This is a genomic window from Mesorhizobium sp. ISC25 (assembly GCF_042295465.1).
Lineage (GTDB): Bacteria > Pseudomonadota > Alphaproteobacteria > Rhizobiales > Rhizobiaceae > Mesorhizobium.
Window position 1 is genome coordinate 5,856,704 of sequence record NZ_CP135441.1, and the last position, 56,492, is coordinate 5,913,195.

General features: G+C 63.2%; 48 protein-coding genes, 2 tRNA genes and 1 pseudogene (1 of these 51 cut by a window edge). 21 read left to right on the forward strand and 30 right to left on the reverse strand.

All coding sequences use genetic code 11. The features are described 5' to 3' along the window. Positions 1-105: 105 nt before the first annotated feature. Entirely contained in the window at positions 106-1,068 is a 963-nt protein-coding gene (locus tag RQ479_RS28855) for a GDP-L-fucose synthase family protein (RefSeq protein ID WP_376703262.1), read from the forward strand. A gap of 65 nt (positions 1,069-1,133) precedes the next feature. Here the strand turns inward: RQ479_RS28855 and RQ479_RS28860 are convergent. Then, positions 1,134-1,208, reverse strand: a tRNA-Val gene (locus tag RQ479_RS28860). A gap of 162 nt (positions 1,209-1,370) precedes the next feature. Further along, complete coding sequence (gene cpdR, locus RQ479_RS28865) at positions 1,371-1,733, reverse strand: cell cycle two-component system response regulator CpdR (protein WP_006199474.1); 363 nt, start codon at positions 1,731-1,733, stop codon at positions 1,371-1,373. A gap of 139 nt (positions 1,734-1,872) precedes the next feature. Between cpdR and RQ479_RS28870 the strand changes: the two genes are divergently transcribed. Together RQ479_RS28870 and hisN are read left to right on the forward strand one after the other, a co-directional pair. Beyond that, positions 1,873-2,829 carry an N-formylglutamate amidohydrolase gene (locus RQ479_RS28870; RefSeq protein WP_376703263.1) on the forward strand — a complete coding sequence of 319 codons (957 nt, stop codon included), beginning with the start codon at positions 1,873-1,875 and terminating at the stop codon, positions 2,827-2,829. A 327-nt stretch (positions 2,830-3,156) separates the two neighbouring features. Next, positions 3,157-3,930, forward strand: a complete 774-nt coding sequence (gene hisN, locus RQ479_RS28875; RefSeq protein WP_376703264.1) for a histidinol-phosphatase — start codon at positions 3,157-3,159, stop codon at positions 3,928-3,930. 65 nt (positions 3,931-3,995) lie between these two features. Here hisN and RQ479_RS28880 read toward each other — a convergent pair whose 3' ends face one another. Further along, a complete protein-coding gene (locus tag RQ479_RS28880; RefSeq protein ID WP_376703265.1) occupies positions 3,996-4,454 on the reverse strand; it encodes a hypothetical protein in 459 nt (152 codons plus the stop codon). Positions 4,455-4,598: 144 nt separating this feature from the next. Next, positions 4,599-5,573, reverse strand: a complete 975-nt coding sequence (locus RQ479_RS28885; protein WP_376703266.1) for an alpha/beta fold hydrolase — start codon at positions 5,571-5,573, stop codon at positions 4,599-4,601. A gap of 473 nt (positions 5,574-6,046) precedes the next feature. Here RQ479_RS28885 and RQ479_RS28890 point away from each other — a divergent pair, with 473 nt between their 5' ends. Further along, on the forward strand, positions 6,047-6,511 hold the full coding sequence (locus tag RQ479_RS28890; protein ID WP_023675381.1) for an Hsp20 family protein: 465 nt from the start codon (positions 6,047-6,049) through the stop codon (positions 6,509-6,511). A 90-nt stretch (positions 6,512-6,601) separates the two neighbouring features. Here RQ479_RS28890 and RQ479_RS28895 read toward each other — a convergent pair whose 3' ends face one another. Continuing rightward, on the reverse strand, positions 6,602-7,654 hold the full coding sequence (locus RQ479_RS28895) for a threonine aldolase family protein (protein ID WP_376703267.1): 1,053 nt from the start codon (positions 7,652-7,654) through the stop codon (positions 6,602-6,604). A gap of 477 nt (positions 7,655-8,131) precedes the next feature. Here RQ479_RS28895 and gltB point away from each other — a divergent pair, with 477 nt between their 5' ends. Together gltB and RQ479_RS28905 are read left to right on the forward strand one after the other, a co-directional pair. Next, the gene (gene gltB / locus RQ479_RS28900) at positions 8,132-12,862 is read left to right on the forward strand and encodes a glutamate synthase large subunit (RefSeq protein WP_352465856.1); all 4,731 of its coding nucleotides are present in this window, start codon (positions 8,132-8,134) and stop codon (positions 12,860-12,862) included. A gap of 143 nt (positions 12,863-13,005) precedes the next feature. After that, positions 13,006-14,460 carry a glutamate synthase subunit beta gene (locus tag RQ479_RS28905; RefSeq protein WP_352465855.1) on the forward strand — a complete coding sequence of 485 codons (1,455 nt, stop codon included), beginning with the start codon at positions 13,006-13,008 and terminating at the stop codon, positions 14,458-14,460. A 22-nt stretch (positions 14,461-14,482) separates the two neighbouring features. On the opposite strand, the gene RQ479_RS28910 is transcribed toward RQ479_RS28905, so the two are convergent. Together RQ479_RS28910 and RQ479_RS28915 are read right to left on the reverse strand one after the other, a co-directional pair. Continuing rightward, a complete protein-coding gene (locus RQ479_RS28910) occupies positions 14,483-15,730 on the reverse strand; it encodes a DUF459 domain-containing protein (RefSeq protein ID WP_352465854.1) in 1,248 nt (415 codons plus the stop codon). Positions 15,731-15,756: 26 nt separating this feature from the next. Beyond that, a pseudogene (locus RQ479_RS28915) lies at positions 15,757-16,982 on the reverse strand (lytic murein transglycosylase). A 207-nt stretch (positions 16,983-17,189) separates the two neighbouring features. Here RQ479_RS28915 and galU point away from each other — a divergent pair. Further along, positions 17,190-18,095 (forward strand): UTP--glucose-1-phosphate uridylyltransferase GalU, encoded by a 906-nt coding sequence (gene galU, locus RQ479_RS28920; protein WP_376703268.1) that lies wholly within the window; start codon positions 17,190-17,192, stop codon positions 18,093-18,095. Between the two features lie 130 nt (positions 18,096-18,225). On the opposite strand, the gene RQ479_RS28925 is transcribed toward galU, so the two are convergent. Continuing rightward, on the reverse strand, positions 18,226-19,992 hold the full coding sequence (locus RQ479_RS28925) for an outer membrane beta-barrel protein (protein WP_376703269.1): 1,767 nt from the start codon (positions 19,990-19,992) through the stop codon (positions 18,226-18,228). 150 nt (positions 19,993-20,142) lie between these two features. Here RQ479_RS28925 and RQ479_RS28930 point away from each other — a divergent pair, with 150 nt between their 5' ends. Continuing rightward, positions 20,143-21,144 (forward strand): SIS domain-containing protein, encoded by a 1,002-nt coding sequence (locus RQ479_RS28930; RefSeq protein WP_292664673.1) that lies wholly within the window; start codon positions 20,143-20,145, stop codon positions 21,142-21,144. A 7-nt stretch (positions 21,145-21,151) separates the two neighbouring features. On the opposite strand, the gene RQ479_RS28935 is transcribed toward RQ479_RS28930, so the two are convergent. From RQ479_RS28935 to RQ479_RS28970, 8 genes are all read right to left on the reverse strand, one after another. Further along, positions 21,152-21,616: an NfeD family protein gene (locus RQ479_RS28935; RefSeq protein ID WP_292664672.1), complete on the reverse strand. Its 465-nt coding sequence runs from the start codon at positions 21,614-21,616 to the stop codon at positions 21,152-21,154. 10 nt (positions 21,617-21,626) lie between these two features. Next, a complete protein-coding gene (locus RQ479_RS28940) occupies positions 21,627-22,577 on the reverse strand; it encodes an SPFH domain-containing protein (protein ID WP_376703270.1) in 951 nt (316 codons plus the stop codon). 129 nt (positions 22,578-22,706) lie between these two features. Then, the gene (gene hemH / locus RQ479_RS28945) at positions 22,707-23,771 is read right to left on the reverse strand and encodes a ferrochelatase (RefSeq protein ID WP_376703271.1); all 1,065 of its coding nucleotides are present in this window, start codon (positions 23,769-23,771) and stop codon (positions 22,707-22,709) included. A 150-nt stretch (positions 23,772-23,921) separates the two neighbouring features. Next, positions 23,922-26,033, reverse strand: a complete 2,112-nt coding sequence (locus RQ479_RS28950; RefSeq protein WP_376703272.1) for a 5'-nucleotidase C-terminal domain-containing protein — start codon at positions 26,031-26,033, stop codon at positions 23,922-23,924. A 189-nt stretch (positions 26,034-26,222) separates the two neighbouring features. Beyond that, positions 26,223-26,597, reverse strand: coding sequence for a hypothetical protein (locus tag RQ479_RS28955; RefSeq protein WP_376706033.1), 375 nt, complete (start codon positions 26,595-26,597; stop codon positions 26,223-26,225). Positions 26,598-26,682: 85 nt separating this feature from the next. Continuing rightward, the gene (locus RQ479_RS28960; RefSeq protein ID WP_352465847.1) at positions 26,683-28,128 is read right to left on the reverse strand and encodes a homospermidine synthase; all 1,446 of its coding nucleotides are present in this window, start codon (positions 28,126-28,128) and stop codon (positions 26,683-26,685) included. A 122-nt stretch (positions 28,129-28,250) separates the two neighbouring features. Next, a complete protein-coding gene (locus RQ479_RS28965; protein ID WP_376703273.1) occupies positions 28,251-29,489 on the reverse strand; it encodes a hypothetical protein in 1,239 nt (412 codons plus the stop codon). Between the two features lie 158 nt (positions 29,490-29,647). Beyond that, entirely contained in the window at positions 29,648-30,697 is a 1,050-nt protein-coding gene (locus tag RQ479_RS28970) for a LacI family DNA-binding transcriptional regulator (protein ID WP_376703274.1), read from the reverse strand. 194 nt (positions 30,698-30,891) lie between these two features. Between RQ479_RS28970 and RQ479_RS28975 the strand changes: the two genes are divergently transcribed. Both RQ479_RS28975 and RQ479_RS28980 read left to right on the forward strand, forming a co-directional pair. Beyond that, on the forward strand, positions 30,892-31,218 hold the full coding sequence (locus RQ479_RS28975) for a hypothetical protein (RefSeq protein WP_376703275.1): 327 nt from the start codon (positions 30,892-30,894) through the stop codon (positions 31,216-31,218). Positions 31,219-31,233: 15 nt separating this feature from the next. Beyond that, complete coding sequence (locus tag RQ479_RS28980; protein ID WP_376703276.1) at positions 31,234-31,677, forward strand: DUF6640 family protein; 444 nt, start codon at positions 31,234-31,236, stop codon at positions 31,675-31,677. A 98-nt stretch (positions 31,678-31,775) separates the two neighbouring features. Here the strand turns inward: RQ479_RS28980 and RQ479_RS28985 are convergent, their stop codons facing one another. The 6 genes from RQ479_RS28985 to RQ479_RS29010 form a co-directional block, all read right to left on the reverse strand. After that, positions 31,776-32,714, reverse strand: a complete 939-nt coding sequence (locus RQ479_RS28985; RefSeq protein ID WP_376703277.1) for a DUF3445 domain-containing protein — start codon at positions 32,712-32,714, stop codon at positions 31,776-31,778. After that, positions 32,711-32,998 carry a YciI family protein gene (locus RQ479_RS28990; RefSeq protein ID WP_376703278.1) on the reverse strand — a complete coding sequence of 96 codons (288 nt, stop codon included), beginning with the start codon at positions 32,996-32,998 and terminating at the stop codon, positions 32,711-32,713. The genes RQ479_RS28985 and RQ479_RS28990 overlap by 4 nt, the downstream gene beginning before the upstream one ends. Before the next feature lie 17 nt (positions 32,999-33,015). Beyond that, complete coding sequence (locus RQ479_RS28995) at positions 33,016-33,678, reverse strand: aminotransferase class IV family protein (RefSeq protein WP_376703279.1); 663 nt, start codon at positions 33,676-33,678, stop codon at positions 33,016-33,018. After that, complete coding sequence (locus RQ479_RS29000; protein ID WP_376703280.1) at positions 33,627-34,778, reverse strand: aminodeoxychorismate synthase component I; 1,152 nt, start codon at positions 34,776-34,778, stop codon at positions 33,627-33,629. Before RQ479_RS29000 ends, RQ479_RS28995 begins: the two co-directional genes overlap by 52 nt. Before the next feature lie 156 nt (positions 34,779-34,934). Next, complete coding sequence (locus RQ479_RS29005) at positions 34,935-35,738, reverse strand: proton-conducting membrane transporter (RefSeq protein ID WP_376703281.1); 804 nt, start codon at positions 35,736-35,738, stop codon at positions 34,935-34,937. 391 nt (positions 35,739-36,129) lie between these two features. After that, positions 36,130-37,965 carry a M3 family oligoendopeptidase gene (locus RQ479_RS29010; protein ID WP_376703282.1) on the reverse strand — a complete coding sequence of 612 codons (1,836 nt, stop codon included), beginning with the start codon at positions 37,963-37,965 and terminating at the stop codon, positions 36,130-36,132. A 152-nt stretch (positions 37,966-38,117) separates the two neighbouring features. On the opposite strand from RQ479_RS29010, the gene RQ479_RS29015 reads away from it, so the two are divergent. From RQ479_RS29015 to RQ479_RS29025, 3 genes are all read left to right on the forward strand, one after another. Then, positions 38,118-39,680, forward strand: a complete 1,563-nt coding sequence (locus tag RQ479_RS29015; protein ID WP_376703283.1) for a sigma-54-dependent transcriptional regulator — start codon at positions 38,118-38,120, stop codon at positions 39,678-39,680. A 360-nt stretch (positions 39,681-40,040) separates the two neighbouring features. Next, a complete protein-coding gene (locus RQ479_RS29020; RefSeq protein WP_376703284.1) occupies positions 40,041-41,894 on the forward strand; it encodes a DUF882 domain-containing protein in 1,854 nt (617 codons plus the stop codon). Between the two features lie 83 nt (positions 41,895-41,977). Continuing rightward, a tRNA-Gln gene (locus tag RQ479_RS29025) sits at positions 41,978-42,051 on the forward strand. A gap of 58 nt (positions 42,052-42,109) precedes the next feature. Here RQ479_RS29025 and RQ479_RS29030 read toward each other — a convergent pair. Continuing rightward, complete coding sequence (locus RQ479_RS29030) at positions 42,110-42,748, reverse strand: 2-dehydro-3-deoxy-phosphogluconate aldolase (protein WP_352465837.1); 639 nt, start codon at positions 42,746-42,748, stop codon at positions 42,110-42,112. Positions 42,749-42,918: 170 nt separating this feature from the next. Here RQ479_RS29030 and RQ479_RS29035 point away from each other — a divergent pair, with 170 nt between their 5' ends. Continuing rightward, positions 42,919-43,839, forward strand: a complete 921-nt coding sequence (locus RQ479_RS29035; protein ID WP_376703285.1) for a rhodanese-related sulfurtransferase — start codon at positions 42,919-42,921, stop codon at positions 43,837-43,839. A 21-nt stretch (positions 43,840-43,860) separates the two neighbouring features. On the opposite strand, the gene RQ479_RS29040 is transcribed toward RQ479_RS29035, so the two are convergent. Next, complete coding sequence (locus tag RQ479_RS29040) at positions 43,861-44,220, reverse strand: YybH family protein (protein WP_376703286.1); 360 nt, start codon at positions 44,218-44,220, stop codon at positions 43,861-43,863. 277 nt (positions 44,221-44,497) lie between these two features. On the opposite strand from RQ479_RS29040, the gene RQ479_RS29045 reads away from it, so the two are divergent. Both RQ479_RS29045 and RQ479_RS29050 read left to right on the forward strand, forming a co-directional pair. Beyond that, positions 44,498-45,244: a tellurite resistance TerB family protein gene (locus RQ479_RS29045; protein ID WP_376703287.1), complete on the forward strand. Its 747-nt coding sequence runs from the start codon at positions 44,498-44,500 to the stop codon at positions 45,242-45,244. Positions 45,245-45,468: 224 nt separating this feature from the next. Further along, a complete protein-coding gene (locus RQ479_RS29050) occupies positions 45,469-46,224 on the forward strand; it encodes an SDR family oxidoreductase (RefSeq protein WP_292663553.1) in 756 nt (251 codons plus the stop codon). 23 nt (positions 46,225-46,247) lie between these two features. Here RQ479_RS29050 and RQ479_RS29055 read toward each other — a convergent pair whose 3' ends face one another. Both RQ479_RS29055 and RQ479_RS29060 read right to left on the reverse strand, forming a co-directional pair. Then, positions 46,248-46,628 carry a YciI family protein gene (locus tag RQ479_RS29055; protein ID WP_376703288.1) on the reverse strand — a complete coding sequence of 127 codons (381 nt, stop codon included), beginning with the start codon at positions 46,626-46,628 and terminating at the stop codon, positions 46,248-46,250. 36 nt (positions 46,629-46,664) lie between these two features. Beyond that, positions 46,665-47,849: a pyridoxal phosphate-dependent aminotransferase gene (locus RQ479_RS29060; RefSeq protein WP_376703289.1), complete on the reverse strand. Its 1,185-nt coding sequence runs from the start codon at positions 47,847-47,849 to the stop codon at positions 46,665-46,667. Between the two features lie 83 nt (positions 47,850-47,932). Between RQ479_RS29060 and RQ479_RS29065 the strand changes: the two genes are divergently transcribed. From RQ479_RS29065 to denD, 4 genes are all read left to right on the forward strand, one after another. After that, entirely contained in the window at positions 47,933-48,619 is a 687-nt protein-coding gene (locus RQ479_RS29065) for a GNAT family N-acetyltransferase (protein WP_376703290.1), read from the forward strand. A gap of 116 nt (positions 48,620-48,735) precedes the next feature. Further along, entirely contained in the window at positions 48,736-49,719 is a 984-nt protein-coding gene (locus RQ479_RS29070; RefSeq protein WP_376703291.1) for a cation diffusion facilitator family transporter, read from the forward strand. A 62-nt stretch (positions 49,720-49,781) separates the two neighbouring features. Further along, positions 49,782-49,988, forward strand: a complete 207-nt coding sequence (locus RQ479_RS29075) for a hypothetical protein (protein ID WP_352465828.1) — start codon at positions 49,782-49,784, stop codon at positions 49,986-49,988. A 1-nt stretch (position 49,989) separates the two neighbouring features. Continuing rightward, positions 49,990-50,967 (forward strand): D-erythronate dehydrogenase, encoded by a 978-nt coding sequence (denD, locus tag RQ479_RS29080; protein ID WP_376703292.1) that lies wholly within the window; start codon positions 49,990-49,992, stop codon positions 50,965-50,967. Between the two features lie 25 nt (positions 50,968-50,992). On the opposite strand, the gene RQ479_RS29085 is transcribed toward denD, so the two are convergent. From RQ479_RS29085 to RQ479_RS29100, 4 genes are all read right to left on the reverse strand, one after another. After that, positions 50,993-52,147 carry a nickel/cobalt transporter gene (locus tag RQ479_RS29085; protein ID WP_376706034.1) on the reverse strand — a complete coding sequence of 385 codons (1,155 nt, stop codon included), beginning with the start codon at positions 52,145-52,147 and terminating at the stop codon, positions 50,993-50,995. Then, positions 52,144-52,812, reverse strand: coding sequence for a DUF1007 family protein (locus tag RQ479_RS29090; protein WP_352465826.1), 669 nt, complete (start codon positions 52,810-52,812; stop codon positions 52,144-52,146). The genes RQ479_RS29085 and RQ479_RS29090 overlap by 4 nt, the downstream gene beginning before the upstream one ends. An 86-nt stretch (positions 52,813-52,898) precedes the next feature. Next, the gene (locus RQ479_RS29095) at positions 52,899-53,798 is read right to left on the reverse strand and encodes a LysR family transcriptional regulator (RefSeq protein ID WP_352465825.1); all 900 of its coding nucleotides are present in this window, start codon (positions 53,796-53,798) and stop codon (positions 52,899-52,901) included. A 1-nt stretch (position 53,799) separates the two neighbouring features. Next, positions 53,800-54,999 (reverse strand): amidase, encoded by a 1,200-nt coding sequence (locus RQ479_RS29100; RefSeq protein ID WP_376703293.1) that lies wholly within the window; start codon positions 54,997-54,999, stop codon positions 53,800-53,802. A 563-nt stretch (positions 55,000-55,562) separates the two neighbouring features. Between RQ479_RS29100 and odc2 the strand changes: the two genes are divergently transcribed. Continuing rightward, on the forward strand, positions 55,563-56,492 hold the 5' portion of the coding sequence (gene odc2, locus RQ479_RS29105; protein WP_352897037.1) for an ornithine/lysine decarboxylase. It continues 204 nt past the right edge of the window; 930 of the gene's 1,134 nt are visible here — the first part of the coding sequence; its start codon is at positions 55,563-55,565; its stop codon lies off the right edge, out of view.

Here is a 56,492-nt window from a genome sequence, read left to right on the forward strand (position 1 = left end):
TTGTCTGGGCAAATCTGTATGCGGTATGCCTCCAGCAACAGAGAAGCCGATCCGGCGCTCCGCCGGCCAACTGGCAAAGCTGCCGTTCTGCATTGGGGTAAGCTGATGACCTTCGACCTTCAGGGCAAGCGCGTTTTCTTGGCCGGACATCGCGGCATGGTCGGCTCGGCCATCCTGCGCAGATTGGCCGACGAGGATTGCGAGGTCCTGACCGCCTCGCGCGCCGAGCTCGATCTCCTCGACCAGGCCGGCGTACGGCGCTGGATGGCCGACCGCAAGCCGGCTGCAGTGGTGATGGCGGCGGCCAAGGTCGGCGGTATCCTGGCCAACAACAGGCTTCCCGTCGATTTTCTGCAGGACAATCTCGTCATGCAGAACAATGTCATCGACAGCGCCTTCCGCAGCGAGGTGCAGAAGCTGCTGTTTCTCGGCTCATCCTGCATCTATCCCAAATTCGCGGCGCAGCCGATCTCCGAGGACGCCTTGCTGACCGGGCCGCTCGAACCCACCAACGAATGGTATGCGATCGCCAAGATCGCCGGACTGAAACTGTGCCAGGCCTATCGGCGCCAATACGGCGTCGACTACATCTCGGCGATGCCGACCAATCTCTACGGCCCGGGCGACAATTTCGACCTCAATTCCAGCCATGTCGTGCCCGCCCTGATGCGCAAGGCGCACGAGGCCAGGCGCGCCGGCCGCAAGAGCCTGGAGGTGTGGGGATCGGGCACGCCGATGCGCGAATTCCTGCATGTCGACGACGCCGCCGACGCGCTGGTCTGGCTGCTGAAGAATTATTCGGGTGACAGCCACATCAATGTCGGCTCTGGGGAAGACATCACCATTGCCGATCTTGCCCGCACCATCGTGTCGGTCGCCGGCGCCGATGCGGCGATCACATTCGATGCGACGAAGCCGGACGGCACGCCGCGCAAGCTGATGGACGTGTCGCGTCTGTTCGCCACCGGCTGGCGCCCACGCTATTCGTTGCGGAGCGGATTGGAACAGACCTATGCCTGGTTTCTTGAGCATGTCGAAACCGGCGATCTGCGCCTCGGCGCGGCCTGAGGCTGGTATTGGCCGGGAACGTCAGCCGATGAAAATACCGACGGCCAAGTGAGGGATTATCTGGATGGTGGGCGTGACAGGGATTGAACCTGTGACCCCTGCAATGTCAATGCAGTGCTCTCCCGCTGAGCTACACGCCCATCCGAAGCCGCGCATACACCATTTTTGGTTCGGCACGTCAATAGCGGGAAAAGGGAAAGAATGGCTGGCTTGTCTCTTTGTTTTGACGCAATTCCGGACGGAAAACCGCCTCACACTTTTCCTGGAATTGCTCTAGTCGATCAAGACGCGACAAAAGAGCGTCAGGCGGCCTGCAGCATCTTTTCGACCTCGTTGACGAGGTCGCGCAGGTGGAACGGCTTCGATAGCACCTTGGCGTCTTTCGGCGCCTTGGAATCAGGGTTCAGCGCGACGGCGGCGAAGCCGGTGATGAACATCACCTTGAGGTCGGGATCGATCTCGGTGGCGCGGCGGGCGAGCTCGATGCCATCCATTTCGGGCATGACGATGTCGGTCAAAAGCAGCGAAAAGGGTTCCTCGCGCAGCCGCTCATAGGCACTGGCGCCATTGTCGAAATCGCTGACCTGATAACCGGCGCGCTCCAGCGCCTTGACGAGGAACCGGCGCATGTCGTCGTCGTCTTCCGCCAGCAGAATGCGTGCCATCTTGTCCCGTCCGAATCACCCAACCGACAATGCCGTGCGGCAAGCCCGTTAACCATGCTGTATATGAGGAGGTGACGGTAAACATCAAGTGAACGTTGGCCGCACAATCCTGATTTGGCTGGCAGTTCGGCGGCTGGACATGCGGGCGGCGAGGTGGCACTTTCCTTATCATGATGCATTGGTATTTCCGGGTTCGTTCAAATTGAAAACGGCAGCCGAGGATTTTTCGGTCGTTCCACCCTTCGAAATCCGATCGGGCGCCGAACAGCGCGTTCCCTTCCTCTTCAACTCGCCACATAGCGGCCGCTACTATCCGGACCGGTTCATGGCGATGGCCAAACTGGACCGCAACGCCATCCGCCGCTCCGAGGACTGCTATGTCGAGGAATTGTTCGGCGGTGCTGTCGCGCTCGGGGCGCCGATGCTGGCGGCAAACTTCCCGCGCGCCTATCTAGACGTCAACCGGGAGCCGTGGGAACTTGACCCGCGCATGTTCGCCGAACCGGTGCCGTCATTCTGCAACATCCGCTCGGCGCGGGTGGCCGGCGGGCTCGGCACCGTGCCCAAGCTGGTCGGCGAGGGGCTCGACATCTATTCCGGCCGCTTGCCGCTGGCCGAAGCCGTGGCGCGCATCGAAGCGGTCTACAAGCCCTATCACGAGACGCTGAAACGGCTTTTGACCAGAACCCATGCGCTCTTCGGCTACGCCGTGCTGATTGATTGCCACTCGATGCCGGCAAGCATAAGGGTCGGCGACAGCGGATTGCGTCCGGATTTCATCGTCGGCGATCGGTTCGGCATTTCCGCCGCGGCGGCGTTGACCGAGACGGCGATCGGCCTTCTCACCGGCATGGGCTACAGCGTCGCCCACAATAAGCCCTATGCCGGAGGCTTCATCACGGAGCACTATGGCCGCCCCGTGCGCCATCTGCATGCGCTGCAGATCGAGGTCAATCGCGGGCTCTACATGAATGAGCGGACGTTCCAGAGATCGGCTGGTTTCGACGCCCTGGCCGGCGATCTGGCGCGGTTTTCGGCCGAACTGATGGCGATGCCCGATCACAATTTCATGGATCTACCGCTGGCTGCCGAATAGCGCCGGAATCGCGGTACTCGCCGCTTATGCGGCAGCGTAAAAAAAGACCGCATCGTTTGCACGACACGGTCGAAGTCTAGGGAGGAAACGCCCAAGGAGGGCATGGACAGGAACCCCTGTCCGAGAACAAACGTATTGTGCGCTGCACAAATGTCAAGGCGCGTTCCGGCTTTTTTAATTCACTGTGAAGTGGAAACTGCATTTCCATGACGGCGGCGTTGCATTCGAGCAACAGTTGGCACCGTGCGAAAGGCTCCGAACGCCCTTGTTTCGGCATAAATCCGTAGGCAAACCGGCATCTCAGACATGCTGGAGCGGGAGAATCAGTTGGACATCACCATCGAGTTCATGCGGCGCATTGCGCGTGCCGCCGCAGCCGAGACCTTACCGCGCTTCCGCAATCAGGGCGCGGTCACCAACAAGGAGCACGGCAGCTTCGACCCGGTCACCGAGGCCGACCGTGAAGCCGAGCGCGCCATCCGGGCGGTGATCAGCGCGCAATACCCCGATCACGGCATCCTCGGCGAGGAGCATGGCAGCGAAAACATCTCCAGCCGGCATGTCTGGGTGATCGATCCGATCGACGGCACGCGCGCCTTCATTTCCGGCCTGCCGGTATGGGGCACGCTGGTCGGGCTGACGGTCGACGGCGATGCCGTCGCCGGCATGATGTCGCAGCCCTTCACCGGCGAGCTGTTCTACGCCAATGCTTCCGGCTCGCATTATGAAGGTCCGGGTGGCCCGCGAAAACTCACGACGCGCAAGACCACAAATCTCGCCGAAGCGACGCTGTTCACCACCACGCCGGCGCTGTTCAAGGGAGACGCGCGCCTGCGCTACGACCTGTTCGAGCAACAGGTCCAACTCGCCCGCTACGGCACCGACTGCTATGCCTTCGCCATGGTGGCGGCGGGCAGCGTCGATATCGTCGCCGATCCCGGATTGAAGCCCTACGACATCGTGGCGCTGATCCCGATCATCGAGAAGGCAGGCGGCGTCGTCACCACTTTCGAGGGCGGACCGGCGGAAAAGGGCGGCGACATCCTGGCGGCGGCGACACCGGAGCTGCACGCGGCGGCGATGGCGGCGCTGTGCGGCTGAGCATCCGGTGCACCCACGCGTCTGTTTTTGCGCAAATCCGACGGAAACCGTGGTGCGGTTCTAAATTAGCTGTCGGCAGGCCAAGCGTCCGAGAGACGCAGGCCCAACAAAATGAGCACGAAAGAGATGAGGCCGGTCGGCGCGGACGAATACGCCACGCCTTTGATCACGGCTTCCTGAAAGGCGCTTCCGTGGAAGGCTCCGGCCGCCAACGGCATTGTCTCGTTGCCGGCTCCCCAGGCGCTGGCGATCACGTAGGCGGCCAGGATCGCCAAAGCCGAATAGATCAGGAGCCAGAACGCAATCCGCGACATCGCCGCGCCGAGATTGAGCCTAGACCATGTGAGGCCTAACGCCAGCAAAAGAACGCCCTCCAGGGCGCTGAGCGTGTGCGCGGACAGTCCGAGCCGCGGTGCGGCGAGGTACGGTATTGCAAACCCCTCGAATGACGAAAACAGCAGCAGCGCGACGCCAATCTGCAGTAGCCGATGCCCCTGACGTGACAGCGTGTTCGATGCGTTCATGGTCGTTTTTCTCCCGGTCTCTGCCGAATTGCCTCCAATCTCTTTGGCCGCTACCTAGCGCTCGATGCCTGAACGGGAATAAGGGGCAAGCTGCGCCGGGCAAGCAACCCGCGCAGGCTTTGTTGCCGGGCGCCGGCGAAGCGGTCAAACAGCGTCGCCGGTTCCTGGGATGAAGGCATCGAATGCCGCAAGCAGTTGCTCGCGATAGAGGTCGGCTTCCTGCAGGATCTCATGGCGGGCGCCGTCGATCATCACTAGCGAGCCGACGCGCAGACGTCTCGCATAGGCCTCGACTGCCCTGGTCGAGACGACCTGGTCGGCGCCGGCGGCGATCATCAGCAAGGGCACCTGGATCTTGGCCATGAAATCCGGGTTGCTGACGATCAAGGACGCCTCCGTGGCCGCCTTCAGCCAGCGGATCGTCGGTCCGCCAAGCGCCAGCTGCAGATAGGTTTCGTAGATCAGCGTGTTGCGCCGATAGCGCGCCGGATCGCTGGTCAGCTTGTTCATGGCGAAGGGCACTGATTCCTTGGGTCGCGGACCCCATGCGGCATAGAGCCGTCCAAGGCCGAGAAGGCAGAACAGCGAACAGATGCCGCGAACGGTTTTTACCGAAACCGGGAGGTCAGGCACGGTGAAGAACGGTGCGATCAGCACCATGCGGCGCACGCGGTTCGCCATCGAGGGCGCGGCGAGCAGCGCAATCACCGCGCCGGCCGAGTGGGCCAGTATGTAGTAGGGGCCTCGGCAATCGGGCAGCACGATCTCCTCGAAGAACTGCTCCAGATCGCCGGTGTAGTCGAAGAAGCTCCGGACGAAGCCGCGCTGTCGGTCGCCGATCAGCCGGTCGGAAGCGCCCTGGCCGCGCCAGTCGAGGGTTGCCACGCCAAAGCCCCGGTCGGCAAGGTTGCGAATGGTCTCGAAATATTTCTCGATGCACTCGTTGCGGCCGGTCAGGACGACCACGGTGCCCTTCATCGGGCGGGTAACCGCGGCAAACAGCCCATAGCGGATCTTCTTGCCGTCGCGCGTGGTGAAGAAGCCGCCGGCCGCGTTTTCCGGCAGCGGATTGCCCGGAGTTTCGTGGAAGAGGGGGGGCTGGTGGAAAAGATCGGTCATACGGTGTTTGGTTGGTGTCGGTGCCGACGGGCGCAAGTCAGGCATAAACGCCCATGCGCCAAAAGCAAAGGAATTCGGGACGCCGGGGAGGTCGACCCAGGCAGCGAACAAGAAAGGCCGGAAGCAGCCTTGGGCGTGCTTCCGGCCTCTGTCGACCCGGGAGGAAGGGACGTTACACCCGGTTCGGCCTCGTCGTGTCGCCTTTTCCGGCGACCTGTTCGTGATCTCCAGAACAGTTTTAATGCCGCCTGGCTGAACGCTCGCCGAAGCCACGGTTCATCTGCCGTTCATCGGCATCGGGACGTGGGCCGAGACCGGTCCCGTTCGGACGCGAGAAAATCTTGAAATGCCGTCGTCCGCTTCCCAAATTTGTCATGCGGCCGCCAATGTCGGGGCCGCTGGCCCATCCGGAACGCCGTCACGGGTTTCGCACCGGCCATACGCAACCTTGTTGCTCAACAGGAGAACACACCATGCGTCACGTTGATTTTTCCCCGCTTTACCGTTCGACCGTCGGTTTCGACCGGCTGTTCACCATGCTCGATTCGCTTGCGCAGCCGGAAGGCCAGACGTACCCGCCTTACAACATCGAGCGCACGGGTGAGGATGCCTATCGCATCTCGATGGCTGTGGCCGGCTTCTCGGAAGATGAGATTTCGATCGAAGCTCACCGCAATGTGCTGACCGTCAAGGGTGAGCGCAAGGAGGAAGGCAATGGCGAAGGCTCCGAACTGCTCTATCGCGGTATCGCCAGCCGAGCCTTCGAGCGCCGCTTCCAGCTTGCCGATCACGTCGAGGTTGTCGGCGCCGCGCTGAAGAACGGCCTGCTCTTCGTCGACCTCAAGCGCAACATCCCCGAAGAGCTGAAGCCGCGCAAGATCGCGATCACCTCGGCTCCGGCCAAGGCCAAGCAGATCGAGGCCAAGACTGCCGCCTAAGCCAGGCAGCTAAACTCTCCCGGGACGCCAACTCCCTGGGAAGAAAGGGCGGTGCAGCAATGCGCCGCTCTTTTGCTGTGGTAAGGCTTGCTATCCAGCGAGCAGGTAGCCGAAACGGTCGACTTCGTCGGGCGTGGTCGCGAAGCTGGTGACGAAGCGATAGAGCGCTTCGTCTTCGCCAATGTAGCCGTCGTAGCCGAGCGGCCTGTGCCAGTCGTGGAAGGCCGCGCCTGCCGCTTGCATTCTTTCGGCCTCGGCCTTTTTCATGACCGCGAAGACCTCGTTCGCCTGCGGCAGCCAGGCCAGCCGGGCCGAAGGGGAATCTTCTATCGCCGCGGCAAGCCGTGCCGCCATCGCATTGGCGTGCCGTGCCGTGTCGAGCCATAGCCCACCCCTGAAATAAGCATCGAATTGCGCGGCGATGAAGCGCGATTTCGAGAACAACTGGGCCGCACGCTTGCGCAAAAAGGCCAATTCCTTGGCTCGCTCGAGGTCGAACAGCACGATCGCCTCGGCGCACCAACAGCCATTCTTGGTGCCGCCGAAGGAGAGGATGTCGACACCGTGCTTCCAGGTCATTTCGGCCGGCGTCGTTTCCAGCGCGACGAGCGCATTAGCAAAGCGGGCCCCGTCCATGTGCAGCGGCAGTCCATGCTGCTTTGCGATCGCCGAAATCCTGGCGATTTCGTTCAGCGTGTAGACGGTGCCGACCTCGGTCGACTGAGTGATCGAAACCGCCATCGGCCGCCCGGAATGAACGTTTTCGGGTGCGAAACGGTCCACCGCCCGTTCCAGATTGCCGGCATCGATCTTGCCGAGTGCGCCTTCGACTGTATAAAGCCGCGAACCGCCGGTGAAATATTCCGGTGCACCGCATTCATCCTCGATGACGTGCGATTCGCGATGGCAGAAGGAAATGCCGCCTGGCTTGTTATAGGTAGTCAGCGATAGCGAATTGGCGGCGGTGCCGGTGGCCACGAAAAACACCGCGACCTCGCATTCGAAGATTTCATTGAAGCGCTGGTAAACTGTCTTGTCGAGGAGGCCGTCGCCATAGGCGGTGGAGAAGCCGTCGGCATGGGCCGACAGGCCGGCAGCGATACGGGGATGGGCGCCTGCCCAATTGTCGGAAGCGAAAATCATGCGTCTGCCTATGCTGGGGAAATCGGTGCGAGCTTGGCCGCTTTCGCATGCCGGCCGCAAGTGGCAGATACCGAAAATCCGCTAAAGCCAGCGAAACGCATGAGCGTACATGCAGCGACTGAAGGTTACGCTGACACCGCGTTCCGCGCAATTTTCTGTCGCCAAAGCCCCAAGAATTTTGTGAATCGGTCTTGTGTGCATCCAAAATTTCTGTCATAAAAATTTAGGACAGTAGTGCTGTCTTATTTTTGTCGCACAAAACTGGCCGCATTGGCATATGATTGCGCCTCTGCGGCAATTGCCGCGAGCGACAGCTAGACAGCCTGGCTCTGGCCTGTACGAATACCATATGCGAACCATGCGGAAAGCCGCACGGTCGACAAGAATTTCGCAAGACGTGCCGCAAGATTGAAAGGGGAGCCACGCGCTTCCCGACGGAAACCAGCGCCCGAAGGGGACGGAACGGAGGACAGGACGATGACGGACATGACGCCATCTGCGATGAAGGCCGCGCAGACGAAAGCGGCAGCCGTCAAAAATCCGTCCCTGACCAATATTGGGCGAACCAGCACCGGCTATGCCGCGCACGGCCTCTACGATCCGCGCAATGAGCATGATGCCTGCGGCGTTGGCTTCATCGTCAACATGAAGGGCGTAAGGTCACACCAGATCGTCGAGGACGGCCTTGCCGTGCTCGAAAACCTGACGCATCGCGGCGCCGTCGGCGCCGATCCGCTGATGGGCGACGGCGCCGGCGTGCTGGTGCAACTGCCGGACCGCTTCTTCCGCGAGGAGATGGCCAAACAAGGGGTCGAATTGCCGAAGCCCGGCCACTATGCCGTCGGCCACGTGTTCATGCCGCGCGACCCGGAGCTGCAGGCGCATATCGAAGGCATCATCGCCGAGGTGGCGCAACTCGAGGGCCAGCCGCTGCTCGGCTTTCGCGACGTGCCCGTCGACAATTCGTCGCTGTCCAAGGCGCCCGACATCGCCGCTTCCGAGCCGGTGCACCGGCAGGTGTTCCTGGGCCGCGGCGCCGAGATCGAGAACGACGACGATTACGAGCGGCGGCTCTACATCCTGCGCAAGGTCATTTCCGGCCGTATCCACGAGGAGACCAAAGGCGTCGACAACGGCTTCTATGTCGTCTCGATGTCCTCGCGGACCATCGTCTACAAGGGCATGTTCCTGGCCTATCAGGTCGGCGCCTACTACAAGGACCTCACCGACCCGCGTTTCGAGACGGCGCTGATCCTGGTCCACCAGCGCTTCTCGACCAACACGTTCCCGTCGTGGAAGCTGGCGCATCCCTACCGCATGGTCGCCCATAATGGCGAGATCAACACGCTGCGCGGCAACGTCAACTGGATGGCGGCACGGCAGGCCTCGGTCGATTCCGAACTGTTCGGCAACGACATCTCGAAGCTGTGGCCGATCTCCTATGAAGGGCAGTCGGACACCGCCTGCTTCGACAATGCGCTCGAATTCCTGACGCAGGGCGGCTATTCGCTCGCCCATGCCATGATGATGCTGATCCCGGAAGCCTGGGCCGGCAACAAGCTGATGGGTCAGGACCGCAAGGCCTTCTACGAGTATCACGCAGCCCTGATGGAGCCGTGGGACGGGCCGGCGGCGGTTGCCTTCACCGACGGCCGCCAGATCGGCGCCACGCTCGATCGCAATGGGCTGCGGCCGGCGCGCTACATCGTCACCGACGACGACCGCGTCATTATGGCCTCGGAAGCCGGCGTGCTGCCGGTGCCAGAGGAAAGGATCGTCAAGAAGTGGCGGCTGCAGCCCGGCCGCATGCTGCTGATCGACCTGGACAAGGGCCGCATCGTTTCCGACGAGGAGATCAAGTCGGAGATTGCGACCAGGCACCCGTACAAGAGCTGGCTCGCCAACACCCAGCTCATCCTCGAGGATCTGAACCCGGTCGAGCCGCGCGCCCTGCGCAGGGATGTCTCACTGCTCGACCGCCAGCAGGCGTTCGGCTACACCCAGGAAGACACCAAGCTGTTGATGTCGCCGATGGCGACCACCGGGCAGGAGGCGGTCGGCTCGATGGGCACCGACACGCCGATATCGGCAATGTCGGACAGATCGAAGCTGCTCTACACCTATTTCAAGCAGAACTTCGCACAGGTCACCAACCCGCCGATCGACCCGATTCGCGAGGAACTGGTGATGAGCCTCGTCTCCTTCATCGGGCCGCGGCCCAACATCTTTGATCTTGTCGGCACTTCGCGCCGCAAGCGGCTCGAAGTGCGCCAGCCGATCCTGACCAATGGCGATCTGGAGAAGCTGCGCTCGGTCGGTCACACCGAGGACCGTTTCGACACCAAGACGATCGACATCACCTATGCTTCGAATGAAGGCGCGGCCGGCATGCTGGGCGCCATCGACCGGCTGTGCGAGCGCGCCGAGGCGGCGGTCGCCGGCGGCTACAACATCATCATCCTGTCGGACCGTCAGCTCGGGCCGGACCGCATCGCCATTCCGGCGCTGCTGGCAACGGCGGCCGTGCATCATCATTTGATCCGGAAGGGATTGCGCACCTCGGTTGGGCTCGTCGTGGAATCCGGCGAGCCGCGCGAGGTGCATCATTTCTGCTGTCTCGCCGGCTACGGCGCCGAGGCGATCAATCCCTATCTCGCTTTCGACACGCTGCTCGATATGCACAAGCGTGGCGAATTGCCGGCGGAGGTCGATGCCTACGAGGTCGTCTCCCGCTACATCAAGTCAATCGGCAAGGGCATCCTCAAGGTGATGTCCAAGATGGGCATCTCCACCTACCAGTCCTATTGCGGTGCGCAGATCTTTGATGCCATCGGGCTGAAGTCGGACTTCGTGCAGAAGTACTTCACCGGCACGGCGACGCTGATCGAAGGCGTCGGGCTGGACGAGATCGCCGCCGAAACGGTCAGCCGCCACACCGACGGCTTCGGCAACGACCCGGTGCTGCGCAACAGCCTCGAGGTCGGCGGCGAATACATGTTCCGCATGCGCGGCGAGGCCCATATCTGGTCGCCGGACGCAGTGGCGACCTTGCAGCACGCCGTGCGCCAAGGCTCGTGGGAAACGTTCAAGGACTATTCCGCCCAGATCGACAGCGACACGGCACAGGCGCAGACCATTCGCGGCCTGTTCAAGATCAAGCTGGCGCAAGAGACCGGGCGCAAGAAGGTCAAGCTCGACGAGGTGATGCCGGCCGCCGATATCGTCAAGCGCTTCTCGACCGGGGCGATGTCCTTCGGCTCGATCTCCAGGGAAGCGCACACGACACTGGCGCGCGCCATGAACGCCATCGGCGGCAAGTCGAACACCGGCGAGGGCGGCGAAGAGGCCGACCGCTATCTGCCACTGCCGGGCGGCGGCAAGAACCCCGAACGCTCGGCGATCAAGCAGGTCGCTTCGGGACGCTTTGGCGTCACGGCGGAATATCTGGTCAATTCCGACATGATGCAGATCAAGGTCGCGCAAGGGGCGAAGCCCGGCGAGGGCGGCCAGCTGCCGGGCCACAAAGTCGATGCGACCATAGCCAAGGTCAGGCATTCGACGCCGGGCGTCGGCCTGATCTCGCCGCCGCCGCATCATGACATCTATTCGATCGAGGATCTGGCGCAGCTCATCTACGATCTGAAGAACGTCAATCCGGCGGCCGACGTATCGGTCAAGCTGGTCTCGGAAGTCGGCGTCGGCACAGTTGCGGCCGGCGTTGCCAAGGCGCGTGCCGACCACATCACCATATCAGGTTATGACGGCGGCACCGGCGCCTCGCCGCTGACCTCGCTCAAGCATGCCGGCAGCCCGTGGGAGATGGGCCTTGCCGAGACGCACCAGACGCTGGTGCTCAACGGTCTCAGGTCGCGCGTCGCGCTGCAGGTCGATGGCGGCCTGCGCACCGGGCGTGACGTCATCATCGGCGCACTGCTCGGCGCCGACGAGTTCGGCTTCTCGACCGCGCCGTTGATCGCGGCCGGCTGCATCATGATGCGCAAGTGCCATCTCAACACCTGCCCGGTCGGCGTCGCGACACAGGACCCGGTGCTGCGCAAGCGCTTCAAGGGCACGCCCGAGCACGTCATCAACTTCTTCTTCTATGTGGCGGAAGAGGTGCGGGCGCTGCTTGCCGAGATGGGCCATACCCATCTCGACCAGATCATCGGCGACACCGACCTTCTGGAAAAGCGCGAGCTGATCCAGCACTGGAAGGCGCGCGGGCTCGACTTCAGCAAGATGTTCTACAAGCCTGATGCGCCGCACGAGGCGGTGCACTGGACCGAGCGGCAGAAGCATCCGATCGACGACGTGCTCGACCGCAAGCTGATCGAACTGGCAAAGCCGGCGCTCGAAGCCAGGCAGCCGGTCAGTATCGAACTGCCGATCCGCAACGTCGACCGTTCGACGGGCGCCATGCTGTCGGGCGAGGTGGCAAAGCGCTTCAAGCACAAGGGCCTGCGCGAGGACACGATCTCGGTGAAGCTCACCGGCACGGCCGGCCAGTCCTTTGGCGCCTTCCTGGCGCGCGGCGTCTCGTTCGAACTGGTGGGCGCTGCCAACGACTATGTCGGCAAGGGCCTGTCGGGCGGCCGCATCGTCATCCGCCCGCCGGAGAACACGAAAATCGTTGCTGCCGAGTCCATTATTGTCGGCAATACCGTGCTCTACGGCGCAACCGAGGGCGAGGCCTATTTCTGCGGCGTCGCCGGCGAGCGTTTTGCCGTGCGCAATTCGGGTGTCGCCGCCGTCGTTGAAGGCGTCGGCGACCATGGTTGCGAATACATGACCGGCGGTATCGTCGTCGTTATCGGCCAGACCGGCCGCAACTTCGCCGCCGGCATGTCGGGCGGCGTCGCCTATGTGCTCGACGAGGCGGGCGATTTCGCCGAGCGCTGCAACATGGCGATGGTCGAGCTGGAGCCGGTTCCGGAAGAGGACGACCTTATGGAAAAGCTGCTCCACCATGGCGGCGATCTCGACCACAAGGGCCGTGTCGACGTATCCGGCGATATGACCAGCCATGACGAGGAGCGGCTCTACCAGCTTATCTCCAACCACGTCCACTACACGGGCTCGGTGCGAGGTCGCGAGATCCTCGACGACTGGGCGATTTTCCGGCCGAAATTCCGGAAGATCATGCCGGTCGAATACCGCCGCGCGCTGATCGAGATGGAACGTATGCGCATGAACGTGGCGGCGGAATAGATTTGGAAATTGCCGGGAAGCCATGCGTCCCGGCAACCATCTTCATCAACAATCCTGACCTCGGACTGAAGGTTGCCACGGCTGCCTTATGAGGTTAACGGGTGCGTCGCCAGGCGTGCCTTCCGGACAGCAGGGACTGGACTATGGGCAAGGTAACAGGGTTTCTCGAGATCGACCGGCAGGTGCACAAGTACCAGCCGGCTTCCGACCGCATCCGGCATTTTCGCGAGTTCACGCTGCCGATGTCGGACAAGGAGGTCGAGAAACAGGCCGCGCGCTGTATGGATTGCGGCATTCCGTATTGCCATGGACCGACCGGCTGCCCGATCCACAATCAGATCCCGGACTGGAACGACCTCGTCTACAATGGCGACTGGGACAACGCGATCCGCAACCTGCATTCGACGAACAATTTTCCGGAATTCACCGGCCGCATCTGTCCGGCACCTTGCGAGGAAGCCTGCACGCTGAATCTCGAGGACATTCCGGTCGCCATCAAGACGATCGAGCAGGCGATTGCCGACAAGGCCTATGAAACCGGCCATATCCGGCCCTATCCGCCGGAACGAAAGACCGGCAAGCGCGTCGCGATCATCGGCTCGGGGCCGGCGGGAATGGCCGCTGCCCAGCAACTCGGTCGTGCCGGCCATGACGTTCACGTCTATGAGCGCGAGAGCCGGCCGGGCGGGCTGATGCGCTACGGCATCCCCGATTTCAAGATCGAGAAGCATTATATCGACCGGCGCATCGAGCAGATGCAGGGCGAAGGTGTCAGCTTCCATTGTGGCGTCAATGTCGGCGTCGACAAGCCGGTCGCCGAACTGCTCGCCGAATATGACGCGGTCCTCTATTGCGGCGGTTCCGAAACACCGCGTCCGGCCAACATCCCGGGCGATGATCTCGACGGCGTGCACGACGCCATGCCCTATTTGGTGCAGCAGAACAAGCGCATAGGCGGCGAGCCGATCCAGTCGGTCGCATGGCCGTCCCGCCCGATCGTCGCCGGCGGCCAGCATGTCGTCGTCGTCGGCGGCGGCGACACTGCCTCCGACTGCGTCGGCACTGCCTTCCGCCAGGGCGCGGTGCGCGTCACCCAGCTCGACATCCGGCCGCAGCCGCCGGAAAAGGAAGACAAGCTGTCGGTCTGGCCCTACTGGGCGACCAAGATGCGCACCTCGTCCTCGCAGGCCGAAGGCGCCGAGCGCGAATTCCAGGTGGCGACGCTCGAATTCATCGGCGAAGACGGCCAGCTGACCGGGGTCAAATGCTGCGAGGTCGACGAAAAGCGCAAGCCGATCGCCGGCACCGAATTCGTTATCCGCGCCGATCTCGCGTTCATCGCCATCGGCTTTGCCGGGCCAGCCGCTCGAGGGCCGGTGTCGGAGCTCGACGGGCAGATGACGATCGTCACCGACAGCCGCCGTTCGAAGAATGTCGAGGCCAATGATCGGGATTACAGGACCAGCGTCGAAAGGCTCTATGCGGCGGGCGACGTGCGGCGCGGCCAGTCGCTGGTCGTCTGGGCGATCCGCGAGGGCCGCCAGGCGGCGCGCGCCATCGACGAGGCGCTGATGGGATCGAGCGTGCTGCCGCGTTGAGTCCGTTCCGAAGAGGTTCTGCTTACTGCCGGATCGCCGTCGTCGTGTCGGATGCGGCCGCCGTCGCAGGCTGTGTCTTCGGCGGCCAGGAGAAATCGTCGGCACGGCCCGGTGAGGCGTCGGGCGCCTTGCCCTCGATGACAAGCCTTTCGCCCGGCAAATTCTTGTCAGCTTTTGCCGGCGGGGCGGCGCCGAGAAGTTCCGAGCCGCCGTCCAGTGCCGGATCGCTGAGCAGCATCGGCACGGTGCGATCGACGGCTATCGGTGCGGCAGCAGGTGCCGGCGCCTCGACGGGAGCGCCGGCCGGGGCAGAAGCCGGGACCACGCTTCCCGGCGCGGCCAGCCCAAGGATCTTCATCAGCGGCTTTTCGGTATAGAAGGCGAGCTTGCGCTTGCCGGCCTTCGACATGTTGATGCCATCGTCGGAGCGCAGGCGCACCGATTGGCCGTTGATGTCCGGACCGCTGGTGATGAAGGCGCCGTTCTCGTCGACGAACCCGTCCCAGACGTCGACGAATTCGCCGCCGTGGCTTTCGGCGGACGAGCGGAATATGTCGTTGAAGGCCAGCATGTCGGAGGTCATTTTCGAGACCCGGATGGCCGGCATGCCGACCCACAGATACGGCACCTTGGTTGCGGCGATGGCCTTGCCGAACGCATCGGTCCGGCGCTCGTATTCCTTGGTCCAGTTTTCGGATCGCGGCTGCTCGCGCACATCGCCGACGCGCATCTGCTGTCGGTCGTTGGATCCGAGCATGACGACGACGGCTGCCGGTTTCTCGGCAGCGATCAGCGACTTGACCTGTTCTGGCCAGTTGTAGACATCGTCACGCACGAAGCCGGACGATCCGTTGGCACGGATGACGATCCTGACGCCGGTGTTCTCGGCAAAGGCGGCGTCGAGCCCCTCAGCCAGCCCAGACGCCATGAAATCGCCGACCACCAGAACGACGCGTGCATCCGGCGCCTTCTCGGCCACCGGGGTTGTCGGTTCGGCCGGCGGCGGCCGGCGACCGGACCGGGGCTTCCTCAGCTTGGGTCTGGGCTTTGCTCTCTGGAATTCTCTCTGGAATTCGGGCGGCGGCTGCTCAAACCGCTCGCTTCTGCGCGGAAACAACAGGTCGCGTAGCGACCAGCCACGACTTTCCGGCTCCTGCGCCATGGCCGAGGTATGAAAGGCACTGGCGGCGCCGACTGCCAGAACGGCGATCGCCACAACGAGGATCGGCACGCGACGAACGATTAACCGGATGCGCGCAGCCGAAACCAATCACCCTCTCCATCCCGTAACCGGCTCTAGTTCTGCCTGAGCCATTTGAGCACTTCCTTGCTCGGATACCCGTCCTGGGTCAAGCCGGCCTTTGCCTGGAAGGCCATGATGGCGGTTTTCGATCCGTCACCGATCTTGCCGTCGAACTTGCCGTCGTAATAGCCGTGCTCAGAAAGTCGCTTCTGAAGCTCCTGCCTTTCCTCGAAGGAGAGCTTGGTAAACGGTCGCTTCCAGTCCTGCACAAGCCCGCCATAGCCGGCGATTTCGTCGGCAAGAAGGCCCACGGCGAGCGCATATTTGTCGGCATTGTTGTAGCGCTTGATGACCGAGAAATCTTGATCATCAGGAAAGCCGGCCCGCCGCGGCCGCCGGGCAGCTTCAACGTCGCCTTGTCCGCACCGTTCTTGAACGGCTTGCCGTTGGCACGGGTGACGCCCAGCGCCTGCCATTGCGACAGCGACTTCGAGCCTCCGGGCAGCTTCTTGCCGTCCGGAAGGCTGACCTCATAACCCCAGGTCTTGCCTGCCTGCCAGCCGTTCTTCCTCAGCAAATTGGCGGCTGTCGCCAGTGCGTCGGGAATCGAATTCCAGATGTCGCGCTTGCCGTTGCCGTCCATATCGACCGCATAGGACTGGTAGCTGGTCGGGATGAACTGGGTATGGCCCATTGCGCCGGCCCATGAGCCGCTGAGATGGCTTTCGTCGATGTCGCCGGTTTGCAGGATCTTCAGCGCCGCGATCAGCTGGGTGCGGGCAAATTTCGCTCGCTTTGGGTCGGCATAACCAAGCGTCGCCAGCGAGCGCACGACATTGCGCATGATGTCATCGCGCTTGAGGGTTTCGCCATAGTTCGATTCCATAGACCAGATGGCCAGCAGGATGTAGCGGTCGACGCCGTATCTTACCTCGATCCTGTCCAGCCAAGGCTTCCATTTCCTTGCCATCTGCTGGCCGACGGCGACCGACTGGTCATGGACGCGGTTGTCGAAATAATCCCAGGCGGGTGCGGTGAATTCGGGTTGAGTACGAGCCTTTTCCAGCACCACCGGGTCAGCATCGTTGATGCCCTTGAATGCCTGGTCGTAGACGGAGCCGGAAACGCCGCTCGCCACGGCGGTAGCACGGAAGCTGGCGACCCATTGGCGGAAGCCGGCATCGGCAAAAGCCGGCCCGCTGGGCATGAGCAAGGCAAGCGAGAGGCTGGCGGCCGTCAGGACGCTGGTGAAGCGCCTTGCGGCGTTGCGAACGGACATCTTTTCCTCCTTCTTCATGTCAGGAAGACTATTCATCGCCGAACCCGGTTAGCATTTGGTTTACCATAGGTGCCGTCCGGGGTGAAAAGATGCGTCAATGCTTTACCAGCTGAGATTTCTGACCCGCCGTTCAGTAATCCTCGATTTCGGCATGAAAATGTCTCGAATCGGGATTGCCGAACAGGCATGCAAATGGATAATTGGCACATGAAGAGAGTTCGCAAGGCAGTATTCCCGGTTGCCGGTCTCGGCACGCGCTTTCTCCCCGCTACCAAGGCCATTCCCAAGGAAATGCTGACGGTCGTCGACAGGCCGGTCATCCAGTATGTGGTCGATGAGGCGCGCGATGCGGGGATCGAGCATTTCATCTTCGTGACCGGCCGCAACAAGGCGGTCATCGAGGATCACTTCGATGTCCAGTTCGAGCTCTACGACACGCTTGCGCAGCGCGGCAAGGACGACCAGCTCGCCCGCCTGCAGCGGCTGCAGCCGGCGCCGGGGCAGACCAGCTTCACCCGCCAGCAGGTACCGCTCGGCCTTGGTCACGCCGTCTGGTGCGCGCGCGAGCTTGTCGGCGACGAGCCTTTTGCGCTGCTGTTACCCGACATGATCATGCAGTCGGAAAAAAGCTGCATGAAGGACATGGTCGAGCTTTACGCCGAGACCGGCAACAACATCGTCGCCGTGCAGGAATGCGATCCGGCCGAGGCGCACAAATACGGCATTGTCGCCCGCGGCGAGGACGCGCATCACGGTTTCCGCATCACCGGCATGGTGGAAAAGCCGAAGACCGGCACGGCGCCGTCAAACCTCTACATCAACGGGCGCTACATCCTGCAGCCGGAGATATTCAAGATACTCGAAGGTCAGGAAAAAGGCGCCGGCAACGAGATCCAGCTCACCGATGCAATGCTGAAGCTGCAGAACCAACAGCCCTTCTACGGCTACCACTACCGCGGGCGGACGTTCGACTGCGGCTCGCCCGAAGGCTTCGTCGAGGCCAACGTTGCCTTCGCACTGTGGCGCAGCGACATGAATGCCAGCATGGCCGGTGTCATTCGCACGCTTCTGGACGAACTCGCGCCGTCAGAACGCCGCGGCGTAGCCTTGTAGTTTCAACGCCGGCTGCCGCAGACCGGCTAAAGCGCGCCGCGTTCGACCGACCTCATGCGACGCGCTTTAGGTTCTTGTTTTATGCATGTCGTTATCGCAAAACCGCTGCACACTTTTGCGCGACATGCATTTAGCGCTGCAACTTCAAGCCGACGAAGATACTGTTGGCCGTGTAGCCGCGCCCAACCAGGTTGCTGGTCAGTTTTTCAGTCCTGGCGCGGGTGGTGAGCCCGGTGTAGCGGTTCAGCCACCACGTCAGCCCAGCCTCGGCGCTCAGCGTCAAATCATGATCGTCGGAACCGGTATAGTCGCGCCATTCAAGGCCGAGTGCGGCATTTCCGGTCAGGTTGGCGCGGATTTGCCGCTCGCCGGTGAGGCTGCCGGAATAGAGCATGTCGCCGCTTTCGCCCGCGTTCGTCGTGTTCTCGGCGGTCGTCTGTGCGGTGAGCCCGATCGTGGTGCCGCGTTCCGGCGACCATTTGAGATCGGCATTGACCGTCGCGCCCGAAATCGCCGGCAGGGCGTCGTCGTCGATGGCTTCGCGCAGCCAGCCGACCGAGAACTCGCCGCTAAGCTTTTCGCGGAGATCGAGCTCGACGCCGGCCCGCGCGCCAAGCCTGGTCGAGGAGCGCTGGAAACCGTTTGGATCGACGCGCAAATCATAAGCGCGCCGGCCGATCTCGATTTCGGTGAACGGGGTGATGGCAGGCGAGATCTCGTAACCGGTGCGCAAAATGGCCGTGTAGAGCGTCGAGTCGCGGCCCTTCTGCGACAGCGATCCGCCCGACGAAAGCTTGGCGTCGCCAAAGATGTCGTGCTCGACCGCGCCGGTCAGCGCGAAGCGCATCTTGCCGGCATCCTTCTCGACGGCGAGACTGCCGTTCACGGTCTGCCGGACCGGCTGCCCAACGGCACCGACGATGGCGTCCGGCGACGAGGCCGATTCGGGCACGGCCTCATAGCCCAGCTTGGCGATGGCGCGCAGATCATTGTCGAGATCGATGTTGAGCGTGCCGTCGACGCGGCCTTGCGCCTCGTGAATGTCATAGCCGGACAAGGTTTCGCGGAAGATGCCATAGCCCTCAACCGTCGCCGAATTCTCCCGCCAATCGGAGACGGCGTTGAAGCGCAGCGTCGTTTCCGACAGCAATGCCGGCTTGCCGAGGCTGCTCGAATCGGCGTTTGTCGAAGACGTCAGGCCCTGTTCGAGCGTCGGCCGGATCACGAAGGAGCCGAGCTTGATACCGGTGGCGGCGAACGGGTCGTCCTCGTTCTTTTTGTTCTGGCCTTCGATGGCTTCGGTGCGCTCGGCGCCGGGGTCGAGCTTGAGCCTCTCGGCGGAATCGACGGTGACGGCACGGCGGTTGACCGTATCCTGCTCGTCTATGGCAGCGGTATCGGTGTCATCGGTCCTGGCCGCGGCTGCAGTCGCGGTTCCCTTGCTCTTCGTATTGTCCGTGACCCCGTCGTTGGCCTTGTCTTCTTCGGCGGCGCGTTGCGTTGCGCTCGGCCGCCGTCGTGGGGGCGGAGCAGGGTTGTCGGGAAATGGGTCGCCGCTGGCCGCTGGTGGATCGAAAGTGCCGCCGGTTGTGGCCGCTTCGCCCGTGCCGTCGTCAGCCAAGGCCCCCGGACTGGCCGGACGATAGGTAGGCAGCGGCGTATTGTCGTTGGCGGTGGCAGCAGCCTGGGCGGCTTGGGTTCCAGCCATGCTCGATTGCCTGATCTTGTACTGCTGGTCGTCCAGGATTGTCGATTCCGAAACCTCGCCGCGCAGCTCGGTTTCCTGGGCGCAAAGCAGCACCGGCCGCGACAACGCAAGGACACTGGTTGCCAGCAGCAAAGCGCAGACCGCCTTGCCCTTTCGTCCCATTTTGCTTTGAGGCTGAAACCCGGACATCGGCACCACTGCTTGCGCGGCGCACGCGCGCCATACTTACGAAACCGTAAATGGGGATGGTTAACGGAGCGTTGAGGGATGGGCCGTCAAGGTGTTCGGGGCGGCAATTCCGTTGGACAGGCGCGCGCCGAAGCGCTAATCGCATCGTCCATGGACGTGAAATCCCCAGACAGGAAGCGGCACGACGGGCAGGCCGCGATTGCCTCGGCGCTGAGAACGGTGGCGACGGAGCAGGCCGGCGTCGCGGCACTGGCAGACGCTCTCGAAAACGGGCTGGCCGAGCCGTTCGCACGGGCCGTCGACATGGTGTCGCAGATCGATGGCCGCGTCATCGTCACCGGGGTCGGCAAAAGCGGCCATATCGGCTCGAAGATCGCCGCGACACTCGCCTCGACCGGCACGCCGGCCTTCTTCGTCCACCCTGCCGAAGCCAATCACGGCGACCTCGGCATGATCGCCAGGAACGACGCTATCGTCGCCCTGTCGTGGTCGGGGGAAAGCCTCGAGCTCAAAGGCATCATCGCCTATTCGAGGCGCTTCTCGATCCCGCTGGTCGCGGTCACTGCGGGCGAAAAATCGGCTCTGGCGCGCGCGGCGGACGTGGTGCTTCTGCTGCCGCGAGCCCCGGAAGCCTGTCCGCACGGCCTTGCGCCGACGACCTCGACGCTGCTGCAAATGGTGATGGGCGATGCGCTGGCCATCGCGCTGCTCGAGGCACGCGGCTTCACCCCGGACCATTTCCGCACGTTCCATCCCGGCGGCCAGCTCGGAGCCAACCTGACGCAGATCCGCGAGATCATGCATGTCGGCGACAGGCTGCCGCTGGTGTCGTCAGGTACCGGCATGCGCGAAGCGATCCTGGAATTGTCGCGCAAGGGGTTTGGCTGCGTGGCGGTGACTGGCGCGGACGGCAAGCTGATCGGCATCATCACCGACGGTGACATCAGGCGCCATATCGGCAGCGATCTCCTGGCGATGAGCGTCGATCAGGTGATGACCAGAGAGCCAAAAATGGCCGCGCCCGACACGCTGGTGGCGACGGCGCTGCAGACGATCAACGACTCGGCCATCACCAGCCTGATGGTGGTCGAAGGCAGGCGGCCGATCGGGCTCGTCCATCTGCACGACCTGCTGCGGATCGGTGCTGCCTAGCGGGCTTCTAGACCGCCTCGACCGTCAGTTCCAGGTCGGTGTCAGCGGCACCCGTCACGCGCACTTGCGTGCCGGCTGGCAGGTCAGGGCCGGAGACGCGCCACAACGTGTCGCCCAGCTTGATACGGCCGCGCCCGTCCTTGATCGGCTCGGCAAGGGTCGCCGTCCGGCCGACCATCTGCGCGCCGCGACGGTTGAGCAGGGGCTGGTCGGTCTCCTCATGGCGCCCGCCCACCAGCCGCTTGCCGACATAGGCCGAGACCAGCGACAGCGCGAGGAAGGCGAGGACCTGGACTTGCCAGGTCCAGAAACCGGCGTCCCAGATGAGCAGCGAGACGACGCCGATCAACAGCGCGGCAATGCCGATCCACAGCATGAAAATACCCGGCGCGATAACCTCCATCACCAGCAGGACGAAGCCGAGGACCATCCAGCTCCACGGGCCGAGTTCGGAAACAATGCGGTCGAGCATGGCTGCGGCCTCAGGTTTCGCTCGGGCGAACCACCGGTGGGCGGGCGGCCTGTCGTGCGGCGCCGGCGGTGCCTTCGCTCCGGAAAACCTCCTTGGCGATTTCGCCAATGCCGCCGAGCGTGCCGATCAGCGATGAGGCCTCCACCGGCATCAGAACGAGTTTGCTGTTTGTCGCCGAGCCGATCTTGGTCAGCGCTTCGGTGTATTTCAGCGCGACGAAGTAGTTGAGCGCCTGCACGTCGCCCTTGGAGATCGCCTCCGACACCACCTGCGTGGCGCGTGCTTCAGCCTCGGCCGAGCGCTCGCGCGCCTCGGCGTCGCGGAATGCGGCTTCCTTGCGGCCCTCGGCCTCCAGAATCTGCGATTGCTTGAGGCCTTCGGCGGCGAGGATCTGGGCGCGCTTATTGCGCTCGGCCATCATCTGGCGGCCCATCGATTCGACGAGATTGGCCGGCGGGTTGATGTCCTTGATCTCGACACGAGTGATCTTGATACCCCAAGGGTGCGCGGCCTCGTCAACGACGCGCAGCAGGCGCTCGTTGATGGCGTCGCGGTTCGACAGCAGCTCGTCGAGGTCCATCGAGCCCATCACGGTGCGGATGTTGGTCATCGTCAGATTGAGAATGGCGTTCTGCAGGCCGGCGACCTGATAGGCGGCCTGCGCCGCGTTGAGCACCTGATAGAAGGCGATGCCATCGACGGCAACGGTGGCATTGTCGCGGGTGATGATCTCCTGCGTCGGAACGTCGAGCACCTGCTCCATCATGTTCATCTTGGCGCCGACACGGTCGACGAAGGGCACGATCAGGTTGAGCCCCGGGTTCAATGTCTTGGTGTAACGGCCAAAGCGTTCGACGGTATAATTATAGCCTTGCGGAATTGTCCGAATGCCCTTGAAAAGCACCAGGACGACAAGGGCGACAAGAACAAGAAGCGCAATATCGAAACCACTGAAACCCATTTGGCTCTCCCCTCAAAGGCCGGCCATGTTGGACATTCCACGCGGCCGACTTGACCAAACACTTAAGTGTGTTTCAGCAACGTTACAATCGGGTGATCATGGATGCCGGTGCATAGACAGGTGATCTGTTCAGGCCCAGCCGGACAGCTCGCGCCGTACCATTGCCTCGATCACCGCCATGCCCTCGGCACTGTCGTTGAGGCAAGGGATGTGTGCGAACTTTTCACCGCCGGCATGGTGGAAGGTCTCGGCCGCTTCCCTGCCGATTTCGTCCAGCGTCTCGATGCAGTCGACGGAAAAGCCCGGATTGACGATGGCGATCGACTTCACGCCTTCGCGCCCTAGCCTTTCGACCGTCTTGTCGGTGTAGGGCTGCAGCCATTCCTGCGCGCCGAAGCGCGACTGGAAGGTGGTAATCAGCTTCTTTTCATCCCAGCCGAGCTCTTCGCGCAACAGCCGCGTCGTCTCGAGGCAATGAGCCTGGTAGGGGTCGCCCTTGTCGGAATAGGGTTTCGGAATGCCGTGATAGGAAGCGATGACAATTTCCGGTTCGAAGTCGAGGCTCGCCAGATGCTTTTCGATCGAACGGGCGAGCGCCTCGATATAGGCCGGCTGGTTGTAATAGGGCGGTATGCTGCGAATGGCCGGGGCATGGCGCATCTTCATCAGCGCGCGAAACAGCTGGTCGTTGGCGGTCGCAGTCGTCGTCGCCGAATATTGCGGATAGAGCGGGAAAGAAAGGATGCGGTCGCAGCCTTGCTCGACCAGTCTGTTGGCCACGCTCTCGGTCGAAGGCCTGCCGTAGCGCATCGCCCAGTCGACGACGACGTTGGGTAGATCGCCGAGCGCAAGCCCGAGCTTCTCGGCCTGGGCGCGAGTGTAGGTTCGCAGCGGCGACTCGTTGCGCTCCCGGTTCCATATCCTGGCATAGTTGGCGCCCGATTTCTTCGGCCGGGTGGTGAGGACCACGCCATAGAGGATCGGATACCAGATCGCCTTGTTGAGCTCGATGACGCGTGGATCGGACAGGAACTCCCGGAGGTAGCGCCACATCGGCTTGAAGCCGGTGCCGTCCGGGGTGCCGAGATTGATCAGCATGACACCGACCTTGCCTGCCCTGACCAGAGGGTGTCCTGCCGACGGCGAGGCGGCGGTCTTCTCGGCTTTGATTTCAGCAGGGCTGGCACGCGTCATGAGGTTCTCCAACACCGCGAACCAACGGTGCCGCGGCGAAAGTAGCGATGCCGCGCCGGTTTTCAAATGCTGCGTCTGGCCGCACCTTGTCCCAGAAATGCAACACCCGCCCGGTTTGCCGGGCGGGTGCATTGCGTTCCTGCGGCCGGATTACTTCGATGCCGCCGGGATCGTCAAGGTTGCGCCGACCGGCAACCGGCGTGGCTCGTAGGCTTTGTTGGCATCATAGATCATTTTCCATTTGGTGCCGTCGCCATAGGCCTTCACCGCGAGATCCCAATAGGTATCGCCGGCGACGATTACATGGCTGCTTTCGGCCGGTGCCGGCGCAGCCGGCTCGGCAGGTTTTGCTGGTTCACTTGGGGTTGGCTGACTCGGGGCAGGCGCCGTCTCGGCCGGTTTGGCCGGTTCAGCCGGAGCAGGGGTCGCCGGAGCCGGTGTGGCCGGAGCCGCAGGTGCCGCCGGCTGGGCCGGCTCGGCGGGTGCGGGTGTTGCCGGTGCGGTTTCCGCCGGGACGGCCGGCGGCGTCTTGGAAATGTCGCCGGAGCCAGCCGGCATTTCGGGCATTGCCGGCTCAGCAGGCTTTATCGGCGCTGCCTCAGCAGGTTTTGGCGGTTCGGCCGGGTTGGCTGGTTCTGCGGCCGGGGCTCCGGTCGCGGCGATCTCGGTGATGCGGCCGTCGAGCTTCGGCGTATAGGGCCGGTGCGCGCCGAGGTAATCGGCAACGACCTGTTCCAGCCCCGGGCCGTAATCATAGGCGTTCTTGGCCTTCTCGGCGAACACCTTGTAGCCGTCGCCGCCCTGGCGGACATAGTTGTTGGTGGCGACCAGGTAGTCCTTCTCCGGTTTGATCGGCGTCCAGGCGCCGCCTTCCATGACCTCGACCGATTTGACGCGTCCGTTAGGCGGCGCCGATTTGTCGAACGCATATTTCAGGCCGGCAACCTGCGGGAAGCGCCCGGCGCCGTCCTCGACCTGGCTGAGGCCGCTTTCGAGGCCGGCAACCAGATCCTTACCGGAGATCTGGAAGGTCGCCAGCGTGTTCTGAAACGGCAGGACGGTGAGAACCTCGCCCATGGTGACGGTGCCCTGGTCGATCGAGGCGCGCAAGCCGCCACCATTCGAGATGACGATCTCGACACCCTGGCCCTTGACCCGGTCGAGGACGGCGTCGGAGACCAGATTGCCCATCTCGCATTCGCGGGCGCGGCAGTTTTCGCGGCTGCCGTCGATCGCCTTAGTGGTCTCGGCGACTTCCTTGTTCTTCAAAGCCTCGATCGGCGCGCCGAGTTCCTTGATGCGGGCAAGCACGGCGGGGTCGGGCGTGATCGATTTGTCGAGATGGATGGGATCGCCGCTGGCCTCCTTGACGACGCCGTTGTCGTCGAACACGACCCTGAATTCGCCGAGATATTTCGAATAGGACGCCGCCTGCACGACCGGCACTTTGTAGCCGTCCGGATTGTCGACCATCGTCGGATATGGGCCTTCCGCCTTGGGGTCGGTGTTGGACAGCAGCGAATGGCTGTGGCCGCCGACCACCACGTCGACGCCCGGGATCTTGGCGATCACGTCGCGCTCGCGCTTGTAGCCGATATGGGTGACCGCGATGATCTTGTTGACACCCTCCCCCTTCAGTTTCTCGACCTCGGCGGTGATCGACTTGACGTCGTCTTCAATGGCGATGTTCGGGCCAGGGGTGGCAAGCTCCGGCGTGTCGTTGGTGACCGCGCCGACGATCCCGATCTTCTGGCCGCCGACCTCGACCACGATCGACGGCTTGACGCGGTCGCCGAGCTTGGATTGCGCATTGGCCTTCACGTTGGCGCCGAGCACCGGAAAATGGATCATGTCGAGGAACGGCGCCAGCGCCGACTCGCCGTCGTCGAACTCATGGTTGCCGAGAGCCTCGGCATCGAATTTCATCTGGTTGAGGAATTCGCCTTCGGTCTTGCCCTTGTAGGTCGTGTAGAAGAGCGAGCCCTGGAAATTGTCACCGGCGCTGAGCAGCAGCACGTTCTGGCCTTGCAGCTTCTTGCGCTCCTGGGCGATCACGGTGACCAGGCGGGCGGCGCCGCCGACGCATTCGCCCTTGGTCTCCTCCTCGGCCGAGCAGGTCGATTCATACTTGTTGTTGCTCTCGATGCGGCTGTGCCAGTCGTTGATGTGCAGGATGTTCAGCGTGTAGTCGGCAAAGGATACCCCTGCCGACAGGCCAAGCGCCGATGCCGACAGCGCGGCGATGGCAGCGATCTTCTTCATTCTCGTCTCCCGGATAACTGGACCAGACGCGTTTAACGCTCTTGTTTGTCTGGAATGTAACAGCCCTCTCGGGCCATGTTCACATCGCGTTTCAGTCGATGCAAGCGGAAATCGGCATCAGCTTTGCCGGCGCAAGAAGACGGCGGCTTGAAGCCGCCGCCCTCTGCAAAGTCAATTCGGAATCGAATTTCAGGTGCGCCTGGTCAGCACAAAATTCTGCCCGCTCGCGCTGGTGCAATTGAGCTGGCTGGTGGAGACCATCAAGCAGTTGAAGCTGATCGGCGTCTGGCGGATCAGCGAAGTGCCATGGATCTCGACCGAGGTGCCGCCGGTCATGGTGTAGCTGCCATCGGCAAGCTTCTGGCCGGTATCGGTGGCGACGGTCGCGAAGCTGCCGGCTTTGAAGGTCGACAAGCCGGTGCCCTGTGCGTCGATCCAGGAGCCTTCGACCCCTTTGGCCGTGATCACCGGCGGCTCGCCTGGGCCGGTGGTGGTGCAGGCCGCCAACGTGACGGCAGCGGCTGCGGCAACGCCAGCCGAAAGCAACCTTTGCGCGATCGTCATCATCAAATTCCTCTCCTCGGTCCGCCCTCTTCAATCGCCCGATTTCCAGGCGATTGCAAGCTGGCGGAGTGTCGAGGCAACGCTGCTATCGAACGAGGATGTTGCGGAATTGCCACGGGTCTTTGGTGTCGAGGTCCTCGGAAAACAGACCAGGCCGATTGTCGAGCGGTGTCCAGTCCGTATAATAGCTCCTGACCGGCCCGAGATATGGGTTCTGCACGTCGAGGCAGCGCTTGTAATCCATCTCGTCGGCTTCGACGATGCCGGCCTCGGGATTTTCCAGCGCCCAGACCATGCCGGCCAGCACCGCCGACGTGACCTGCATGCCGGTGGCGTTCTGGTAGGGCGCCAGCTTGCGCGCCTCGGCCAGCGACAGCTGCGAGCCATACCAGTAGGCGTTCTTGGCGTGGCCGTAGAGCAGCACGCCGAGTTCGTCGATGCCATCGACCAGTTCGTTTTCGTCGAGCACGTGATGCACGGGCTGAGCCTCGCCGGCGGCACCGAACATCTCGTGTAGTGACAGCACGGCGTCGTTGCAGGGATGATAGGCGTAATGGCAGGTCGGCCGGTACTGCACCTTGCCCTTCTTGCTGTGCAAAGTGAAGAAATCGGCAATCGAAATCGCCTCATTATGCGTCACCAGGAAGCCGTATTGCGGACCGGACGTCGGGCACCATGTGCGCACGCGCGTGTTGGCGCCGGGCTGCTCCAGAAAGATCGCGGCCTTCGAGCCGTTCTTGTGCTTTTTGGCGTTCTTCGGCATCCACGTCTCATGCGTGCCCCAACCGAGCTCGGCCGGCTGCAGGCCTTCCGAAATGAAGCCTTCGACCGACCAGGTGTTCCAGAACACGTTCATCGGCTTGGGTTTCTTGGTGCGCTGGGTGTCGCGCTCGGCGATATGGATGCCCTTGACGCCGGCCTTCTTCATCAGCCTGGCCCAGCCTTCGCGATCGTGCTGCGCGGGTTCCGAGAAGTCGAGGCCAAGATCTGTGGCGAGGTTGACCAGTGCCTGCTTGACGAACCACGAGACCATGCCGGGATTGGCGCCGCAGCACGAGATCGCCGTGGTGCCGCCCGGGTTCTTCGCGATTTCAGTACGCACCGTCTCGCGCAGCGCATAGTTGGTGCGTGAGGCATTGTCGGCCTTTTCGTCGAAATAGAAGCCGAGCCAAGGCTCGACCACCGTGTCGACGTAGAGGACGCCAAGCTTGCGGCAGAGCTTCATCAGCTCGAGCGAGGAAGTGTCGACCGACAGGTTGACGCAAAAGCCCTGGCCGCCGCCATTGGTCAAAAGCGGTGTCAGCAGCTTCTTGTAGTTCTTTTTGGTCACCGCATCCTGCATGAAGGTGATGCCGCGCTCGTCGAGCAATTTGCGGTCGGTGTCGCGCGGGTCGATGACCGTCATGCGCGACTTGTCGAATTTGAAATGGCGCTCGATCAGCGGCAGCGTTCCCCGTCCGATCGAGCCGAAGCCGATCATCACGACAGGGCCGGTGATCTCACCGTAAACGGGCCAGTTTTCATTCGCCATTTATCGATTACTCCCTCAAAAAACGCTTCGGAACAGCGGCTTGGCCGCGGCGCGACAAACCATAGATCATTGTCACAATAAAGCGAAAAGCGGACGGCCGGCCTCACGCCGCGCCATCCCGGCTACGGCTCGACCAGTCTTGCGAATTCAGGCTTGAAGAGGTCACGTGCCTCGGAGACCGGTAGTTCCAGCAGATCGTCGGCGCAGGCCTGGATGGCATGCGGCAGGGTCTGGAGCCCGAAAACCAGAACCTGCTTGTCACCCTCACGCCAAAGGCTGACCGCCAGATATTCGCCGATGAGATCGTCCATGCCGCATTCGGCTTCGTGATCGATATCGGTCTGATCGGTCGGTTTCTTGCGCCGTTGCTTGACCAGGGAGGCGAGGGAAGGACCGGGCTTGCCATCCACCGTATCCGAGAAAATGTCCTGAAGGCCGAGCAGGACGCCGCGCCGCACATCCATGATGTAGGCGTCCGAATAGTTGGTCGGATGAGCTCCGCCGCAGAAGATGCTGCCGGACTCCCGCCAGCTCATCAGCCGCGGCGTCAGCGAGGTCACTTCGAATGTGCTGTCCTCATAGCCACCGAGGGTGCCGTCGTTCACACCGTCAATCGACCCGCCTTCGTTGAAGCCGGCATATTGCGCCGCCACGCAGCCCAGTGCGCCAATGTTTGCGCGCCAGTGCCTGTCTTGCAGCAGAGCATTCGCGGCCTCGATTGGAACGTTGCCGGACAGTTCGACAATGCGCGGCGTGGCAAATTTGGTGCGGGGGTCGACGACATAGCGGTAGGTTGCGTCCGGCCAACCAGTCGTCTTGCCGTTATCGAGCCGAGTGTCCATCCGCAGATAGTCATAAGGGGACGTTTCCATGGTGAGCGGCGTGTCATTGCCGAAGAACTTCATGAAGCTGAAATCGTAGAGATCGAGCGGGCTGCTGGGCTCGTTCTCGGTCACCTGCCGACTTGCGACCCGTTCCAATCTGAGCGGCAGCGCGCTCTTTCCGTTCCAGCTGCCTTCAAGGGTTTTGCCGTTACTGGATGAGGCCAGGCGCCAGACGGCGACAATCGGCGCGGCCTTTCCGCCATCGCAATTGTCGGCGCCGCATGCCTCCTCCTCGGCCAGTTCGAACTTGCTGCCCTTTTGAGACCGGGCCTGCAACGGGATGTCGACGCCCTTCGAGCGGTAGAAATAGCGGCCGGCCAGCGGGCCGTCGGCGGCCGCGGGGTCGCGGGTGAATTCGACGACGATATCGCTCTTTCCGAGCTTGCCGGCATAAGTCACCGGCTCCGCCTCGGCTGCTGTCGACAGTACCAGGATCGCGGCCATGAACGTGACCGGCCTGCCAAGATGCTGGATCATTGTTCCCCCAAGCCACAAGTTACAGCTGTCTTCCGCCGGCAGTCACGGTCGGCTGTCAGGCCCCTATAGTCAAGTTGTGCCTCGTCCAGTGCCAGAGGCTGCTCAGAGAAAAGACGCTGCGAGCGCCGCCCCTGGTGCGGATGGCGCGTCCGCCCGTCTCAACGGATTTTTGCCCTCGGTGCGGCTGTGGAGGCTCGAACCACCAGTTCTACCGGCAGAACGACCTGGCGGGGGGCTTCATTGTCAAGAACCATTCGGGCGGCAAGCCTGCCTTTTCCGATCACGTCCTGTGCGACAGTGGTCATCGGAGGCGTGGTGCGTGCGGATTCGGCGGTGCCATCGAAGCCGACGACCGATACGTGGCCCGGCACGTCTATGCCGCGGCGAACCGCCTCGTCCAGTATCGTGATCGCCTGCCAATCCGACATGGTCAGGATCGCGGTTGCTTCAGGCGCCCTGTCGAACAACACTGCTCCGGCAGATGGCTCGCCTGGAATCGTCTCGATGATCGGGACATCGTCGATCGACAAATTCGCCTCCGCCAAACCCTGTTTGAAACCGTCGAGCCTTTCGTCGTCGAGCGGGAAGCCGGCCAGAAGCGGGCGCATTGCCGGTCCGGGCATGTGGACAATCGGCGGGCCGGGAGTCCGGCGCACCGAAAGGATGGCAAAATGCCGGTGCCCCAGCCCGGTCAAATGCCGGACAGCAGCAACGGCTCCACTCCTGCCGTCGATCTTTATCGAATTGATGCCGGGACCTGCGTCGCTTTCGAGAATGACGAAGGGCAGACGCCGTCTCTGTACCGAAGTTATGAGACCAATGTCGGCGCTGTGACCAAGGATAAAGCCGTCAACCAGGGCATCGCGGATGCTGGCGAAGCGCGTATTGTCGGTGCCGTTTACAAGGCTGAGCGTCGTTCCAGCCTCGTCGCAGGCGAGCGAAACGCCGAGCACCAGCTCGCGGCCGTAAGGGCTTCTCATCACTTCGGAGATGGCGTAGGCGCCAGGCGGCATGAACCCGATGGCATTGAACTTGCCGTCCCGCAGCAATCGTCCTTTCGGATCGGGGCCGCCAAACCCGAGCGCTCGCGCGGCCGCTTCGACGCGCTCGCGCAATTCAGGCCTGACTAGCTCCGGCCGGTTGAAGACGTTGGAGACAGTCCCCCGGGAAACTCCGGCAGCCTTGCCGACATCGGCTAGGGTGGGCATTGGCGATTCACTCGTTTTCCCTGAGGTAGACCATTTTTTGGAGCGCTCCAAGAATTTTATTGACTCAAAACCGAAATAGGGGGATCGTATTCCTTGGAGCGCTCCAAGGACACCTATTCGGAATATTTCTGCGACTGCGATACCGAGAATCGTCAAATGGCGTGGTCGCAGCGGCCATGCCCAAGGAGAGGATGATGGCAGCAACCGATGCTTTTCCAGCCTCGCTCATAGGCAAGACTTTCGACTGCGTTTTCGGCCCCTTCGTACCGCGGCTGACATTTCTCTCGCCGCAGGAATTGCATATCCAGGCGTCGATCGGGACCACCGAAATCGACGAGGTGGTCAACGTCGGCCTGACCAGCGTGCGCCCGAATCTCGTGCTCGCGAGCTGGACGGAGCAGAGCGGCAACTTCATTGTGCAGTTGCAGGATCACGAGAACGGGATCGTCCATAATTATGCGCGGCTGGCCGATGGGCAGCTCTTCTGTGCCCAGGGCGCCATTCAAGCCGTTCCGGCGTGAGGGGAGGAAAATGCGATGGAACTCGCTTACGACAGTCATCTGCTTGCTCGAATTCTGCTGAGCGTCGCGACCGTGGGTTACGGTGTAGCGACGATCAAAGCCGACTTGAACGCCACCCATGCCACCAATCCGTTGTGGACCCCCCACGCCCGGTTTCACGTCGTCTGGCAGGTGCTGAGCTACACCGGAGTGGCGCTGATTGCGCTCGGGCTTATCTGGATCAAGGGGCAACTCGAGGCCGAGCGGCTCTATCTCGCGGGGGGACTGGCCGCGGCCATGTATGGAGCGTTCTTCGTGGCCATGCTCTCGCGGCCGATCTATGGCGGAGTGCTTTACGACGAGAACGGCTATCCACCATTCCGGCCGCCGTTTGGACCGGCGGGCTGGCGGTGGGATGTCAACGTCACCGTCTTTACCGCGATGTCCGCGATCCTGCTGTTGGGCCTGGCTGCGATTTAGGGCAATTCCAGGAAAGGTGTGAAACGGTTTTCCGTCCGGAATTGCGCAAGAACAAAGAGGTAGAGCGGTTCGGTGTTTCCGTGAAACGATGAACTGCTCTAGGACAGCGCCAGCGCCCTGAGCCACGAGACCAGCCGGTCTCGGTCGGCGGTCATCCCCTTGTAGTCGAGCTGTGACTCTTCCAGCGTCAGAAGTTGTTCGGCGAACGACGCTGCGAGCGCCGCGCGATCGCGGTGGCGCTCCAGCACGTCGAGCGGGTCGAGATGGATGCGGATGGTGAAGAGTATGTCGCCCGAGACGGGGAGCTTTCTCAGCGTCTGACGTTCGACGCGGATAAAGGCGTGGGCGTCGATGTCGCCGTCCGGGAATCTCGACGGGCGGCTGCTGGCGCGGTCGATGCGTTCGAGGTTGGAGAGCGGATGGTAGAGCGCGTCGCCCGCCTGGATCGACCAGTTGTAGCGCTCGACGGCTTGGCCCTGGAGGCCGTCGAACATGCGGTTGATGAGATCGGCCGGGCGTGTGCCTGGGCCGAAACCCGGTACCGGCGCGTGGATCTGCTGCAGCGGCTTGCCGAATTTTTCGATCAGCGACCATGACGAGGGGAAGCAGAGCGAGCCGGCCGCCAGACGCCAGCCGCTCTCGTCGCGGCGCATCAGGATCAAATCCTCCTGGACGAGTAACGAGGCCGCGACAAGCGGCGCATCGCTGAAAGAAGCTGCGGTGCCTGGGCCTTCGAGATTGTCGGTGCCGCCGATCACCTCGATCGCGTTGTCGGTACGCCTGTGGGTCTCAGGAAAGTTCGCCGCCAGATGCGCACCGAGCAGGTCGAGCACTTCGCGCTGGGCGTCGCGCGTGGCTTGCTCCTCGACAAAAACCTTGTCGGGAATTTCCGCATAAAGCCGGCGTTTCTCGGCAAGATAGGGCAGCAGATATTCGTCGACCTCGATCCAGCTATCGAGATTGAGCGGCTTCAGCCCGATGGTGAACAGTTTCGACGAGCCGTCATAGGGTGTGTGGGTCGGTGGGCGGAAACTCATGCTTCTTTGTAGACTTCCAATGCGGCAGCGGCCATTCTCGCCGTGAATTCGGTGATTTCGTAATCGGCGGCGCCTGCCTTGGCGAAGGGATCGTCCGCCAGCCTGGCATCGAGCACCTCGCGTGGACCGTGCGCGATGATGATGCCGCCGGTCCTCGGCCGCTTCGGCCCGGAGGCGACAAAAATGCCTTCCACATAGCAGGCCTTCAGCCACTCGATGTGCGCTTGCTGCAGGCGGTCGATCTCGGCCAGCGGCACCTTGTAGTTCAGCGAAACCACGAACATTGTTGTCTCCCGATGCTTCAGCCCAGCCGCGCCGGGATCAATCCGCGCAGCGAGTTGCCGACGAACAGCGCCTTGGCCGATTTCAGTTCGGTCCACGTGTAGACCGCTTCACCGGCGCGGCCTTGATCCAGCAGTTCGCCGCGCAGGACGCCAGGCAGCAGGCCGCAATCGAGCCGCGGTGTGGCCAGCACGCCGTCGCCGAAATCGGCAAAGACATTGGTGATCGTGCCCTCGCAGATTTCGCCGCGCTCATTGGCGAGCAGCACCTCGTCGGCCCGGCCGGCAAGATATTCGGCGCGGGCGCGCGTATAGGTTTGTCGGCGGCTGGTCTTGTGACGCAGCAGCATGTCGCTCGAATCAAGCCGCACCCGCGCCAGCTGCAGTGTCCAGACCTTGTCTGCGGTGAGCGGCTCGTAGGGCTGCACCGAAACCGCGACTTCGCCCTTGCGCGACAGGACGAGGCGGGTGCGCAACGCGATCTGTTGGTGGCCAACCGCATTCATCAACGCTTCGCCGACCCTTTGCGGATCGCAGGCGAAACCGAGTTCGCTTGCCGAGCCGTAAAGCCGCGCGAGATGGCGGTCGAAACGGAGGAAACCCGAGCCGGGCTCCCAGCGCATTGTTTCGATCAGTTCGAAATCGGTAGTGTTCCCGTCGCGAAACGGGCTTTCAGCAGACACTCCTGGTACTCCTCTTCGGCCGTCGAATCGAAGACGACGCCACCGCCGACGTTGTAGACCGCCTCGCCATTGGCAAAGAGCGAGATGGTGCGGATCGCCACCGAAAAGCGCATACGGCCGCCGGGCGCGATCCAGCCTATGGCGCCGCAATAGACGTCGCGCGGGCCACTTTCCAGCTCGCGCAGAATTTCCATAGCGCGGATCTTCGGCGCGCCGGTGATCGACCCGCAGGGGAACAGAGCGGCGAAAATCTGGCGGATGGCGAGGCCGGGCAAAAGTTTTGCCCGCACGCGGCTCACCATCTGGTGGACGGTCGGGTAGCTCTCGATGCGGAAAAGCTCCGGCACATCGAGCGTGCCAACCTCGCTGATTAGTGAAATGTCGTTGCGCAGGAGATCGACAATCATCCGGTTCTCGGCCTGGTTCTTCTCGTCGTTGCGCAAGAACGCTTTCATGCGATCGTCCTCCGCCTTGGTGGCGCCGCGCGGCGCGGTGCCTTTCATCGGATGTGTCTCGATCATGCCTTCCGCGTCGACCTCGAAGAACAGTTCCGGCGAACGCGACAAGACGATCGGATCGCCGAGCGCGACCAGCGCCCCGTACTTTACCGGCTGGCGTTCGGTTAGCGCGTTGAAGGCGACCAGTGGATCGCCCGACCATTGCGCGTGGACAGGAAAGGTCAGATTGCCCTGGTAGCAGTCGCCTTTGCGGATGTGGTCATGCAGCCTGGCAAAGCGTTTGGCGTAGTCGTCCGAAGACCAGGCTGCCTTGGCGTCAAAAATCGGGCCGTTGCTAGCCGGCAGATCGCCTGGCGCGACCGTCTCCTCGACCGGCGCGTTGAACACGCCGACGCAGAAAAGCGGGGCGCGGCGGCCGGCCGGCAGTAGCGGAACGAGCTTGGGTTCGAGCAGGTAACCGGCCTCGTAGGAGAAATAGCCGGCCAGCCATTTGCCGCCGTCATATGCGGCCTGCGCTGCGTCCAGGGCCGGAAAAAAGTCCGCCTCGCCATGCGCTGCGATGATCTCGGCCGGCCGGTCGAAAACGAGCTGACGCGCGGTCTCGTCGTTCCGGAAAATTGCAAAGGGCAGGGGCAGGGACATAAGGCTCGGATGCTGCGGTCACCAGCGATCGATCTATATGGGGGCTCGACCGTGCGCAATCGAGGGAACGGCGTCTCAAGACGCAAAGGCGCGGGGGGCAAAAACAAAAGCGGCGCCAGAGGGCGCCGCCTGTTCCAGATGCCGTCTTGCCATGGATCAGGTATTGCTGGCTTCTCCCGCGGTCGGGAAGCGGCGGGCAAATTCCTTTTCGTCGCCGGCGGCAAGCAGTTTCGCCTGCTCGATCCAGCGTTCACGCTCGATGCGGCCGTCGAAATTCAACGTCGCCTCGATTCGCCTGACATCGTCGGGCGTCCAGGCGGCGATCTGGGCATAGGTCGTGACCCCAAGCCCTTTGAGCAGCCGCTCGTTGGTCGGGCCGATGCCGATAAGACGACGCAGATCGTTGGCTTTGCCCGCCGCTGCGGTCGTTGAGTTGCCGGTCGCGGCTTTCTTTGCCGCTGGTGCGGCCTTGCTTGCTGCCGGCGCAGCCTTGCTTGCCGCTGGTGCGGTCCTGGGCGCGGCGCTCGCCTTCGATGCAGGCGGATTCGGCGTTGCCGTTTTCGCGGCACTTGCGCGTGGCGCGGTCGCGGCCTTCGCCGTTGCAGATTTTTTCGGCGCCGGTTTGGCCGGTGCGGATGTCGACATCAGGGTTGACGGCGCCTGCATCGCGGCTTTGGTCGCGCCGGTCTTGGCGGCTGGCGCCTTCGCTGTTGCCGCGGTTGGCGCCTTGGCGGCCGGCGCCTCGCCCAGCCGCCGCTCGAGGTCGGCGCGGGCGCGGCCGCAGGCATCCAACTCACCGGTCAGACGGTTGCTATCGGCCCGCAATCTGTCACGTTCGCTGCGCGTGCGGTCGAGATCGCCGCGCAAACTGTCGAGCTCGCCACGCAGGCGTCCCCAAATGAACCAGCCAACCAACACACCTACCAGGAACGCCAGGAGCATGTAGAAAAAAGTGCCCATTGTCTTTCTCTCTCCAGTCCGATCCGTCCGCCCTGGCCTGTGGGGCCATGACCTCGGCGAAGGACCATTCGATGGTGGTTCCGCAATCTGCAGAACAGCCGGCTTCGATCGAGCTGTCGGCAACCGGTTTGCCCCTGGCCAACAACCGTTGTCGCATCCGCCGACACGCCATGACCGGTCGGGATTTTCCGACCGGATCCATTCGTGCCCGGCTGAGCTTGAGGGCGGACGCTATCATACAGCTTACGGGAATCTAACGGAAAACTTCCATGGAAAGTTATTTAAGAACAAATATCCAAGACAAGAATAGAACCATCGCCAATATGCATTGCGGCTAAACTGTTCTGGAAAACCCGGTCACCCGGTGTTGCGCATCACCCAGTGTTGCGCATCAATTGTCCAGTGCTTCCAGCTCGTCGATCAGTCCGCTGATCACGCCAAGCCCGATCTGCCAGAAGGCAGCATCGGTCGCGTCGAGGCCGAACGGCGCCAGAAGCTCGGAATGATGCTTGGTGCCGCCGGCGCGCAGCATGGCAAAATATTTGTCCTGAAAGCCGCGCTCGGCGTTCTGGTAGACCGCGTAGAGCGAGTTCACCAGGCAATCGCCGAATGCATAGGCATAGACGTAAAAAGGCGAGTGGATGAAGTGCGGGATATAGGTCCAGAAAACCTCGTACCCGTCGCGCAGCTTGATCGCCGGCCCGAGGCTTTCCGCCTGCACTTCCAGCCAGAACTGGCCGAGCTTGTCGGAGGTCAATTCGCCGCTCTTGCGCTCGGCATGCACCTTGCGCTCGAACTCGTAGAAGGCGACCTGGCGCACGACCGTGTTGATCATGTCCTCGACCTTCTGGGCGAGCATGGCCTTGCGTTCGCGCTTGTCGGTGGTCTGCTCGAGCAGGGAGCGGAAGGTCAGCATTTCGCCGAAGACCGATGCGGTTTCGGCCAGCGTCAGCGGCGTCGACGCCATCAAGGCGCCCTGGCCGCCGGCCAGCACCTGGTGCACGCCGTGGCCGAGCTCGTGCGCCAGCGTCATCACGTCGCGCGGCTTGCCCATGTAGTTGAGCAACACATAGGGGTGCGCCGACGGTACGGTCGGATGCGCGAAGGCACCAGGCGACTTGCCGGGTCTCACCGGTGCATCGATCCAGTTGCGGTCGAAGAAAGTTCTGGCGATCTCCGCCATGTCGGGCGAAAAGCGCTGGTAGGCGGAAAGCACGGTGTTCTTGGCCTCGTCCCAGCCGATGACCGCCTGCGGGGTCTCCGGCAGGGGCGCATTGCGGTCCCAGTGGTTCATCACCTCCATGCCGAGCCAGCGCGCCTTCACCGCATAGTAGCGATGCGACAGGCGCGGATAGGCGTCGCGAACCGCGGCAGCGAGTGCATCCACCACGCTGCGTTCGACGCGGTTGGCGAGATGGCGGGAATCGGCAATGTCCTCGAAGCCGCGCCAGCGGTCAGAAATCTCCTTGTCCTTGGCCAGCGTGTTGGTGACCAGCGTAAAGACGCGCAAATTCTTGCGAAAGGTTGCGGCCAGCGCCTCGGATGCCCGGCGGCGCACCTCGCCATCGGCGTCCTGCAGACGATTGAGCGCCGGCTCCAGCGTCAGCTCCTCGCCGTCGACGTCGAAGCGCAAATCGGTCATCGTCTCGTCGAACAGGCGGTTCCAGGCCCCGCGCCCGGTGATCGATTTTTCATGGAAGAGCTGCTCGATGCGGTCTTCGAGCTGATAGGGCTTGTCCTTGCGCAGATCGAGCACCCAGGGCCGGTAATGGGCGAAGGCCGGATCGGCGGCGAGTGCGTTTTCGATCGCGCCATCGTCGATGAGGTTCAGCTCGAGCGCGAAAAACAGCAGGTGCGCGCTGGCATCGGTCATCTTTTCCTGGATGTCGCCATAGAGCTTGGCGCGCCGCGGATCCGACGTGTTGCCGGCATAGACAAGCCCGGCATAGGAGACGATCCGGCCGATCAGCTCCTCCAGCGCTTCATAGGCCTGAAGCGCCTCGCCCAGCCTGCCGGCGCTGCCACGCCCGGCCTCGGCGGCGAGCGTGCCTTTCCAACGGCTTTCGAAGGCGATGGCATCCGCGGCGGCATGGGCGATGTCGCGCTTCAGCTCGGGCGCTTCCATGCCCGAATAGAGATCGGCCAGATTCCATTCCGGCAGGGCGCCAAGCTCCGCCACGCCCTGACCGGACGCCGCCGCCAGCTTTCGAGCAAAAACCATGCGCATTGCCGATCCTTCCAGACACAAAAATTCGAGGAAACGAGAAGCCGGTCAAATGCTAAGGAATTCATTCACCGGGTTTTTTGAAAGCTTATTTAGAACCCTGTGCCAAGATGATCCATAGGGCGCATTCTCGGGCGGGCACGGTCGGATCAGTCATGGCAGCTTCCATACTCATAGTCGATGACGATCCCGTGCAGCGCAGGCTGCTCGAGGCGGCGGTGACGAAATTCGGCCACACCGCGATCGTCGCCGATGGCGGCGAGGCCGGTCTCGATCTCGTCGACGGACCCAATGCGCGCGACGTGTCGGTGGTCATCCTCGACCTGATGATGCCCGGGCTCGACGGCATCGGCGTGCTGAAGGCGATGCGCGAGCGCGGCATCCACATTCCGGTCATCGTGCAGACCGCGCAGGGCGGCATCGAAACCGTCGTTTCGGCAATGCGTCACGGCGCCTTCGACTTCGTCGTCAAGCCGGCCTCTCCCGACAGGCTGCAGGCGTCGATCGGCAACGCCCTCAAGATCGAGGCGCTCGAAGGCGAAGTGAAGCGCTCGTCACGGCAGCGCGGCGGCCATCTGACGTTCAAGGACATGATCACTCACAGTCCGGCGATGGATCGGGTGATCCGGCTCGGCCACAAGGCTGCGGCGTCCAACATTCCGATCCTGATTGAAGGTGAATCCGGCGTCGGCAAGGAATTGGTAGCGCGCGCCATCCAGGGCAGCGGCGACCGCCGCTCGAAACCCTTCGTCACCGTCAATTGCGGCGCCATCCCCGACAATCTGGTCGAATCGATCCTGTTCGGACACGAGAAGGGCTCGTTCACCGGCGCCACCGAAAAACATACCGGCAAGTTCGTCGAAGCGCACACCGGCACGCTGTTCCTTGACGAAATCGGCGACCTGCCGCTCGACGTGCAGGTCAAGCTGTTGCGCGCCGTGCAGGACGGCGAGGTCGATCCGGTTGGCGGGCGCTCGACCGTCAGGGTTGACATCAGGCTGATCTCGGCAACCCATCGCAACCTGCTGCAGCAGGTCAAGGACAGCAAGTTCCGCGAGGACCTGTTCTACCGGCTGAACGTCTATCCGATCTTCGTGCCACCATTGCGCGACCGTCGCGACGACATCCCCTACCTGGTCGAGCACTTCATGGAGAAGGTGGCGCCCGCCGATCCGCGCCACCGCCTGCGAGGCATCTCGGCTGCGGCGCTTGCCATGTTGCAGGCCTACGACTGGCCGGGCAACATAAGGCAGCTCGAAAACGCCGTCTTCCGGGCTTCGGTGCTCGCCGACGGCGACATGCTGACCGAAGAAGAATTCCCGCAGATCCGGGCGCAGGTCGAGGGCACGGTCAATCTCGATGCGGGTATCGCCTTGCCAGCTTCAGGGGGGCCAGCTCCAGGGTGGCCAGCTTCCGGATTGGCTTCGGGCAGCCAGCCGCGCGACAGCATACCGGCCGCTGGCGGCGTCGCAGCCGCCGAGCCCGATGCGCCGGCCAGGCCTCGCTTCGGCACGCTGCGGGCACTCGACGAGCGCGGCAATGTGCGTGCTCTGGCCGACGTCGAACTCGAAATGATCAAGCTCGCCATCGACCACTACAACGGCCAGATGAGCGAGGTCGCCCGCCGCCTCGGCATCGGCCGGTCGACGCTCTACCGCAAGCTCAAGGAATACGGCATCGACCCGGAAACCGGCCGCGTCGAACGGCTCGCTTCCTGAGCCACAGGGCCAAGCGGGTTCTCATCCGGACATCCATTCGAAGCACGCACGCCTCGAAACGAGGTATTCGGCGCAGTGTTCACGTATTAAGGCGGACGGTAACAGATCGTGTTTCGAGCTAGCGCCAAAACATGATCTAAACCAGCGGTTTACCAAGATATCCTGCGCAATATTTTTGGCGGGATATCGCCACCGTGTTACCGCATTTCGGCTTCAATAAGCGATGATTAACCATTAGGATCGATATTCGGATGCACACACCACGCATCCGTTTGGTCAAATCCGGGGACAAAACGGCAGCCTGCAAGGCCTTTTGATTTGAACAGAATCGAACGACACAAAAACGGGCGGCATTATCACATGAGCGTCTGGCCGAGATGGCTGGCAGCGGTGATTGTTGCCGTCGGGTTCCTTGCAGCGGCGGCAACCGGCGCCAGCGCCGAGACACGTTCGCTGAAACTCTATCATCTCCACACGCATGAAAAGGCGGAGATCGTCTACAAACGCAATGGCCGCTACGACCAGGCGGGCTTGCGAAAGATCAACATCATCCTGCGCGACTGGCGTCGCAACGAGCCGACCAAGATGGATCCGCGCCTGCTGGACCTGGTCTGGGAAGCGTATCGGGAGAGCGGCGCCACCGACTACATCCAGGTCGTCTGCGGCTATCGTTCGCCGGCCACGAATTCGATGCTGCGCAGCCGCAGCAGGGGCGTCGCCGAGAAGAGCCAGCACATGCTTGGCAGGGCGATGGATTTCTACGTTCCTGGCGTCCCGCTGAAGAAGTTGCGTGACATCGGCCTCAGGATGCAGGGCGGCGGCGTCGGCTACTATCCCAGCTCCGGCTCGCCCTTCGTGCATATGGATGTCGGCAACGTGCGCCACTGGCCCGGCATCAGCCGCCAGGAACTGGCGCGCGTGTTCCCCAACGGCAAGACGCTGCATGTACCGAGCGACGGCAAGCCGCTGCCTGGTTATCAACAGGCGCTCGCCTCCTATAAGGCCCGCAAGGGCGCTGGTGCGCCGGCCATCGAACTGGCCAGCGCAAGCGGCGGCGCAAAAAAATCCCGCGGGTTGCTGGCAGCCTTCTTCGGGGGCGGCGACGACGAGGCGGACGACAGCGCCGATGTGGCGATGGCCGAGCCAGCGCCAAAGCCACGTAACGCGAAGCCGGCGCCGTCCGCCAAGAGCAGCAACTTGCCTGGCATTGCCATCGTGGCGCCTCAGGACGCCAAGCGCGCCGAGATTCCGGAAGCCGCCGATGCTCCGGCGCCTGCGCCTGAACCGGAGAACGACACGCCAGAGACGATCATCGCGGCATTGCCGGCGCGCAGCATTCCGCTGCCGGATTTTGCTCCGCGTCCGAAGACCGACGTCGGCGCCCAGCCGCCTGAAAACGTTCCGTTCGGCGTGGCGGATGCGGCTGGATCGACCGAACAGGCGGTGGCGACCGCGCAAGCGCCGGCAAGCATGGCGCCTGAAAACGTTCCGTTCGGCATGGCAGACCCGTCTGCTGCGGCCGGCCCGGTGCAGGTCGCGGCCAACACCATTCCCGTGCCGAGCTGGCGGCCCGATCATTCGCTGCCGGCCGATCTTTCGACGGCTAGTCTTGCGCCGCAGGACAAGCAAGTGTTGCTGGCGCTGGCGAGTGCGGCCGAGCGGAGCAACACCGCCACCGACGCATTCTCCGTATTGCCGTCGGCGCGGCCCGACAGTTCGCAGCCCGACGAGGTCAAGGCCGTTCTGGAACGGGTCAGCGCGACCGACGAATACAAGGTCGCGTCGCTTTCCGAGCAAGCATCGGTGTTCGAGGAACCGGCGAACGACGACGGGGCATCGAGCGACGGGGCATCGCCGCGCGAGGCCATCGTTGCCCGCCCGACCGGCTCCGATCCGGCGGCCGTCATCGGTGCGGGCGTGAAGACCACACGCAAGGAACCCAGGGCTACCGCCCGCGACCTGAAACCCGGCCCCAAGCCGGTGGTGGTCGCCGCCGCGCCGCAGGCCGCCCGTTGGGCGCTGCACAGCGGTGAGTATGTCGCAACCGTTTCAGATGCGACAACGGCGCCGCGCTACGCCTACGACTTCGTCCGTACGGCACCGAGCGAGGTCTATACCGTGGGCTTCCAGCCGGGCAACGAAATGGCCGACGCCAACCGGTTCACCGGCAAGGCCGTCAAGTTCATGTCGGTAGCCCGCTTCAAGACCGAGTAGGCCGCGCTGGGCATCCCGCGCGGCTGGCTCCACGCCGGCACTGGCTTCCTTCATCCCGGGATGCTAACCACTGGTCGGCATTATCCCGCTTCGTCTAATGGTAGGACAGCGCCCTTTGAAGGCGTGAATCGTGGTTCGAGCCCATGAGCGGGAACCAGCCGGCGAACCAGATCGGCAGCAGGCCAGATCGGCAGCGGCTTTTCATACAGAAGGTGCTAGCGGCCGAGCTTGCTAGCGGCGCGTGCCAAGGCTTCGATCTCGTCCCATTTGCCGGCTTTGACCAGATCGTCCGGCGCCACCCAGGAACCGCCGACGCAGATGACGTTGGGCAGGCTGAGATAGTCGGCGGCGTTCTTGCCGGTGATACCGCCGGTCGGGCAGAATTTCACGTCGGCAAGCGGCGAGGCGAAAGCCTTGAGCGAGGCGATGCCGCCCGACTGTTCGGCCGGGAAGAATTTCAGAAAGCGCAGGCCGGCTTCGCGCGCGGCCATGACCTCTCCCGGCGTGATGGCACCGGGCAGCAACGGCACGTCGCTGTCCTTGGCTGCCGCGAGAAGCTCGCGGGTGATGCCGGGGCTGACGATGAACTTCGAACCGGCGGCCGCCGCCTCGCCGAACTGGCGGGCGTCCAGGATGGTGCCGGCGCCGACGACGGCGTCTTCGACCTCGCCTGCCACCTGGCGGATCGCCTCCAGCGCGTCGGCGGTGCGCAGCGTGATCTCGATCGCCGGCAGGCCACCGCGAGCCAGCGCCCGGGCCAGCGGCACCGCGTCGGCAACATTGGCGATCTTCAGCACCGGTATGACCGGCTGGCCGTTGAGGAGCGACAGGAGCTTTTCGGTCGTGGAGGGCATTCGTCGTCTCTCCTCTGTTGATCAAGTCGACCGGTTAGCAGAAGGCGGTTTTTCTGTCCACGAAACGCGGCGTGTCGCGATGTCACGCGTGGCGTTCGAAACGCACCCGCGGTCATACCGCTCCCGGCTCTGCCTTGATCCGGCTGCCGTGAGCGTTTAGTGGCTTGGTGATGACACTGCCCAGCCAAGCCTTCCGCGTTGCCGCGCTTTACCGCTTCGCCCGGCTCGACACCTTCGAGGCGCTGCGCGCGCCGCTCGCCGCCTTCTGCTGCGCACGTGGCATCAAAGGCACGCTGCTGCTGGCGCGTGAGGGCATCAACGGCACGGTCGCCGGCAGTGAAGCGGCAATCGCGGCGCTCATCGATCATCTCGAATCCATCGAAGGTCTCGCCGGCCTCGAGATCAAGTACAGCAGCGCCGCAACGATGCCGTTCCTCCGCATGAAGGTGCGGTTGAAGCGCGAGATCGTCACCATGGGGGTGGAGAATATCGATCCGGCGGCAGGTGCAGGCACCTATGTCGCGCCGGCTGACTGGAACGCACTGATCTCGGATACCGGCACCATCGTCATCGACACGCGCAACGCCTACGAAGTGTCGCTCGGCACCTTCAAGGGCGCTGTCGATCCCGCCACCACCAGCTTCCGCGAATTCCCGGCCTGGGTCGAGCAGCATCGGCATGAGTTCGACGGGCGCAAGGTCGCCATGTTCTGCACCGGCGGCATACGCTGCGAAAAGGCGACGGCGTATGTGAAGTCGCTCGGCTTCGAGGATGTGTTCCACCTCAAGGGCGGCATTCTGAAATATCTCGAGGACATGCCCGCCGAACAGAGCCTGTGGCAAGGCGAATGCTTCGTCTTCGACGAGCGCGTTTCGGTGTCGCACGGGCTGCTCGAGGGCGAAGCCCAACTCTGCCGCGCCTGCCGGCATCCGCTAGCCGCAGAAGACCGGCTGTCGCCGAAATACGCGACCGGCGTCTCATGCCCGCATTGCTTCGATGCCCGCTCGGACGAAGATCGCGCCCGTTATGCCGAGCGCCAGCGACAGGTCGAGCTGGCGCAAGCGCGCGGCGACCGCCACATCGGAAGTTAGCTCCACGTCAGCAACTTCACGTCAGGTAACAGAGAAGCGATCAATGACCCACAGCCATGTCCCGTCGTTCTGCCGGCGCGCGACCTCGGTAGTGATCGTGCCGTCGGGAAGCCGGGTCGAGGTGAGCGCCAGGTCGCCATTGATGACAGCCGGGCGCTGATCTCCGGACTGAAATTTTCGGCCGGTTGCGGTGATCTCCGCGAACAGCGTTCGGATGGCTTCGCGGCCGAACGTCAGTTGTCCGCCACCGCTGTCGATGACTGCATGCGGCTCAAAAAGCGCCGCCATGCCGTCAATGTCTCCGACCCACTGCCGCGAAATCAGCAGGCGCTCCAGTTCCTGGGGATCGCGTGCCGGCTGGCGGTTTGTCTCATCGGTCATGCCAGGCTCCTCCCAAGCGACATGCCGCGACATTACTCGAAGTCGAGGGCGGTTTCGACACGTCCCATGTCCACAGCGCCGCGTGTTTTCTGGGCACGGAAGGAGGCTACAGCACTTTGATTTCCGTGTGAAATCCCGGCAGATGTAGGTGCGAGGTCATGCGTGGCAGCGGGCAAAAGGATGCGCCGCGTCATTGTAATGTCAAACTGCGGGACCTAGGTCTTCGACGTCCAAACCTGCCCGCGCACCTTCGGCCGGGCCAATTCTGGAGGCATAGATGTTCGATCCCAAGAAGCTCCTCGACGATCTGCTCGGCTCGCAAGTTCCCGGCACCGGATCGACCGTCCGCGACAAGGCCGGGCAGGCGGTGCAGATGGCCAAGGACAATCCGCTTGCCGCCGGTGCGCTGGCCGCGGTGCTGCTCGGAACCGGCCCAGGCCGCCATGTCACCGGTGCGGCGGTCAAGCTTGGCGGGTTGGCTGCGATCGGCGGCCTCGCCTACAAGGCCTACCAGAACTACAAGAACGGCAACGCGCCAGCCGAGACGCAAGCTGCCGGCGAACCGGAGTTGCTGCCGCCGCCGGTTGATACCGCCTTCCATCCGTCGCAAGCGCCGCAGGGCGAAGACGAATTCACGCTGACGCTGGTCAGGGCGATGATCTCGGCGGCGAAGGCCGACGGCCACGTCGATGACGAAGAGCGGCAGAAGATCGCCGGCAAGCTCAGCCTCGCCGGCGTCGGCGCCGAAGCGGAGAAATTCCTGGTATCGGAACTGGAGGCGCCGCTCGATCTGGATGTGCTGATCGCCGGCGCCAAGACCGATGCGCAAAAGCTGGAACTCTACACCGCCTCGCGTCTTGCCATCGATCCGGACACGCGGGCCGAACGCGGCTATCTCGACCTGCTTGCCGGCCGTCTCGGCCTGCCGGACGCGCTGGTCGATCATGTCGAGGCGACAGTGACGGCGGCGAAAGTGCCGGCAGCGGGCAGCACGGCCAAGCCGGTGACCGGTTCGCGCTGGTAGGTTGAAGGTTGGGCGGCGGAGACCCGGTGCGCCGTTGGCGTTAGCTTCTCGTTAATCCGGTGGGCGCATGGATTCAGGCAGTCGGATCGGCTTTCCTCCTCCCAAGCCCGGTTCGGAACAGGGGCGGTCGCCAATGGCCGCCCTTTTTGTGAGCACAGGCTTTGGGCCGGCTTGCCATGGTTCTCGTCATTTGCGATGGCTCATCCCTTTCAGGGAGTACAGCCATGACCGACTATAAAACCGCCATAGTCACCGGCGCCGGCACGGGCATCGGCAAGAGCGTCGCCACGGCGCTGCTCAAGACCGGCTGGAACACGGTCTTCTGCGGCCGCCGCAAGCCGGTTCTGGAGGAGGCGATTGCCGCGGCCGGGCCGACCCAGGCCAAGGCATTGGCCTTCGCCTGCGACATCAGCAAGGCCAATCAGGTCGACGATCTGTTCGAGACGGTGGCTGCGGCTTTCGGGCGCGTCGACCTGCTCTTCAACAATGCCGGCACGAGCTACAAATCGACATTGATCGACGATATTCCGGTCGACGTGTGGAACGACATCGTCGGGGTCAATCTCACCGGCTCGTTCCTGTGTGCTCGCGCCGCGTTCGGCGCCATGCGCAGGCAGCAGCCGATGGGCGGCCGCATCATCAACAACGGCTCGGTATCGGCCTATGCGCCACGGCCGGGCTCGGTGCCCTATACGGCGACCAAGCACGCCATCACCGGGCTGACCAAGACGCTGGCGCTGGACGGCAGGCCCTTCGACATTGCTTGCGGCCAGATCGACATCGGCAACGCGCTGACCGACATGGCGCAGGCGATGACGGTCGGCGTGCCGCAAGCCAACGGCACCATTGCCGCCGAAGCGGTGATGGATGTCGAGCGCGTCGCCGATGCCGTCCTCCATATGGCCAGCCTGCCGCTCGACGCCAACGTGCTGTTCATGACCGTGATGGCGACGAAGATGCCGTTTGTCGGGCGAGGCTAAATTAGTCTCAACCCGGTCCTAAATCAGGGCCGCGTGACCGGAAGCGGTACGCCGGGTAAATAGAGCGAAATCGGGCGGATTTCGTAGACCGCGGTCGGATTGACGCGGCGAAGGTCGCGCGCAATGTCGATAGCGGCGTCACGGTTGGCGCAGCCGACGACATAGAGCCCCAGCAATTGTTCCTTGGTCTCGGCGAAGGGGCCGTCGATAACCATTCCGGTGCCTGGCCCGCGCAAGGTACAGGCGTCTTGTGTCGCGCCGAGCCGCGCCGCCGGCCCAAGGGTGCCTTGCCGGTAGAGCCGATCGTTGATCTGGAGAAGATCGGTCATCAGCGCCGCATCCTGCTCAGGCGTCAGTGCCGTAATCGCTTCTTCCTCGTGATAGGCAAGAATGGCATAGAACATCTGGCGTCTCCTTTCGTCCGTCGTGTACCCCTGTCCTCACTTCGCCAGGAACGCCTCGATCCGCTCCAGCGCGCGCAGGATGTTCTCCTCGGAGTTGGCGTAGGACAGCCTGACGTAGCCTTCGCCGAGAATGCCGAAATCAGGGCCGCCGATCAGCGCCACGCCGGCATCCTCGAGCAGCGCCGAGGCGAGCATCTTAGCCTTCCAGCCGGTTTTGGAAACATTAGGGAAGGCATAGAAAGCGCCTTTCGGCGTGATGCAGGAAACGCCAGGCAAGGCATTCAACCCCTCGACCACGACCTTCCTGCGGCGGTCGAAGGCGCGCATCATCCTGTCGACGTCGTCCTGCGGGCCGTCGATGGCGGCTATGCCGGCATACTGGCTCGGTGCGTTGACGCAGGACCAGCAATTGACCGCCAGCTTGCGCACCTTGTCATAGAGATGCGCGCCCTTGTCGCCGTTCGGCCAGATCGACCAGCCCATGCGCCAGCCGGTCATCGCCCAGGTCTTCGACCAGCCGTTGAGCACGATCAGCCGGTCACGGATCTCGGGGAACGCGAGCAGCGAGCAATGCGTCTCGCCGTCATAGGTCATCACATCGTAGATCTCGTCGGAGAGGATGGCGACGTCCGGGTGTGCTTCCAGCCCTGTGACCAGCTTCTCGATCTCGGCTCGCGGCGTGACGCCGCCGGTCGGATTGGCGGGTGAGTTGAGGATCAGCAGCCTGGTCTTCGGGGTGATCAGCGCCAGTGTCTCCTCGGCGGAAAAGGCGAAGCCGTTCTCCTCACGCATCGGCACCGGGATGGGGGCAGCACCGGTGAACTCGATCATCGAGCGGTAGATCGGAAAACCGGGGTCGGGATAGAGAATTTCGGCACCCGGCTCGCCGAACATCAGGATGGCCGCGAACATGGTCGGCTTGCCGCCGGGCAGGATCATCACTGCTTCCGGCGAGACTTCGACGCCGGTAGTGGCCAGCGTACGGCGGACCACCGCTTCGCGCGTCGCCAGCAGACCGTTGGCCGGCGTATAGCCGTGATGCCCGTCGCGCAGCGCCTTGATCGCGGCCTCGACGATATGCTGCGGCGTCTTGAAGTCGGGCTGGCCGATGCCGAGATTGACGATATCGCGGCCCTGGTGGGCAAGTGCCGTGGCACGCGCCAGCACCGCGAATGCATTTTCCTCGCCGAGGCGGTCGAAGGCCGAAATCGTGTGGAGCATTTTTCCTGTCCGTGTGGTTCTTTCAGCGAGCGTGCGTTTTTGTGAGCGTCCGCCCGCAAAAGTCAAACGGATTGGAGTTTTCGGTGTCGGAAAATCTCAAGAATTGGCAACCGCGCCCGCGGCCCGGACGCAAGGTGCTGGAGGGCCGCACTGTCAGGCTGGAGCCGCTCAACGCCGAAAAGCACGGCGACGGCCTGTTCGAGGCCTCGTCGGTGGCCGATGCCGGCGATCGCTTCGCCTGGCTGTTCGACTACCCGCCGCAGACCCGCGCCGACTTCCAGCCATGGCTGGACAAGGCCGAAGCCAGCGATGATCCGCTGTTCTTTACCGTCATCGACAAGGCCAGCGGCAAGATCGCCGGGCGCCAGACGCTGATGCGCATCGACGCCGCCTACGGCGTCATCGAGATCGGCAACATCTATTGGGGCCCGCTGATCTCGCGCAAGCCGGCGGCGACGGAAGCGCAGTTCCTGTTCATGAAGTACGTTTTCGACGAGCTTGGCTATCGCCGTTACGAATGGAAATGCAACAATCGCAATGAGCCGTCGAAGCGCGCGGCGGAACGTTTCGGCTTCAAGTTCGAGGGCATTTTCCGTCAGCATCTTGTGGTCAAGGACGAAAACCGCGATACCGCGTGGTATTCGATCATCGACAAGGAGTGGTCTGATCTGCGCAGAGCCTATGAGGCGTGGCTCGATCCGGCCAATTTCGACAGCGATGGCCAGCAGAGGCGGCGGCTCGAGGATATTCGCGCCGAGTTCGGCGCCTGACCATGATCCCGAAAAGTGGACGCCGGTTTTCGGATAAGATCATGGTCAAAACAAGAAGATAGAGCCTCCATCCCGATTCTGCCGGGATGGATCAGGCTCTAGCAAGGGCTCATAGAATGGCGCATACCCACGACCACGCTTCGCAAGGGCATGACGACAGCCATGGCGCAGGTCATGTGCACGGCTCGACCGACAAGAAGCGCGTGCTGATCGCTGCTTGCCTGACCGCCGGCTTCATGATTGCGGAGACGCTGGGCGCCATCTTCACGGGCTCACTGGCGCTGCTGGCAGATGCCGGCCATATGCTTGCCGATTGCGTCGCGCTCGGCCTTGCCTGGTATGCCTTTCATCTTGCAAGCCGCCCGGGGACCGTGCGCCTCACCTACGGCTTCGGCCGGGTCAAGACGCTGGTCGCCTACACCAACGGCATTGCCATCTTCGCCATCGCGCTGTGGATCGTCTACGAGGCTTGGGGCCGCTTGCAAGCGCCGGCTCCGGTGCTCGGCGGGCCGATGCTGGTCGTGGCGGTCGCCGGCCTGCTGGTCAATCTCGGCTCGTTCTACGTGCTGCATGGCGGCGACCGCGGCAGCCTGAACATGCGCGGCGCCATGCTGCACGTGCTCGGCGACCTGCTCGGCTCGGCGGCGGCGATCGTCGCGGCGCTGGTGATCCTGGCGACGGGCTGGACGCCCATCGATCCGATCCTGTCGATCCTGGTCTCGCTGCTGATCCTGTCCACGGCCTGGTCGCTGATGCGCGAGGCAGCTCACGTCCTGCTCGAGGGCGTGCCGGCAAGCCTCGACCGCGACCTGATCGCGAGGGACATCGAAGGCTCGGTCAAGGGCGTGCGCGAGGTGCATCACATGCATGTCTGGTCGCTCGACGGCTCCAGCAACATGGCGACGTTGCATGCCTGCCTCAATGACGGCGTCGACGCGCATATGGCGGTCAGCGCGATCAAGAAGCGGCTTGCGGCGGAACATGGCATAGCCCATGCCACCGTCGAACCGGAATTCGGCCAATGTGCCGATAGCCATGAGAATGATGACGAGCACGAGCATGCGCATGATACGGCACAACACCGTGGCCACTATCACTGACTTCGGGAGTTCTGGGCATTGGCAACGATCGACATGAATTCCCGCTACCCTCGGGCCGCGTGATGGACCGCGACACCCGCAATGCGGCGATCGGCGCCGCCTGGGTTTTGCTGCTGTTCGGCATCGCTGCCTTTTATCTACCAACAGTGATGCTGGCGGTCGGCAAGGTCTCGACGGTTCTTGCCGGCGTCGTAGCGGCAGTCTTCATGGTGGCAATCTTCGTCGTGTTCTGGCTGCGTAGCCGCAGCCAGCGCAAAAAAGGAAAATGACATGCACATTCTGATTACCGGCGCGGCAGGCATGGTCGGCCGCAAGCTCATCGCCAGGCTGGCCAAGGACGGGACGCTCGGCGGCCGCAAGATCGCCGCGCTCGACCTTCACGACATCGTGCCGCCGCAGGCGCCCGCCCTCGACGGCGTCAGCATCGGCGTCCACACCGGCGACCTTGCAGCGCCGGGGGCGACGGCAGATCTGGTCGCGCCGCGCCCCGACGTGATCTTCCACCTCGCCGGCGTGGTGTCGGGTGAGGCGGAGGCCAATTTCGATCTCGGCTATCGCGTCAATCTCGACGGCACGAGGGCGCTGTTCGATGCCGTCCGGCTGGCGGCATTTGCGCCGCGCCTCGTCTTCACCTCGTCGATCGCCGTGTTCGGCGCACCGTTTCCCGACATCATTCCGGACGAGTTCCATCCGACGCCTCTGACTTCATACGGCACGCAGAAGCTGATCGGCGAGGCGCTGCTTGCCGACTATACCAGGCGCGGTTTCTTTGACGGCATCGGCATCAGGCTGCCGACCATCTGCGTCAGGCCGGGAAAGCCGAACAAGGCGGCCTCAGGGTTCTTCTCCGGCATCATCCGCGAGCCGCTGAGCGGCCATGAAGCGATCCTGCCGGTGCCGCGCTCAGTCGTCCACACACACGCCAGCCCGCGTTCGGCGGTGAATTTTTTGATCCATGCGGCTGGAATTGACGGTGCTGCAGTCGGGCCGCGCCGCAACCTGACGATGCCGGGCGTCGCCGTCAGCGTCGGCGAACAGATCGAAGCGCTGGAACGCGTCGCCGGCGCCAGGGCGGTGAAACTGATCCGCGAGGAGCCCGACGAGACGATCTGGGCGATCGTCAAGGGCTGGCCGACACGCTTCGAGGCGCGGCGCTCGAGGGAGCTTGGCTTTGCCGCCGAAACAAGCTTCGACGACATCATCCGCGTCTATATCGAGGACGAGTTGGGTGGCAAGATCCCTAGTTAAGGCGCCCTGATCGGACGCAACGAGGTCAGGCGCCAGTCAGGCTGGCCGAAAGCAGCAGCAGTCCGAACAGGAAGACGAAGGCGGCGCCGCCGATCTCGACGAAGGAATGGATGCGGTTGCCCATGCGGCCATCGCCGGCGAAATACACCGCCCAGTTCTTGGCGGTCACCGCAAGCGTCGCCAGGGCCGAGACGGTGATTGCGGTGCCGAGCGCCATGGCCAGCACCGACAGGATGCCGCCAAACCACAGGCCGTTGAGCAACGCAAAGCTCAGCACGATCAGTGCGCCGGAGCAGGGCCGGATGCCGACGGCAGCCACTGCCGACCAGGCCGTGCGCCAATCGAAGCGATCGCCGGAAAGCAGCGCCGGGTCGGGCGCATGCGAGTGCCCGCACGTCTCGCAGACCTCGCCCGCGGCATGGCTGTGGTGATCGTGCGCGGCATGGGCGTGGTCGTGGGCGCCGTGGTCGTGATGGTCATGCGCATGATCGTGGTGGTCACGCGCATGATCGTGGTGGGAATGTGCCGCATGGGCGTGCGCGGCATGCGAATGGCCGGCATGTGAATGGCCGGCATGGGCAGCCGAGAGGCTGTAGCCGGGATTTGCGCCGAACAGGCGCAGGATTGCCGGGCCGGCCTTGCGCCACAGCAGCCAGGCGCCGAACAGAGTGACGAAGACATAGCTCATGATTTCGAGGAACCATGCGGCGTCTGTCATCGAGACAGCAGTGCCGCGCAGCACGAAATAGGCGACCAGCATCACCACGATCGCGGTCAGCGCCTGCAGCAGGGCCGAGACGAAGGACAACATGATGCCGCGCCGGAGCGCCACTTCATTGGCCACCATGTAGGACGAAATCACCGCCTTGCCGTGACCGGGGCCGGCGGCGTGGAAAATGCCGTAGGCAAAGGACAGGCCGATGAGCAGCCACAACTTGCTGCCGTCCTGGCGCATCGCCTTCATCGCGCCGGCAAGCGCATGATAGAATTCCTGCTGGCGCAGATTGATCCACATCAGGATGTGGGCGAACGGGCCGGTGGCGGTTGGAGCCATGCCGTCATTGGTGCCGATGCCGAGTGAGCTCTGGGCGTGGGCGGAGCCGAGAAAGTGCGTCATCACAAAGGCGACGGCCAGAAGACCGAATGCCAAACGCAGGGACGGTTTGGTCACGGGATCTATCCTTCCGGCTGACAGGTCAGTTCAAGCTTGGTGGCAAAGATCTTGCTCATGTCGGTGCCTGTCGGATCGTTGAAGAAGGCCTCGGTCAGGGTCTTCTGGTTTTGGGCGATCGCCTCGTCCGGATTCGGTCGGACAACCTTGCTGGTGCAGGTCGGCGGCAAGCCATCGACCTGCAGATTGGCATCCTCGGTGAAATCGATGGCGGTGTAGAAGGTCGGGTCGTAGACGCCGATATCTATCTTGCCGCTCAGTTTGATCGGCACCTTCGGTTCAGATTCAAACAGGATGATCAACTGGTCATTGTCGAAATTGGCCATCAAATGCGGCGGCGGGGTCATTGCCACGTCCTTGCCGTCGACGGTGACGAGCTGGAAATAGTTGAATTCGGCAAGCGAGGCATGGACGGTGTCGGCGACATCCTTCAGCTCCTTGTCGTCGAGTTTCAGGTCGGAATTCTTGTCGAACTCCATCATCACCGTGCTCGAAAACAAATCATCGAAGCGCCAGACGTGGCGCAATGCCTTCACAGTTTGGTGATCCGGGCTAAGGACCACTTCGAGGCGGGCCTCGGCAAAAACGTGGGGATGCACCTCAGCCGGTCCGACGGCGGCAAACGTCGCGGTCAAGGCCGAAGCCAGCATGATTGCTTGCTGTTTCAGGTGCATTCTCGGTCGCGATTCAATCGGCTTCGGTGAATTGCCGACAGTTACCAGAAAGCGGGCGAAAATGGGACCGCAAGGCGGCTGAAAGCTCATGCGTTGTCCAGCGCCTTGAACCACTGCACCAGGAAATCGACAAAAACGCGAACTTTTGCAGGCAGATAGCGCCGGTGCGGATAGACGGCGAAGATGCCGCCGCCGGGCAGGATGCGGTCATCCAGCGCAGTCACCAGCCTGCCGTTTTCAATGTCGGGCGCGGCGATGAAATCCGGCAGGATGGAAAATCCCAATCCAGCCACGGCAGCGGCCCTTGCCGCCATCGGGCTGTTGACCTCGATCGGGCCGGAAACCGAAACGCTCACCGTATCGCCGCTGTCGCCCTTGAACGGCCAGTTGGTGAGCCAGCGGCCATTGGTGTCGATGATGCAAGGCACGCGGGCAAGGTCTTGCGCCCTGACCGGCATGCCGTGCTTGGCGATCAGTTCGGGAGACGCGCAAAGCCGTACCGAAAATGGCGCTAGGCGCCTGGCGATCAGCGAGGAATTTTCCAGCCGCGAAATGCGCACCGCCAGATCGAAACCCTCCTCGACCAGATCGACGAAACGGTCGTCGAGATGGATGTCGAGGACGATATCGGGGTGCTGCTTGGCGAAGTCGATCAGCGACTGGCCGATCGGCGCGTCGGCAAAGGTACGTGGCGCCGACAGCTTGATCCTGCCGCGCACGTCGCCGGAGGATTCACGCACGGCATCGGCCAGGCTGTCGACCTCGCGCACGATCTCCGAGGCGCGCCGGTAATAGGTGTGGCCGGCCTCGGTCAGGGAGAACTGCCTGGTCGTCCGATTGAGCAGCAGCGCGCCGAGCTCGTCCTCCAACTCGCGCACATATTTCGACAGCAGCGCCTTCGAGCGGCCGATCTTGCGCGCCGCCGCCGAAAAGCCTTCGGCCTCGACCACGTCGATGAAGGCGCGCATGCGGGTCAGCGTATCCATGTCATGCGCCTCCTTGGTAGGCTGAAAGGATGCGGACGGCCAGCGCAATCAGCTGCCGGTCGCTGTTCTTCGGGCCGAGCAGCGAAAGACCGAACGGCGCCCCGCCGGTCTTGCCGAGCGGCAGCGTGATTTGCGGAAAACCGGACAGGCCGGAAAGGCAGAGCAGTCTCAGCGCGCGCTCGCGATAGGTCTGCAAATCGTCGAATGACGCGGCCTTGAGCGGCGCGGCACCCGGAGCGGTCGGAAGCACAAGGACGCCGTCGTCGCCAAGCAGGCCGGCAAGTTCGACGCGAAACGAAACGCGACGTTCCGTTTCGCGATGCGCCGTTGCCGCGTCGATAGTCGCCCCGTGCTCGAAACGCTCCTTGACACCGGGTCCCAGCATGCGGTCGCCGCCGGCGATCCAGGCGCCGTGACTTTGCCAGGCCTCATAGCCTTGCAGCTTGCGGAAGCACCAATAGAGATCGTCGGTCGAATGCGACAGCGGGCCGACGGTGCGCGGCGCGCCCAGCACCGAAGCGACACTGCGGACCATGGCGCGATATTCATCGGCCTCGTGCGGGCCGAGCACGAGGCCGTCAAGCGCATAGAGGGCGACGGGGCGTCTCAGTTCGTGGGAACGCGGATCATCGCCGAGTAGGACCGTGCCAACCTTTTCGTAGGTGACGATGTCGCTTGCGAACCAGCCGAACGTGTCCAGCGAAGGGGCTAGCGGCATCGTGCCGTCGAGCGGGATGCGGCCATGCGTGGTCCTGAGGCCGACCAGGCCGCAGAAGCTTGCCGGCGCACGGATCGAGCCGCCGGTGTCGGACCCGGTGGCGATGTCGGCAAGCCCGCCGGCAACCGCCGCGGCAGAACCCGAGGATGAGCCGCCGGTGACCCGGTCGGGCGCCGCCGGATTGACCGGCGACGGGAAATGCGCGTTCAGCCCCAGCAGGGAAAACGCCAGCTCATCGGTCTGCGTCTTGCCGACGAAGCGCGCGCCCGAATCAAGCAGCGCCTGGACGGCCGGCGCGGTCGCCATGGCCGGCGAAGCCTCCCGGTATCTCTGCGGATTGCCGCAGCCGGTGCGGTAGCCGGCGACGTCGAAGATATCCTTGACGGCAAGCCGCAAGCCGGCAAGCGGGCCGGATTGCGCATTGGCTACAGGGATTGGATCAAGGTCGAGAAAAGCGTTCAGCGGGCCGCGAGTGCCTGTCATGCGTTCGATATCCGAATGTGCTTGCCGCAGCATTGTTCTTCCGGTTGCCGCACCATTGTTCGATGCCACAAATTTTACAACCTGCCATACGATTTTTATTGATTGTGAAATCTTTCGCTCTTATATCGCGCTTGCCCAAAGTCGCACGTGCCTGTGGGTGTCCGCCGATCCTCGAATGGTGAGGGCAATCGGTAAGGTAACTGGAGCCAACCCCTCCAGTCGGTTTAGCGGCCAACCGCCAACCGAGGACACCTTGAAGCAACGACGGTGCGGGCCTTTCTGGTGTTCTGCCGGTCGTCCAAAGACCGGGGTTACTGAAGAGGCACACCTTCATTGCCGGCAGTGCGGACGGGTCTCCCATCCAAGCCAAGGCAGACAAAGCGAACCGAGGCCGGGCAAGGCCAAGGTTCACCGCCGCGAGACGGCGCTTCATGGTTCCGGGGTCTCCACCGGCTGGTTCCATGGATTTCCGTCCCGCCTTTGTCCACCGCGTGTTCGCGAGGCCGAGAGCCCGCGTCCGCAAGCCTTTGTGCGCGCCGAAAGGCGCTGATGGAGAGACCCCGATGGCTACCCAGCGCATCCTTGACTTTCTCGCCACCCGACGTCCGAACGGCCCGTGCCTTGTCGTCGACCTCGATGTCGTGCGCGACAATTTCCGCGCCTTCGAGAAGGCGCTTCCCGATTCCAAGATCTACTATGCGGTGAAAGCAAATCCGGCGCCGGAAATCCTGCGCCTGCTTGCTGCGATGGGCTCGTCCTTCGACACCGCTTCCGTTGCCGAAGTCGAGATGGCGATGGACGCCGGTGCGCCGGCGGACCGCATCTCCTTCGGCAACACCATCAAGAAGGAGCGCGACATCCAGCGCGCCTACCAGCTCGGCATCCGGCTGTTTGCAGTGGACTGCGTTGAGGAGGTCGAGAAGATCGCTCGTGTCGCTCCCGGCGCCCGCGTGTTCTGCCGCGTTCTGACCGACGGCGAAGGCGCCGAATGGCCGCTGTCGCGGAAGTTCGGCTGTGTGCCGGCGATGGCGGTCGACGTGCTGCGCCATGCCAAGGCACTCGGCCTCGACGCCCATGGCGTGTCGTTCCATGTCGGCTCGCAGCAGACCGACCTGACCGCCTGGGACCGCGCGCTCGCCGACGCCAAGAAGGTGTTCGCGACGCTGGCCGACGAAGGCATCGTGCTGAAGATGGTCAATATGGGCGGCGGCTTCCCGACCCGCTATCTCAGGGATGTGCCGGTGGCGCAAGCCTATGGCCAGGCGATCTTCTCGGCGCTCAGGAAGCATTTCGGCAACGCCATCCCCGAGACGATCATCGAGCCGGGCCGCGGCATGGTCGGCAATGCCGGCGTCATCAAGTCGGAGGTCGTGCTGATCTCGAAGAAGGCCGACAACGACAATGTGCGCTGGGTGTTCCTCGACATCGGCAAGTTTGGCGGTCTCGCCGAGACCATGGACGAGGCTATCCGCTATCCGATCGTCACCGCCCAT

What these genes read in the sequence shown, in the direction of transcription:
- RQ479_RS28855 (WP_376703262.1), top strand. Translation starts at nt 106, where the DNA reads ATGACCTTCGACCTTCAGGGCAAGCGCGTTTTCTTGGCCGGACATCGC.
- cpdR (WP_006199474.1), bottom strand. Translation starts at nt 1,733, where the DNA reads ATGGCACGCATTCTGCTGGCGGAAGACGACGACGACATGCGCCGGTTC.
- RQ479_RS28870 (WP_376703263.1), top strand. Translation starts at nt 1,873, where the DNA reads ATGCGGGCGGCGAGGTGGCACTTTCCTTATCATGATGCATTGGTATTT.
- RQ479_RS28880 (WP_376703265.1), bottom strand. Translation starts at nt 4,454, where the DNA reads ATGAACGCATCGAACACGCTGTCACGTCAGGGGCATCGGCTACTGCAG.
- RQ479_RS28885 (WP_376703266.1), bottom strand. Translation starts at nt 5,573, where the DNA reads ATGACCGATCTTTTCCACCAGCCCCCCCTCTTCCACGAAACTCCGGGC.
- RQ479_RS28890 (WP_023675381.1), top strand. Translation starts at nt 6,047, where the DNA reads ATGCGTCACGTTGATTTTTCCCCGCTTTACCGTTCGACCGTCGGTTTC.
- RQ479_RS28895 (WP_376703267.1), bottom strand. Translation starts at nt 7,654, where the DNA reads ATGATTTTCGCTTCCGACAATTGGGCAGGCGCCCATCCCCGTATCGCT.
- gltB (WP_352465856.1), top strand. Translation starts at nt 8,132, where the DNA reads ATGACGGACATGACGCCATCTGCGATGAAGGCCGCGCAGACGAAAGCG.
- RQ479_RS28905 (WP_352465855.1), top strand. Translation starts at nt 13,006, where the DNA reads ATGGGCAAGGTAACAGGGTTTCTCGAGATCGACCGGCAGGTGCACAAG.
- galU (WP_376703268.1), top strand. Translation starts at nt 17,190, where the DNA reads ATGAAGAGAGTTCGCAAGGCAGTATTCCCGGTTGCCGGTCTCGGCACG.
- RQ479_RS28925 (WP_376703269.1), bottom strand. Translation starts at nt 19,992, where the DNA reads ATGTCCGGGTTTCAGCCTCAAAGCAAAATGGGACGAAAGGGCAAGGCG.
- RQ479_RS28930 (WP_292664673.1), top strand. Translation starts at nt 20,143, where the DNA reads ATGGACGTGAAATCCCCAGACAGGAAGCGGCACGACGGGCAGGCCGCG.
- RQ479_RS28935 (WP_292664672.1), bottom strand. Translation starts at nt 21,616, where the DNA reads ATGCTCGACCGCATTGTTTCCGAACTCGGCCCGTGGAGCTGGATGGTC.
- RQ479_RS28940 (WP_376703270.1), bottom strand. Translation starts at nt 22,577, where the DNA reads ATGGGTTTCAGTGGTTTCGATATTGCGCTTCTTGTTCTTGTCGCCCTT.
- hemH (WP_376703271.1), bottom strand. Translation starts at nt 23,771, where the DNA reads ATGACGCGTGCCAGCCCTGCTGAAATCAAAGCCGAGAAGACCGCCGCC.
- RQ479_RS28950 (WP_376703272.1), bottom strand. Translation starts at nt 26,033, where the DNA reads ATGAAGAAGATCGCTGCCATCGCCGCGCTGTCGGCATCGGCGCTTGGC.
- RQ479_RS28955 (WP_376706033.1), bottom strand. Translation starts at nt 26,597, where the DNA reads ATGACGATCGCGCAAAGGTTGCTTTCGGCTGGCGTTGCCGCAGCCGCT.
- RQ479_RS28960 (WP_352465847.1), bottom strand. Translation starts at nt 28,128, where the DNA reads ATGGCGAATGAAAACTGGCCCGTTTACGGTGAGATCACCGGCCCTGTC.
- RQ479_RS28965 (WP_376703273.1), bottom strand. Translation starts at nt 29,489, where the DNA reads ATGATCCAGCATCTTGGCAGGCCGGTCACGTTCATGGCCGCGATCCTG.
- RQ479_RS28970 (WP_376703274.1), bottom strand. Translation starts at nt 30,697, where the DNA reads ATGCCCACCCTAGCCGATGTCGGCAAGGCTGCCGGAGTTTCCCGGGGG.
- RQ479_RS28975 (WP_376703275.1), top strand. Translation starts at nt 30,892, where the DNA reads ATGGCAGCAACCGATGCTTTTCCAGCCTCGCTCATAGGCAAGACTTTC.
- RQ479_RS28980 (WP_376703276.1), top strand. Translation starts at nt 31,234, where the DNA reads ATGGAACTCGCTTACGACAGTCATCTGCTTGCTCGAATTCTGCTGAGC.
- RQ479_RS28985 (WP_376703277.1), bottom strand. Translation starts at nt 32,714, where the DNA reads ATGAGTTTCCGCCCACCGACCCACACACCCTATGACGGCTCGTCGAAA.
- RQ479_RS28990 (WP_376703278.1), bottom strand. Translation starts at nt 32,998, where the DNA reads ATGTTCGTGGTTTCGCTGAACTACAAGGTGCCGCTGGCCGAGATCGAC.
- RQ479_RS29000 (WP_376703280.1), bottom strand. Translation starts at nt 34,778, where the DNA reads ATGTCCCTGCCCCTGCCCTTTGCAATTTTCCGGAACGACGAGACCGCG.
- RQ479_RS29005 (WP_376703281.1), bottom strand. Translation starts at nt 35,738, where the DNA reads ATGGGCACTTTTTTCTACATGCTCCTGGCGTTCCTGGTAGGTGTGTTG.
- RQ479_RS29010 (WP_376703282.1), bottom strand. Translation starts at nt 37,965, where the DNA reads ATGCGCATGGTTTTTGCTCGAAAGCTGGCGGCGGCGTCCGGTCAGGGC.
- RQ479_RS29015 (WP_376703283.1), top strand. Translation starts at nt 38,118, where the DNA reads ATGGCAGCTTCCATACTCATAGTCGATGACGATCCCGTGCAGCGCAGG.
- RQ479_RS29020 (WP_376703284.1), top strand. Translation starts at nt 40,041, where the DNA reads ATGAGCGTCTGGCCGAGATGGCTGGCAGCGGTGATTGTTGCCGTCGGG.
- RQ479_RS29030 (WP_352465837.1), bottom strand. Translation starts at nt 42,748, where the DNA reads ATGCCCTCCACGACCGAAAAGCTCCTGTCGCTCCTCAACGGCCAGCCG.
- RQ479_RS29035 (WP_376703285.1), top strand. Translation starts at nt 42,919, where the DNA reads ATGACACTGCCCAGCCAAGCCTTCCGCGTTGCCGCGCTTTACCGCTTC.
- RQ479_RS29040 (WP_376703286.1), bottom strand. Translation starts at nt 44,220, where the DNA reads ATGACCGATGAGACAAACCGCCAGCCGGCACGCGATCCCCAGGAACTG.
- RQ479_RS29045 (WP_376703287.1), top strand. Translation starts at nt 44,498, where the DNA reads ATGTTCGATCCCAAGAAGCTCCTCGACGATCTGCTCGGCTCGCAAGTT.
- RQ479_RS29050 (WP_292663553.1), top strand. Translation starts at nt 45,469, where the DNA reads ATGACCGACTATAAAACCGCCATAGTCACCGGCGCCGGCACGGGCATC.
- RQ479_RS29055 (WP_376703288.1), bottom strand. Translation starts at nt 46,628, where the DNA reads ATGTTCTATGCCATTCTTGCCTATCACGAGGAAGAAGCGATTACGGCA.
- RQ479_RS29060 (WP_376703289.1), bottom strand. Translation starts at nt 47,849, where the DNA reads ATGCTCCACACGATTTCGGCCTTCGACCGCCTCGGCGAGGAAAATGCA.
- RQ479_RS29070 (WP_376703291.1), top strand. Translation starts at nt 48,736, where the DNA reads ATGGCGCATACCCACGACCACGCTTCGCAAGGGCATGACGACAGCCAT.
- RQ479_RS29075 (WP_352465828.1), top strand. Translation starts at nt 49,782, where the DNA reads ATGGACCGCGACACCCGCAATGCGGCGATCGGCGCCGCCTGGGTTTTG.
- denD (WP_376703292.1), top strand. Translation starts at nt 49,990, where the DNA reads ATGCACATTCTGATTACCGGCGCGGCAGGCATGGTCGGCCGCAAGCTC.
- RQ479_RS29090 (WP_352465826.1), bottom strand. Translation starts at nt 52,812, where the DNA reads ATGCACCTGAAACAGCAAGCAATCATGCTGGCTTCGGCCTTGACCGCG.
- RQ479_RS29095 (WP_352465825.1), bottom strand. Translation starts at nt 53,798, where the DNA reads ATGGATACGCTGACCCGCATGCGCGCCTTCATCGACGTGGTCGAGGCC.
- RQ479_RS29100 (WP_376703293.1), bottom strand. Translation starts at nt 54,999, where the DNA reads ATGACAGGCACTCGCGGCCCGCTGAACGCTTTTCTCGACCTTGATCCA.